The 57,671-nt window shown below is 38.4% G+C and carries 48 protein-coding genes (2 of these 48 running past the window's edge); 36 read left to right on the top strand and 12 right to left on the bottom strand.

What is annotated here, in order from left to right:
- The 10 genes from WNY98_RS08320 to WNY98_RS08275 all read left to right on the top strand — a co-directional run.
- A protein-coding gene (locus WNY98_RS08320; protein ID WP_170070824.1) for a DUF1329 domain-containing protein crosses the window boundary here: on the top strand, positions 1-40 show its 3' portion. 1,325 nt of this gene lie to the left of the window's left edge; only the last 40 of its 1,365 coding nucleotides appear in the window; its start codon lies off the left edge, out of view; the stop codon is at positions 38-40.
- A 131-nt stretch (positions 41-171) separates the two neighbouring features.
- The gene (locus tag WNY98_RS08315; RefSeq protein ID WP_024599593.1) at positions 172-1,167 is read left to right on the top strand and encodes a YCF48-related protein; all 996 of its coding nucleotides are present in this window, start codon (positions 172-174) and stop codon (positions 1,165-1,167) included.
- The gene (locus tag WNY98_RS08310; protein ID WP_342877620.1) at positions 1,167-3,488 is read left to right on the top strand and encodes an MMPL family transporter; all 2,322 of its coding nucleotides are present in this window, start codon (positions 1,167-1,169) and stop codon (positions 3,486-3,488) included. Before WNY98_RS08315 ends, WNY98_RS08310 begins: the two co-directional genes overlap by 1 nt.
- Before the next feature lie 208 nt (positions 3,489-3,696).
- Complete coding sequence (locus tag WNY98_RS08305) at positions 3,697-8,538, top strand: NAD-glutamate dehydrogenase (protein ID WP_076924580.1); 4,842 nt, start codon at positions 3,697-3,699, stop codon at positions 8,536-8,538.
- Positions 8,539-8,658: 120 nt separating this feature from the next.
- Positions 8,659-9,669 (top strand): quinone-dependent dihydroorotate dehydrogenase, encoded by a 1,011-nt coding sequence (pyrD, locus tag WNY98_RS08300; protein WP_342877619.1) that lies wholly within the window; start codon positions 8,659-8,661, stop codon positions 9,667-9,669.
- Between the two features lie 117 nt (positions 9,670-9,786).
- Positions 9,787-10,317, top strand: a complete 531-nt coding sequence (locus WNY98_RS08295; RefSeq protein ID WP_024599589.1) for a cell division protein ZapC — start codon at positions 9,787-9,789, stop codon at positions 10,315-10,317.
- 91 nt (positions 10,318-10,408) lie between these two features.
- Positions 10,409-12,526 (top strand): bifunctional 23S rRNA (guanine(2069)-N(7))-methyltransferase RlmK/23S rRNA (guanine(2445)-N(2))-methyltransferase RlmL, encoded by a 2,118-nt coding sequence (gene rlmKL, locus WNY98_RS08290; protein ID WP_170070828.1) that lies wholly within the window; start codon positions 10,409-10,411, stop codon positions 12,524-12,526.
- A complete protein-coding gene (locus WNY98_RS08285; RefSeq protein WP_024599587.1) occupies positions 12,519-12,758 on the top strand; it encodes a glutaredoxin family protein in 240 nt (79 codons plus the stop codon). The genes rlmKL and WNY98_RS08285 overlap by 8 nt, the downstream gene beginning before the upstream one ends.
- A gap of 15 nt (positions 12,759-12,773) precedes the next feature.
- Positions 12,774-14,687, top strand: a complete 1,914-nt coding sequence (locus WNY98_RS08280; RefSeq protein ID WP_342877618.1) for an ABC transporter ATP-binding protein — start codon at positions 12,774-12,776, stop codon at positions 14,685-14,687.
- 11 nt (positions 14,688-14,698) lie between these two features.
- Positions 14,699-16,444 carry a DUF3466 family protein gene (locus tag WNY98_RS08275; RefSeq protein WP_342877617.1) on the top strand — a complete coding sequence of 582 codons (1,746 nt, stop codon included), beginning with the start codon at positions 14,699-14,701 and terminating at the stop codon, positions 16,442-16,444.
- A 119-nt stretch (positions 16,445-16,563) separates the two neighbouring features.
- Here WNY98_RS08275 and WNY98_RS08270 read toward each other — a convergent pair whose 3' ends face one another.
- The gene (locus WNY98_RS08270) at positions 16,564-17,070 is read right to left on the bottom strand and encodes a DUF2062 domain-containing protein (protein ID WP_007586895.1); all 507 of its coding nucleotides are present in this window, start codon (positions 17,068-17,070) and stop codon (positions 16,564-16,566) included.
- On the opposite strand from WNY98_RS08270, the gene WNY98_RS08265 reads away from it, so the two are divergent.
- The 7 genes from WNY98_RS08265 to tcdA are packed head-to-tail and all read left to right on the top strand — an operon-like array spanning position 17,050 to position 24,511.
- Entirely contained in the window at positions 17,050-19,317 is a 2,268-nt protein-coding gene (locus WNY98_RS08265) for a DNA internalization-related competence protein ComEC/Rec2 (RefSeq protein ID WP_342877616.1), read from the top strand. The genes WNY98_RS08270 and WNY98_RS08265 overlap by 21 nt on opposite strands.
- A 60-nt stretch (positions 19,318-19,377) precedes the next feature.
- The gene (gene msbA, locus WNY98_RS08260; protein ID WP_342877615.1) at positions 19,378-21,123 is read left to right on the top strand and encodes a lipid A export permease/ATP-binding protein MsbA; all 1,746 of its coding nucleotides are present in this window, start codon (positions 19,378-19,380) and stop codon (positions 21,121-21,123) included.
- A complete protein-coding gene (gene lpxK, locus WNY98_RS08255; RefSeq protein ID WP_342877614.1) occupies positions 21,120-22,100 on the top strand; it encodes a tetraacyldisaccharide 4'-kinase in 981 nt (326 codons plus the stop codon). Before msbA ends, lpxK begins: the two co-directional genes overlap by 4 nt.
- A complete protein-coding gene (locus WNY98_RS08250; RefSeq protein ID WP_024599582.1) occupies positions 22,090-22,287 on the top strand; it encodes a Trm112 family protein in 198 nt (65 codons plus the stop codon). Before lpxK ends, WNY98_RS08250 begins: the two co-directional genes overlap by 11 nt.
- A complete protein-coding gene (kdsB, locus tag WNY98_RS08245; protein ID WP_197236958.1) occupies positions 22,275-23,036 on the top strand; it encodes a 3-deoxy-manno-octulosonate cytidylyltransferase in 762 nt (253 codons plus the stop codon). Before WNY98_RS08250 ends, kdsB begins: the two co-directional genes overlap by 13 nt.
- Positions 23,033-23,713: a TIGR01621 family pseudouridine synthase gene (locus WNY98_RS08240; RefSeq protein WP_342877613.1), complete on the top strand. Its 681-nt coding sequence runs from the start codon at positions 23,033-23,035 to the stop codon at positions 23,711-23,713. Before kdsB ends, WNY98_RS08240 begins: the two co-directional genes overlap by 4 nt.
- Positions 23,714-24,511 (top strand): tRNA cyclic N6-threonylcarbamoyladenosine(37) synthase TcdA, encoded by a 798-nt coding sequence (tcdA, locus tag WNY98_RS08235; protein WP_024599579.1) that lies wholly within the window; start codon positions 23,714-23,716, stop codon positions 24,509-24,511. It abuts the gene before it with no gap.
- A gap of 6 nt (positions 24,512-24,517) precedes the next feature.
- Here tcdA and WNY98_RS08230 read toward each other — a convergent pair whose 3' ends face one another.
- From WNY98_RS08230 to WNY98_RS08220, 3 genes are all read right to left on the bottom strand, one after another.
- Positions 24,518-24,934, bottom strand: coding sequence for a SufE family protein (locus WNY98_RS08230; RefSeq protein WP_342877612.1), 417 nt, complete (start codon positions 24,932-24,934; stop codon positions 24,518-24,520).
- Positions 24,935-24,967: 33 nt separating this feature from the next.
- Positions 24,968-26,194, bottom strand: a complete 1,227-nt coding sequence (locus WNY98_RS08225; protein ID WP_342877611.1) for a SufS family cysteine desulfurase — start codon at positions 26,192-26,194, stop codon at positions 24,968-24,970.
- 113 nt (positions 26,195-26,307) lie between these two features.
- A complete protein-coding gene (locus tag WNY98_RS08220; RefSeq protein WP_007586875.1) occupies positions 26,308-27,594 on the bottom strand; it encodes a citrate synthase in 1,287 nt (428 codons plus the stop codon).
- Positions 27,595-28,013: 419 nt separating this feature from the next.
- On the opposite strand from WNY98_RS08220, the gene sdhC reads away from it, so the two are divergent.
- The 8 genes from sdhC (at position 28,014) to sucD (ending at position 37,881) form a co-directional block, all read left to right on the top strand.
- Positions 28,014-28,391, top strand: a complete 378-nt coding sequence (sdhC, locus tag WNY98_RS08215; protein ID WP_076914908.1) for a succinate dehydrogenase, cytochrome b556 subunit — start codon at positions 28,014-28,016, stop codon at positions 28,389-28,391.
- Positions 28,382-28,729, top strand: coding sequence for a succinate dehydrogenase, hydrophobic membrane anchor protein (gene sdhD, locus WNY98_RS08210; protein ID WP_007586873.1), 348 nt, complete (start codon positions 28,382-28,384; stop codon positions 28,727-28,729). The genes sdhC and sdhD overlap by 10 nt, the downstream gene beginning before the upstream one ends.
- On the top strand, positions 28,730-30,502 hold the full coding sequence (gene sdhA, locus WNY98_RS08205; RefSeq protein ID WP_024594659.1) for a succinate dehydrogenase flavoprotein subunit: 1,773 nt from the start codon (positions 28,730-28,732) through the stop codon (positions 30,500-30,502).
- Positions 30,503-30,512: 10 nt separating this feature from the next.
- On the top strand, positions 30,513-31,229 hold the full coding sequence (locus tag WNY98_RS08200) for a succinate dehydrogenase iron-sulfur subunit (protein WP_007375751.1): 717 nt from the start codon (positions 30,513-30,515) through the stop codon (positions 31,227-31,229).
- A gap of 95 nt (positions 31,230-31,324) precedes the next feature.
- A complete protein-coding gene (gene sucA, locus WNY98_RS08195; protein ID WP_342877610.1) occupies positions 31,325-34,144 on the top strand; it encodes a 2-oxoglutarate dehydrogenase E1 component in 2,820 nt (939 codons plus the stop codon).
- Positions 34,145-34,147: 3 nt separating this feature from the next.
- On the top strand, positions 34,148-35,665 hold the full coding sequence (gene odhB, locus WNY98_RS08190) for a 2-oxoglutarate dehydrogenase complex dihydrolipoyllysine-residue succinyltransferase (protein ID WP_039487977.1): 1,518 nt from the start codon (positions 34,148-34,150) through the stop codon (positions 35,663-35,665).
- A 177-nt stretch (positions 35,666-35,842) separates the two neighbouring features.
- Positions 35,843-37,009, top strand: a complete 1,167-nt coding sequence (gene sucC / locus WNY98_RS08185; RefSeq protein ID WP_002961809.1) for an ADP-forming succinate--CoA ligase subunit beta — start codon at positions 35,843-35,845, stop codon at positions 37,007-37,009.
- A complete protein-coding gene (gene sucD / locus WNY98_RS08180) occupies positions 37,009-37,881 on the top strand; it encodes a succinate--CoA ligase subunit alpha (RefSeq protein ID WP_002961811.1) in 873 nt (290 codons plus the stop codon). Before sucC ends, sucD begins: the two co-directional genes overlap by 1 nt.
- Before the next feature lie 59 nt (positions 37,882-37,940).
- Here sucD and WNY98_RS08175 read toward each other — a convergent pair whose 3' ends face one another.
- Positions 37,941-39,011 carry a DUF3083 family protein gene (locus WNY98_RS08175; RefSeq protein ID WP_342877609.1) on the bottom strand — a complete coding sequence of 357 codons (1,071 nt, stop codon included), beginning with the start codon at positions 39,009-39,011 and terminating at the stop codon, positions 37,941-37,943.
- Between the two features lie 218 nt (positions 39,012-39,229).
- Here WNY98_RS08175 and glnS point away from each other — a divergent pair, with 218 nt between their 5' ends.
- Positions 39,230-40,888, top strand: a complete 1,659-nt coding sequence (gene glnS, locus WNY98_RS08170) for a glutamine--tRNA ligase (protein WP_342877608.1) — start codon at positions 39,230-39,232, stop codon at positions 40,886-40,888.
- Between the two features lie 308 nt (positions 40,889-41,196).
- On the opposite strand, the gene fur is transcribed toward glnS, so the two are convergent.
- From fur to WNY98_RS08145, 5 genes are all read right to left on the bottom strand, one after another.
- Positions 41,197-41,640, bottom strand: coding sequence for a ferric iron uptake transcriptional regulator (gene fur / locus WNY98_RS08165; protein WP_007586857.1), 444 nt, complete (start codon positions 41,638-41,640; stop codon positions 41,197-41,199).
- A 186-nt stretch (positions 41,641-41,826) separates the two neighbouring features.
- On the bottom strand, positions 41,827-42,354 hold the full coding sequence (gene fldA / locus WNY98_RS08160) for a flavodoxin FldA (RefSeq protein ID WP_342877607.1): 528 nt from the start codon (positions 42,352-42,354) through the stop codon (positions 41,827-41,829).
- A gap of 14 nt (positions 42,355-42,368) precedes the next feature.
- Positions 42,369-42,647 (bottom strand): LexA regulated protein, encoded by a 279-nt coding sequence (gene ybfE, locus WNY98_RS08155; RefSeq protein ID WP_002962928.1) that lies wholly within the window; start codon positions 42,645-42,647, stop codon positions 42,369-42,371.
- 2 nt (positions 42,648-42,649) lie between these two features.
- The gene (locus WNY98_RS08150; protein WP_002962930.1) at positions 42,650-42,871 is read right to left on the bottom strand and encodes a DUF2788 domain-containing protein; all 222 of its coding nucleotides are present in this window, start codon (positions 42,869-42,871) and stop codon (positions 42,650-42,652) included.
- Positions 42,872-42,966: 95 nt separating this feature from the next.
- On the bottom strand, positions 42,967-43,734 hold the full coding sequence (locus tag WNY98_RS08145) for an alpha/beta fold hydrolase (protein ID WP_342877606.1): 768 nt from the start codon (positions 43,732-43,734) through the stop codon (positions 42,967-42,969).
- 220 nt (positions 43,735-43,954) lie between these two features.
- On the opposite strand from WNY98_RS08145, the gene seqA reads away from it, so the two are divergent.
- From seqA to WNY98_RS08110, 7 genes are all read left to right on the top strand, one after another.
- On the top strand, positions 43,955-44,551 hold the full coding sequence (gene seqA / locus WNY98_RS08140; RefSeq protein ID WP_076924595.1) for a replication initiation negative regulator SeqA: 597 nt from the start codon (positions 43,955-43,957) through the stop codon (positions 44,549-44,551).
- Between the two features lie 9 nt (positions 44,552-44,560).
- A complete protein-coding gene (gene pgm / locus WNY98_RS08135) occupies positions 44,561-46,198 on the top strand; it encodes a phosphoglucomutase (alpha-D-glucose-1,6-bisphosphate-dependent) (protein ID WP_342877605.1) in 1,638 nt (545 codons plus the stop codon).
- A gap of 119 nt (positions 46,199-46,317) precedes the next feature.
- Entirely contained in the window at positions 46,318-47,370 is a 1,053-nt protein-coding gene (astE, locus tag WNY98_RS08130) for a succinylglutamate desuccinylase (RefSeq protein WP_342877604.1), read from the top strand.
- Between the two features lie 265 nt (positions 47,371-47,635).
- Positions 47,636-48,850, top strand: a complete 1,215-nt coding sequence (locus tag WNY98_RS08125; protein WP_024599565.1) for a thiamine pyrophosphate-dependent dehydrogenase E1 component subunit alpha — start codon at positions 47,636-47,638, stop codon at positions 48,848-48,850.
- Complete coding sequence (locus WNY98_RS08120) at positions 48,850-49,827, top strand: alpha-ketoacid dehydrogenase subunit beta (protein ID WP_342877603.1); 978 nt, start codon at positions 48,850-48,852, stop codon at positions 49,825-49,827. Before WNY98_RS08125 ends, WNY98_RS08120 begins: the two co-directional genes overlap by 1 nt.
- Before the next feature lie 8 nt (positions 49,828-49,835).
- A complete protein-coding gene (locus WNY98_RS08115) occupies positions 49,836-51,419 on the top strand; it encodes a dihydrolipoyllysine-residue acetyltransferase (protein ID WP_342877602.1) in 1,584 nt (527 codons plus the stop codon).
- Between the two features lie 149 nt (positions 51,420-51,568).
- Positions 51,569-51,934 (top strand): DUF805 domain-containing protein, encoded by a 366-nt coding sequence (locus tag WNY98_RS08110; protein WP_290173357.1) that lies wholly within the window; start codon positions 51,569-51,571, stop codon positions 51,932-51,934.
- A 61-nt stretch (positions 51,935-51,995) separates the two neighbouring features.
- Here WNY98_RS08110 and WNY98_RS08105 read toward each other — a convergent pair whose 3' ends face one another.
- Complete coding sequence (locus WNY98_RS08105) at positions 51,996-53,165, bottom strand: putative manganese transporter (protein WP_138489105.1); 1,170 nt, start codon at positions 53,163-53,165, stop codon at positions 51,996-51,998.
- A 120-nt stretch (positions 53,166-53,285) separates the two neighbouring features.
- The gene (locus tag WNY98_RS08100) at positions 53,286-54,911 is read right to left on the bottom strand and encodes a M28 family metallopeptidase (protein WP_342877601.1); all 1,626 of its coding nucleotides are present in this window, start codon (positions 54,909-54,911) and stop codon (positions 53,286-53,288) included.
- Positions 54,912-55,024: 113 nt separating this feature from the next.
- On the opposite strand from WNY98_RS08100, the gene WNY98_RS08095 reads away from it, so the two are divergent.
- The 3 genes in view from WNY98_RS08095 to WNY98_RS08085 are tightly spaced (each overlapping or abutting the next) and all read left to right on the top strand, a layout consistent with a single transcriptional unit that may run on beyond the window.
- Positions 55,025-55,837 carry a DUF3025 domain-containing protein gene (locus WNY98_RS08095; RefSeq protein WP_342877600.1) on the top strand — a complete coding sequence of 271 codons (813 nt, stop codon included), beginning with the start codon at positions 55,025-55,027 and terminating at the stop codon, positions 55,835-55,837.
- Positions 55,834-56,622 (top strand): ATP-binding cassette domain-containing protein, encoded by a 789-nt coding sequence (locus tag WNY98_RS08090; protein WP_007586825.1) that lies wholly within the window; start codon positions 55,834-55,836, stop codon positions 56,620-56,622. Before WNY98_RS08095 ends, WNY98_RS08090 begins: the two co-directional genes overlap by 4 nt.
- On the top strand, positions 56,615-57,671 hold the 5' portion of the coding sequence (locus WNY98_RS08085; RefSeq protein ID WP_076924603.1) for an ABC transporter permease. The gene runs 152 nt beyond the window's last position; only the first 1,057 of its 1,209 coding nucleotides appear in the window; the start codon lies at positions 56,615-56,617; its stop codon lies beyond the right edge, outside the window. The genes WNY98_RS08090 and WNY98_RS08085 overlap by 8 nt, the downstream gene beginning before the upstream one ends.

Genomic DNA, 57,671 nt, shown 5'->3' with positions numbered 1-57,671 from the left:
CGAATTTACGTCAAGCGCATTACGTCGCGCAGGTAGATAGTTAGAAGTAAGGCACTTAACTTATGTTAAGTGCCTTTTCCTTTCACATCGCGTTTGTCTTATACCAAATCGCGCAACGCTTTCCTCAGTATATAAAGACAAACAATTCTCTCGTTCAAGGCGATTAAAATTATGAAGTATTTAGTATATGCCAGCCTGATCATAAGCGGTGCGGGTGTTGCCCAGGATGTTCCTGAAAACGCAATCAGTGCAATTAATGCAGATAAAACCCTACTTACTGATATAACAAACACAGGTAACGGGCTAATTGCAGTAGGCAAACATGGTACTGTTATTAAAAGTGAAACAGGTAATAAATGGCAACAAGCTGAACTTGTACCGACTCAAGTGCTATTAACAGCTGTTGACTTTAGCGATGAAAATAATGGCTGGGCATGTGGCCACGATGCAACAATAATAAATACTACTGACGGTGGTATTAATTGGCAATTACAACAAGCACAACCAGAATTAGACAAACCATGTTTAGATATTCTATTTGAAGATGACTTGAAAGGTTTTGCAGTGGGCGCTTATGGTATGTTTTACCAAACTAGCGATGGTGGCAAACATTGGCAAAAGCGCTTTTTAGATTCGTTACTATTCAGTGATGATAGAGATTATTTAAACGATTTAAAAGAAAACGACCCCGAAGGGTATGAAGCAGAAACAGCTTCAATTTTACCGCACTTTAATCGAATCGAAATAACAGATAACGGATTAATGTTGGTTGGTGAAATGGGGTTAATGGCCAGGAGCATTGATGATGGTGAAACTTGGCAAAGGATAGAGGAAATTTACCCTGGTTCATTTTTTGCGGTTGCATCAGATAGCACACAAGAAATTGTGGCAGGGCTTCGTGGCAATGTTTTTGCGAAGCAAAATGGTGAACAGCAGTGGCAGCATTTCGAAAATGTAAAAACTGCGACGATCAACAACATCATTAATTACAATAATAAACAATGGCTCATGCTCGCCAATAGTGGCGTTATTTTTCATCTTCAAGATGGGTTACTCACCCATGAGCAGTTAGCCGATGGTAAAGCAATTTTAGATGGCGTGATTTTAAATAACAAACTAATCATGGCTACAGAAGATGGCATTAAAGTGAAGGAGTTAACCCCTTAATGCATAAGTTACTCGATTTTATTGAAAAGGCGATTTTTAGACATCGCTTAATTATGCTTATAAGTTTTGCGCTTATAACGTGTTTACTTGTATTCAAAGCAACTCAAATTCAATTAGATGCCTCGTTTAATAAAAACATCCCGTTAAATCACGACTATATGAAAGTATACACTAAGCATGAAAAACAGTTTGGTGGTGCAAACAGTATTTTGATTTCAGTGTGTGATGACAGCGGTGATATATTTAATCCAGAATTCTTTACTCAGTTAAAAGCGGTCCACGATCAGCTTTATTTTATTCCAGGTGTAAATCGTCCATTAGTTAACTCTATATTTTCACCCAGTGCTCGTTTTGTTGAAGTAGTCGAGGATGGCTTTGCAGGCGGTCCTATTATTCCTGCTAATTTTAAAGCTGACAAACGTGGCTTAGGTGTTGTAAAAGAAAATATCGAAAAAGCAAAAGTTGTAGGACGTATGATTGCCAGCGATTACTCGTGCGCAATGGTAACAGCTCAACTTTTAGAAACAGATCCACAAACACAACAAAAGTTAGACACATTAGCTTTTGCGCAAAAGCTAGAAAGTGATTTAAGAGAGCCTCTAAGTACAGAAAAAGTAAGCATCCATATTATTGGCTTTGCAAAAATGGCCGGTGATATAGCAGAAGGCGCTAAAGGGGTGGTCGTATTTTTTGCCATTGCTATCGCCTTTACCTTTATTATGGTTTGGCTATTTTGTGGCAGTTTAAAGCTGACCATTTTGCCTATCGCGTGTTCTATCATTGCTGTTATTTGGCAATTAGGTCTGCTTTCAAGTTTAGGTTTTGGCCTAGACCCTATGTCTATTTTGGTACCGTTTTTAGTATTTGCTATTGGTGTAAGCCATGGTGTGCAAATGATAAATGCGATTGGTAAAAAAGTCGGTGAAGGTAAAACAACACGTATTTGCTGTCAGTCAAGTTTTAGGGCTTTATTGGTCCCAGGTGGTATAGCACTACTTTCAGACACTGTCGGTTTTTTAACATTACTTACCATCGATATTGGTATTATTCGCGAACTTGCCATTACAGCGAGTTTAGGTGTGGCAGTAATTATATTTACTAATTTAATTTTACTACCAGTTTGGGCTTCGTACATGAACTTTGAGAACAGTGTACATATTCAATCTGGTGATGCTACTAAGCCTAACATGCTTGATAAAATTCGAGACCTTCTTGTAAAAGCAACAGATCCTAAAGTAGCTAAAATGATTATTGGTTTTACACTTGTTTTATTTGCTTTAGGTTACTGGCAAGCAGATAAAATGCGTATAGGTGATTTACACGCAGGGGCGCCATCTCTGCATCAAGATGCGCGCTATAATCAAGATACATTCTTAATATCTGATAAATATACTATCTCGTCTGATATCTTAAAGGTAATTGTAGAAGCATATCCTGCTGCATGTACTGAGCATAGTGTGATGGAGCGAATAAGCCGTTTCCAATACAAAGTAGAGAATGTGGCCGGTGTACAGTCTGCTGTAAGTTTGAGCTCTGTAGCTCAATCGGTTAACGCAGGCTACAACGAAGGCAATCTGAAGTGGCAAAGTTTGCCACGAAATTCAGCAAGCTTAGTACAGTCAACATCTAGAGTTGAAACGAGTACAGGTTTACTTAACGGTGATTGTTCAGTTATGCCAGTGATTATATTTTTAGATGATCATAAAGCACAAACTATCGATACTGTAATTAAGAGTGTTAAGCAATTTGCACAAGAAGAGGGCACTGATAAATTAGCATTTAAATTAGCGTCAGGACCTGTTGGCGTAATGGCAGCTACTAATGAGTCTGTCTCAGAAGCGCAAATACCAATGATGCTTTACGTTTATGGTGCTGTTATTATTTTATGCTTAATGAGCTTTAAAAGCGTAAAAGCAACGATTGCCGTAGTATTACCGCTTTATATCGTATCAACGCTTGCACAAGCACTTATGGTGCAATTAGAAATAGGCTTAACCGTTTCTACTTTACCAGTTATTGCTTTAGGTGTGGGTATTGGGGTTGATTATGGTATTTATATACTGTCGTCGATGATGGGGCAGCTTAAGCAAAATGTACCATTGAGTGTTGCTTATCGAAATGCGCTTGTTGAACGTGGAAGTGCGGTTCTATTTACCGGTATAACATTAGCTATTGGTGTGAGTACCTGGATATTCTCAGATCTTAAATTCCAAGTTGATATGGGTATACTGTTAACCTTCATGTTTTTAGTGAATATGTTAGGTGCCGTGTTGTTATTACCTGCTATTGGTAGTCTTCTCTGGACTGACCAGAAAAAATAATGTGAATAATTTTGCTCCTAAATGGCCTGTAAAGGCCATTTATATCTACAATTTGTGAATAGATGACCAAATAGCTGAAATGCTTAAAATGTTTTCATCGAAAAGGCTGTTTATTAGCTGTAAAAGGGTTAGAATTTAATTGACTCCACGCTAATGAATAGCTGTACAAATTCCTGCTCCTGAGCAGTAATAGATTAAGGAACATACAATGACACGAAATGAAGGCCAAGCCTCGGTTATCCTAGATAATGTCTGTAAGCTGATCCAGAAAAAAGTTCGCGCTGATAATGTGTTACTCGTTGAGAAATTCGCCAAAGCCTTGTACAGCAATATGTCTAAAGAGGATTTGGCAAACCGCAACGATAGTGACCTATACGGCGCAGCATTAAGCCTTTGGAACTCGCTAGAAAAAAATACTACCGACGACGCTGTTATTCGCGTTTTCAACCCTGAAGTGGCAAAAGATGGCTGGCAGTCATCGCATACAATTGTAGAAATTATTACTAAAGACATGCCGTTTTTAGTTGATTCTGTACGTATGGCCATGACACGTGAAAATATCGCCTCTCACTTATTACTTCACTGCCCATTAAAAATTAAGCGCGATGAAAACGCTAAAATTTCTGGTTTATCAAATTTAAAAGCAGAACAAGAATCTTCATCTACTAAAACAGTATTCTTTATTGAAATCGACCGTCAAACAGATTCTTCTGTGATTGAGTCTTTCAAAAAAGAGTTAGAATCAGTTCTTGTTGATGTGTCGGTTGCTGTTGATGATTGGCAGCCAATCCGTAAAAAATTGATGGCAGTAACTAAAGAGTTACCCAAGCGTCATCATAATAAAACGAAAGAAGAAGTTTCAGAAACAACTGAGTTTTTAGATTGGTTAGCTAAAGATAACTTTACCCTAATGGGTTACCGTGAATATGAGCTAAGCCCAGTTCAAGGTGATTACCAATTAAAAGGTAAAATGGAATCAAGCCTTGGCTTGATGAAAAACTCTACTGAAGAACACACACGATTACTATCAGAATTACCAGAGGTTGCTCGCCAAGAAGCACGTAGTAGCAACCTACTGATCCTAACAAAAACTAACTCTGTTTCTCGCGTTCACCGTCCAGCCTACATTGATTATGTAGGTATTAAGCGTTTTGACGACGAAGGCAATGTAATTGGTGAAGACCGCTTTATTGGTTTGTTCTCATCAAGCTTTTACAATAACAGTGCTACTGATGTGCCAGTATTAAAAAGTAAAATTAATCGCATCATGGAAATGTGTGATTTTGCTAAAGGCACGCATGCTTACAAAGCTGTTTTAAATATTTTAGAAACCTACCCACGTGATGAGCTTGTTCAAGCGCGCGAAAGTGAGCTACTTGAAGTTGCTATGGGTGTGTTACAAGTACAAGAGCGCGATATGTGTCGCTTATTTGTACGTAAAGATGCGTATGGTCGCTTCTTATCTTGCATGGTTTATGTACCTCGCGAGCGCTATAACACGGCACTTCGTCGTGAAACGCAAGATATATTAGCCAATGCATTTAATTCTGACGATAAAGTCGAATTTACTACTTATTTCTCTGAGTCAACACTTGCGCGTACTCATTACACCGTTCGTGTGACCGACAACAAGATCGAATATAACGTGAAAGATATCGAAAACAATTTAGTAGAAGCTGCACGTACGTGGGAAGATAAACTTCAATCTGCACTTTTAGAATCTGCGGGCGAAGCACGTGGTAACGATTTAAATCGTAAATACTGTAATGCGTTTGCACGCTCATACAAAGATGAAGTGCTTCCAAGTGCTGCGGTTGTTGATATCGAAAAGTTAGAATTACTTAGTGATGAAAACAAACTAGAAATGCTTTTCTACCGTCCTCAAGAAGAAGCTAATAGCAATATTGTACGATTAAGCTTATTTCATAAAGACGAACCAATTCACTTATCTGATGTTATGCCAATGCTTGAAAACTTTGGTCTGCGCGTTGTGGGCGAAACGCCTTATTCAGTTAAAACAAGCGATGGTCGTATTAATTGGATCATGGACTTCTCGATGCTTATTGATAGCAAAGGGATGGCTGATTTTGATAAGATTTCAGCACGTTTTCGCGCTGCATTAACAAATGTTTGGGGCAACCGCCTTGAAAACGATGGTTTTAACCGTTTAGTATTAATGGGTGGTCTAACTGGCCGAGAAGCCTCTATTTTACGTGCTTATGCTAAGTATATGCGTCAAATCGGTGTTACGTTCTCTCAGACTTACATTGAAAGCACATTTGCTAACTATCCAAATATTGCTGCGCAAATTGTTAATTTATTTGCTAAAAAGTTCTCAATTAAGAGCCCAGCAAGTGCCAAAACACTTGAGAAGCTAAGCACACAAATCTATTTAGAGCTTGAAAATGTAGCAAACCTAGATGACGACCGTATTATTCGTTTATACGTCGATATGATTGTTGCAACGCTTCGTACTAACTATTTCCAAAAAGATGATGCAGGTCAGTTTAAGTCGTATGTATCATTTAAAATACAACCAAGCTTAATTCCTGATGTACCGCTTCCTCTTCCAGCGTTTGAGATTTTTGTTTATTCTCCGCGCGTAGAAGGTGTGCATTTACGTTACGGTAAAGTAGCGCGTGGTGGCTTGCGTTGGTCTGACCGTCGTGAAGACTTCCGTACTGAAGTACTTGGCTTAGTTAAAGCGCAACAAGTTAAAAATACAGTAATTGTACCTGTTGGTTCTAAAGGTGGCTTTGTATGTAAGCAATTACCTAGTGAGCGTGAAGCGTTTATTAAAGAAGGCCAAGAGTGTTATAAAATCTTTATCCGTGGTCTTTTGGATATTACAGATAACATTGAACGCGGTGAAATAGTGCCAGCTCGTGATGTTGTTCGCCACGATGAAGATGATGCTTACTTAGTGGTTGCAGCCGATAAAGGAACTGCTACTTTCTCTGATATCGCAAATGGCATAGCTAATGAATACAATTTCTGGCTTGGCGATGCATTTGCTTCAGGTGGCTCGGTTGGTTACGATCACAAGAAAATGGGTATTACAGCTAAAGGCGCATGGGAGTCAGTTAAACGACATTTCCGTGAAATGGATATCGATTGTCAAACGACTGACTTTACAGTGGTAGCTATTGGCGACATGGCGGGTGACGTATTTGGTAATGGCATGTTGTTATCTAAGCATATTCGTTTACAAGTTGCCTTTAACCATATGCACATTTTTGTTGATCCGAACCCAGATGCTGCTACTTCTTATCCAGAGCGCGAACGTTTATTTAACATGCCGCGTTCATCTTGGGAAGATTACAACAAAGAGTTAATTTCTGCCGGTGGTGGTGTTTTCTCTCGTGCTGCTAAATCAATTACGCTTAGCCCAGAAATGAAAAAAATGTTGGGCACTAAAAAAGCAAGTATGACCCCAAATGAGTTAATGAAAGCTTCATTGATGATGGAGTTCGATTTACTGTGGAATGGCGGTATTGGTACATACATTAAAAACTCTAAAGAAACTGATGCAGATGTAGGGGATCGTGCAAACGATGCACTACGTATCAATGGTAGAGATTTAGGCGCTAAAATAATTGGTGAGGGCGGTAACTTAGGAGCAACTCAATTAGGTCGTGTTGAATTTGCAGCTAAGGGTGGTCGTGTTAATACAGACTTTATTGATAACGTAGGGGGCGTTGCTTGTTCAGATAACGAAGTTAACATTAAGATTTTACTTAATGGCTTGGTTGCTGAAGGTGACTTAACACGTAAACAACGTGATGAGCTACTTTACTCAATGACAGACGAGGTATCTGAGTTAGTATTAAAAGATTGTTATCGTCAAACACATACTATTTCAATTACGCAGTCTAAAGGTACTTCAACGCTTAAAGAAAAGATTCGCTTTATTCATGCACTTGAAAAAGATGGCAAGTTAAACCGTGCTATTGAGTTCATTCCAAGTGATGAAGAATTGGCAGAACGTGCAGCCGCTGGTAAGGACTTAACTCGCCCTGAGCTTTCAGTGCTAGTGTCTTACGCAAAAATGGTATTAAAAGAGTCTTTAGTAAGTGATGAAATTACTGAAAACCCTTACTATCGCCAATTACTTGTGAAGTCATTCCCACGTCCTCTTCGTGAGAAGTTTAACGATGCGATGAACAACCATCCACTTCGTAAAGAAATTATTGCAACTAAACTTGCTAACAGTATCGTTAATGATATGGGTTTAAACTTCATGGTACGTATGCATGAAGAAACCGGTGCAAACGAAGCTGAAATTGCAATGTGTTACTCAATTGCTAGCGAAATATTTGAAATGCGTGATACATGGTCTTCTATCAGCGCACTGGATAATAAAATACCAGCAGCGGTACAAACTGAAATGCTTTACCAACTTCGTCGTACTGTTCGCCGTACTACGCGTTGGTTCTTACGTCATCGTAATAAGTCACAAACGATTGAACAAGGAATTGAATTCTTTGCGCCAACATTTAAAGATTTAAGTGATAACTTAAATACATACATGATTGAAAAAGAAAATGACCGCATTGTAATTGAAGCCAATAAGTTAATTGATGCCGGCGTTCCTGCAGATATAGCTAAGCGTATTGTTTCATTATCAAGCTTATTCTCTGTGATGGATTTAGCTGAAGTTGCTAATAATTCAGGTAAGAGTATTTCGATGGTATCGAATACTTACTTTAAACTAGGCGCAAGAATGGGTCTGCATTGGTTCTTAGAGCAAATAACTAAGCAACCAGTAGCAAATCATTGGCAAGCACTTGCTCGTTCATCTTACCGTGAGGAGCTTGATTGGCAGCAACGTACGTTATCTGAAGTGGTTTTAAATAGCTTTGAAGGTGATGAGAGTGATGTTGATAGTCAAATAGATCAGTGGATGGATAGCCAAGATTTATTACTTCAACGTTGGAAACAAATGCTGGCTGAGTTTAAAACATCACAAAGCCACGACTTTGCAAAGTTCTCAGTTGCACTTCGTGAACTTATGTTATTAAGTCACAACTGTGATACATCAGGAAAATAATTTAGCTTTAATCTATTATTTGTTTAGTAAATAAATAACTGATTGTTAAATTTGTTATACAATACCTCAGCCTTGTCTGAGGTATTTTTTTGTCTGAAATTTAAAAAGAGGATTATATTGATGTTTTATGATTTAGCTCGCCGTTTTATGTTTACCCGTGATGCGGAGTGGGCGCATGAGTTTGCACTTAATAATCTTCGTCGTTTTGCTAATACGCCTCTAAATCTAGCTTGGTCACAAAGTGTTTCAGATAAACCCGTAAACTTTTTAGATCTTGAATTTAAAAATCCAGTAGGGCTTGCCGCTGGCCTGGATAAAAATGCAGAATGTATAGATGCATTTAGCCAAATGGGATTTGGTTTTATTGAAGTAGGCACAGTTACGCCTCGTCCTCAGGAGGGCAATGAGAAACCGCGTATTTTTAGATTACCAGAATCAAACGCTATTATTAACCGTATGGGTTTTAATAACAAAGGCGTTGATAATTTAGTCAAAAATGTAAAAGCAGCAAAGTACAGTGGCATACTCGGTATCAATATTGGTAAAAATAAAGATACACCTAATGAGCAAGGTAAAGATGACTACATTCATTGTATGCGTAAAGTATTTGAGCATGCCTCATATATTACGGTAAATATTTCATCACCAAATACCCCAGGGCTTCGTGATTTACAATATGGTGCTGCACTTGATGATTTATTGCAAAGTCTTAAAAATGAACAGTTAGATTTAATTGCAAAGCATAATAAGCAAGTTCCTATGCTTGTAAAAATTGCACCGGATCTCGATCAAATACAAATAGAGCAAGTAAGTGAGTCACTTTTAAATAATAAAATTGATGGTGTAATTGCCACAAACACAACGCTTGAGCGAGCCGCAGTCATGGGGCAGCAATATGCACAAGAGGCGGGCGGTTTATCAGGTCACCCTGTTAGAATGCGCTCTACAGAGGTAGTAAGTGAGCTAAAACGCTTAACACAAGGTAAGCTACCAATCATCGGAGTCGGCGGTATTGATGATGCTACATCTGCAAAAGAAAAGTTAGATGCAGGCGCAAATTTAGTTCAGGTTTATACTGGGTTCATCTACAAAGGTCCACAATTGGTAAAGTCGATCGTTAACGGCTTATAAGGATCAGTTATCTAAGCTTTTGATCGTTCGATAAATGTTCTAAGCAAACATTTTAAAAGTGGTCAAAAGCAGTTATACTGTGAGCAATAATTATTCAACATGCCCAAGGAGGAGTAAATGTTACAAGCATCAAAGCAATGGCAGTGGATTGCTTGTCCTGATAAAAACCGTTTGTTACTTGATTTAAATGACGACATGCAATTATGTACGCCTTACAAATTAAGACAACTCACCGATTCTGTTTTTAAAAATCCACGTTTTAGCCTAGAAGATGCTGCATTTTATGAGCAAGTTTATAATTATCTAGATGGATTTGAATTGTGGTCTGCGGCTCAAATTTGTCAAATATCATTAAATGCGACTGCTGTTAAATACCACTTAAAACCCGTTTTAGCAAAAAGCTGGTTTTTTGAAGAATACACCGGTACAGAGCCAAGTGTAGAGGCAATAGTTAAATTAACATCTAAAGCGCAGTCAGGTGATTTTTTAATTGTAGAGCATTGTCCTGATGCATCTATTTGTTTGAATTTAAGTGAAACCTTTAAATTAGACGAAAACTTATCTTTAGCGCAATTTGAAGTAATCCGTATTCTGAATAATCGAGTACACCCCATCCTAAATCAGCAATATCAAAGTCAAACCGCCTAACCAAATTTAAGTCTTAAGCGTGTCTTTATGGCGTGTTTGTCGCCCAACCTATGTTATAATCCTGCGCAATTAGCTATTAAGGGTTATTACTTTGCAATTTATCGCACTTACTTCTATCGGAATCGAAAATTTATTGGTTGATGAACTAACAGAACTTGGCGCAACCGTGTCTAAGCAAACTGTTGGTTCTGTTCGTTTTGAGGCTGACTCATTACTGGCGCAAAAGGTTTGTTTATCAACTCGTTTTGCAACGCGTGTGCTTATGCTTATTGAAGAAAAAGAAGGCGTAGATGACAAAAATAGCTTGTATAATTTTGCGCGCTCGCAACCTTGGCAAGAATGGTTTGGACCTACGCAAACATTCGCTGTTGACTTCAACGGTACCAATGACTCATTAAAAAACACGCAATTTTCGGGTCTTGTAATCAAAGATGCGATTGTTGATTATTTTAATGATTTATACGAGCAACGCCCTAACGTTGATAAGCAAGATGCGAACGTGCGCGTAGTTGCACGATTAAATCGTTACGGCGTATCGATGTATATTGACTATTCAGGTCCTCGTTTGTCAGAACGCGGTTACCGCCAAGGCCAAGGTAAAGCGCCAATTAAAGAGCATTTAGCTGCTGCATTAATTAAGCGAAGTGGCTGGCTTGAAAATGTAAAACAGCCTTTATTCGATCCATGTTGTGGTGCGGGTACTATTTTGATAGAAGCTGCGGGTATGGCGCGAAACGAAGCACCAGGATTATTCCGTGAAGGTTTTGCTTTTGAGCGTTTACCAAGTTTTAGAGCCGCTAAGTTTAAAGAGCTTAAAGAAGAGTTACTCGCTAATATTACTGATCCTAAATTGTGGTTAATTGGCCACGATTACGATGAACAAGTATTAAGTAAAGCAATTGATAATGCTAAACGAGCCGAGCTTGACGACGTGATTAAGTTTAAGCAAAGTGATGCAACTAAACTTACAGCTGTTGCAAAATTACCGGGTGTTGTAATTTCAAACTTACCATATGGTGAGCGTATTGGCTCTATGGCTGAGCTTGTTGATTTACACCGTAATTTAGGCGTTGGCTTTAAAAAGCACTTTAATCACTGGAAACTTGCCTTACTTGGTATGGACGAGAGCTTATTTAAACTTTTAAAACTTGTGCGCCTTAAGCGTTATAAATTTAAGAATGGCCCGCTTGATGTAGAACTTAACTTATATCAATTAGATGATAAGCAAGTAAGTTTGACCACAGATGATAAAAAAGCACTTAATTTTGAAGGCTCAACGTCATTTGCAAATCGATTGAAAAAGAATAAGCAAGGCTTAAAAAACTGGCTTAAACAAAATAAAATAGATGCTTATCGCGTCTATGAAGCGGATATCCCTGAATACAATGTTGCTGTAGATATTTATGGGGACTCTGCTGTAATTTTTGAATATGCAGCGCCTAAAGAAATTGATGAAAAAACATCAGAAAAGCGTCTGCAAGACGTAATAAGTTTAACGGCTCAACAGCTTGAAATTTCACCTGAAAACATTGCTGTAAAAGTACGTAAAAAGCAGAAGGGCGAAGATCAATACACCGCTATGTCTAAACAAAACCGTACTATGGTTGTTGAAGAGTTCGGTGCTAAGTTTAAAGTTAATTTATTTGACTACTTAGACACAGGCTTGTTTTTAGACCACCGCTTAATGCGTCGTTATATTCAGGAAAATGCTAAAGATAAACGTTTCTTAAACCTTTTTGCATACACAGGTACAGCTTCTGTACATGCTGCTCTTGGTGGTGCTAAAGCCATTACTACAGTTGATTTATCAAAGACCTACTTAAAATGGGGCCAAGATAACTTTGATTTAAATGGTATTAGTAATACACGATACCGCTTTGAACAAGCAGATTGTTTAAAATGGTTAGAGCACGCAACAGCGCAATACGATTTGATATTTTTAGATCCTCCAACGTTTTCAAACTCAAAACGTATGAAAGATGCATTTGATGTTCAGAGCGATCATATTAAATTATTAACGTGGGTAAAAAAGATTTTAAGCCCATCGGGTACGTTGATTTTCTCTAATAACAAACGTGGGTTTGTTATAGATGAAGTTGGTCTGATTGGTTTAGGTTTAAAAGCCGTTAATATTTCAGATAAAACGTTATCACCAGACTTTAAACGTAATAAAAAAATCCATAATAGCTGGCTAATCACACATGGCTAATTGGGTTTTATACCACACTGATGGTTGCCACTTGTGCGAGCAAGCTGAGCAACTTATCACTGAGGTACTTTGTGATACTAGCGAGTTATTACTAATCGATATTATGACTGATGAGCAGCTTATAGCTGAGTATCAAATTACTATTCCTGTATTAAAAAGTGAAAAAGGCGAGCAATTATTTTGGCCTTTTACTTTAAACTCTGTGCGCGAATTTTTAGCACAAGCAGAATAAGAGCAAATAAGAACTATGGATTTAATTAGAATTTTAAAAGCACAACTTGCTTTTGGTACACATGCTTTGCTTAACAAAGCAGATGCCGTTATAGAAAGTGGCGAAAGAGTGTGTGTTGTTGGTAGAAATGGCGCAGGTAAATCAACTTTATTAAAAGTACTTGATGGACAAGTTGTTTTAGATGATGGCGAAATAAATCAGCTAGGTGGCATTCGAATTTCTCGCTTAGAGCAAGATCCACCAAAAGGTGCAAGCGGCACCGTATTTGATTACGTTGCACAAGGTATGCCTGAGATTGCAAACTTACTAATTGATTTTCATCATGTTAGTAACGAGCTTCAAACAGAGTGTAACGATAAGTTATTAAATAAACTTGAACGTTTATCAAATCAACTAGAAGCAGCTGATGGCTGGCGCTTTGATAGCCGCATTCAATTAGTTTTGACACAATTAGAACTAACCCCAGAAGCTAAACTTGAGTCTCTTTCTGGTGGTTGGTTACGTAAAGTGGCACTCGCACGTGCACTTGTAAGTGAGCCTGATTTATTATTACTAGATGAGCCAACAAACCATTTAGACATGGCAAGTGTAATGTGGCTTGAACAGTTTTTAAAAGAATTTAAAGGCGGTATTGTATTTATCTCGCATGACCGTGCGTTTATTCGTGCTGTTGCTACGCGTATTTTAGATTTAGACCGTGGTAAGCTTATTTCGTACCCAGGCGATTACGCTACTTATTTAGAACAAAAAGCGCATGATCTGAAAGTTGAAGAAGCTCAAAATGCATTGTTTGATAAACGCTTAGCCGAAGAAGAAACGTGGATTCGACAAGGTGTTAAAGCACGTAGAACGCGTAACGAAGGTAGAGTTCGTGAGTTAAAGCAGCTTCGTACCGAGCGCAAACAACGTGTTGACCAAGTTGGTAAAACTGATTTCAATATTGAAACAGCAGACCGCTCTGGCAAGTTAGTATTTGAAGCTCAACATCTTTGTCATGCATTTAAAGACAAAGTTATTGCTGATGATTTTTCTACACTTGTAATGCGCGGTGATAGAATCGGCTTAGTAGGCCCAAATGGTATTGGTAAAACAACACTATTAAAGCTAATGTTTGGTGATTTAGAACCAGATAGCGGTATAACTAAGCAAGGTGTTAATTTAGAATTTGCTTACTTTGACCAATATCGTGAAAAGCTTGATGAAGAAGCAACAGTTCAAGATAACGTCGCCGAAGGTAAACAAGAAGTGATGATGGGCGGCCGCTCACGTCATGTTTTAGGTTATTTGCAAGACTTTTTATTCCCGCCAGCACGTGCTCGAACCCCTGTTAAAGCACTTTCTGGTGGTGAAAAAAACAGATTACTATTAGCTAAATTGTTTTTAAAACCGTCTAATATACTTGTTCTCGATGAGCCAACAAATGACTTAGACATTGAAACTTTAGAGTTACTAGAGGACATCATTAATCAATATCAAGGTACAGTGCTGATTGTAAGCCATGACCGTGAATTTATTGATAATACATGTTCAAGTGTATGGGCGTTTGAAGGTAACGGTAAAGTTACAGATATTGTAGGTGGTTATAGCGACTATGAGGCTTACGTTAACTACTTAGCTGAACAAGAAAAAAAAACTCAGCAACAACCAGTAAAAAAAGCTGAAAAAGTGGTCGCTCCAGTTGCCAAGCCAGCAGCTAAGACTAATAAACTCTCTTACAAATTAAAACTTGAATTAGAGCAACTACCGAATAAAATGGAAAAACTAGAAGCTGAAATTGAAGCTCAACAAGCTGTAGTTAGTGACTCAGACTTTTTTAAACAAGAGAGTGATGTAACAACTAAAGCATTGAACCATTTGGCACAACTTGAGTCTGACCTTGAAGCTGCGCTTGAGCGCTGGGAAGAACTTGAAGAATTACAGAATCAGTAGTAAGGACTAAAATGAAATATAAATTACTCGCTGCCAGTATTTTAGCGACATTAAGCACTTCAGCAACAAGTGCTACGTACCAGTTAAGTGAATTAGGGACTCTTGAAGACGCTAAATATTCTTATGTAACAGATGTAAGCGAAAGCGGGCATATTATTGGTTTCGCAAATGGTTTATACAATTTACCTATTGATATCAGCTATATAGATTTTACCGAAAATATTATTGAAAATAGCTACGATAATACAGAGGCTGCATTTGATTTAAGTGATAAAGAGATTACTTTTACACTTGATGACATTGAAAATAATGATGCAGTACTTACTAATTCTGATGCACATACTTTCATGGTTAGTTTTTTATCTTCAATTTCTACAAATTTTGAATATCAAAAATTAAGCTCATTAGTTGGCATTAAGTACAATGACACACAAGTAACAGAGCAACCGTTATTTGATGTTGCATCTGTTGATTATGATGGCTTAACGCGTTCAACTATTAACCTTTTTAATGCTGTAAGTGAAGACGGCGTTACTGTTGGTTGGGGCGGTGCTCCTTACGATAAAGTGTCTTTTACACCTGATGGTGAAGATGATGCAGAAACGTGGTTTACCCACGAATTTATAGAACGTGGGATTGTAATAAGTGCTGATGGCAGTATAAGTGTTGAGTTAGAGCCAGAGTTTAATGAATACGGCGGAACAAGCCGTGCTAACGATATTGTCAAAACTAATAGTGGTTACACTGTAGTCGGTAATATCTCTACAAGTATTCCTGATGACAGACAAGATAATATTGATGATAACTGTGATAATGAAGACGAACCAACGTCAGTGTGTATCAATTTATTAAATTCTAATATTTCACGAGGCTTATTTAATAAGCGTGCTGTTAAATGGGAACTTGATGAATCGTTAAATATTATTTCTGTTGAAGAGCTTGGTATGGCACTTACACCTGATGAAGGTGAAACGGAAGATGACGCATTTACGAGTACTGCTTTAGCAGTGAACAACAACGGTACAATTGTAGGTTCATCAAATACGCGTTATTACAAAAATGATGATACGATTCTTACAATGCCAGTTTATTTTAAAGACGGTGCAGTCACTGACTTTATTAATCAAGAAGACGATTGGCAGGCTGGTAAATCAATCGCTATTAATGATAATGATGTAATTACAGGTTATGCGACTAAGCGTATTGAAGGCACTCTTCGTAATAAATTCTTCTATCATGACATCGAAACAGGTAATACCGTTTTTCCAACTGATTATTTTTCAAGCTCAAGTTCTTATGGCAACGATATAAATAATCAAGGATATATTGTAGGCGAAGGGGAAGTGGGTGTTTCTGATAGCTCACGACTTAAAGAAGCCTTTATTTACAAAATTGGTGAAGATAAAATCACTAATCTAAACGATTTACTGCCTTGTTATGACACTGATGGCGAAACTGATTACGCTTATTCTATGGTTGAAGCAACAGCTATCAATGAAAATAATGAAATATTTGGTACTGCGACTAAGACAGTTGAAAAACTTGATTCTTTAGGCGGTGTTGTAACTGATATCAATGGCGAAATTGAATATGAGAGTGTTGCAGTTGCAGTTAAGTTAACGCCAATTGCAAATGGTGAAGTAGAAAATTGTGCTCCAGTAGAAGCAGAAGTGTATGAGCGTAACTCTGCTAGCTTTCCTTGGTATACATTATTGCTATTACCATTAGTTGGCTTAAGACGTATATTTCGTTTTTAAAGTTTACTAATATTGATTATAAAAAACCAACTTAATAAAGTTGGTTTTTTTTCGTCTATAATATTTTATAAGATTAGGATTGCCGTGAATCTTATAATTATTATTTAGCTTTAACGCTACTAATTATTTCGCGATAACCATGCCTTTTTGACAGAACGGCGCCAAATAATATCAATACCAAAATAGCCGATAATTGATGCAATAGAAGCACATACTAATGAACCGAGTAAAAACGCAGGACCAATAGTTTCTATGCTCTCTAGAAACCAAGACCAACTTGCTTCAAATACAAAGTGTTGCTCCGGCTGATTAAGTATTAATGTACCGACTAAGTATGAGCCATAAAAAATAGGTGGCATAGTTAGAGGGTTTGTAAGCCATACTAATGCAACTGAGATAGGTAAATTAACCCTAAATAATATAGCGCCGGCTGCTGCTAAAACCATTTGAAAAGGAACAGGGATGAAAGCAAAAAATAACCCGACTGCAAATGCACCCCGAGCAGAACGTCTATTTAAATGCCAAAGATTTGCATCTTGTAAAAGGCGTCCAAATATCCTTAGTGATTTATGATGTCTAATTTTATTTGGATCAGGTAAAAATCTTTGGATCGTTTTTTTAGCCATTTAAAGCAACCATTTACATCAGTGTGGATAAGTCTTGGGTTTGTAATTGGCTGTATAGCAACCGTATTTTATTATCAAACTCTCGAATTTACAGTATTCACAATTTTCATTGTTATAGTGAGCGCTTATTTTAAGCCGTTTTTAACCGTATTGTTAGGCTTTATTTGTGCAATTTGCTTCGTTGGTATGCATTATTACGTTTTTTATAGTTTTGAAATACCAAAACCGGATGAAAAGTATGCACTTGATTCTACATTAATTGTTGAAGAGGTTATTTCTGACAAAAAACCTCAATATATTAAAGTTAAAATAGTGGCATTAGAAGAAAGTCATTTTTCAAACTTTAGAGCACCCAAAGCAATGCTCAGTGTTAATTCTGCACAGCCTTTAATAGTAGGTGATGAATTTTCTGCTTTAATTCATTTAAAATATTTTCGTAGTAATAAAAATTTTAATGTATTTGATAATGAACGTTATGCTTTTATAAGTAGAATATTATTTAAAGGTAAAGTGCTCAATAAAAATCTTAATATTATAAATAGCGACAAACAAAGCATAATTTTAGATTATCAACACTTCCTTAAAAACACTTATACGGATACACAATTACAGTGGCTCTATTATGCATTGCTGAGCGGTGAAAAATCGTTGATGAGCTACGCTGATAAACAATTAATGCAATCTCTTGGGTTAAGTCATTTACTTGCTATATCGGGGTTACATATTGGTTTGATTTTTAGCTTCGGTTATCTTGTTACTCGATTCATTTTTGCAAAAATTAATTTTTCGATTGGGCAATCATTCAACCTTACACTTTATTACAGTTCATCCGGGTTTTTAGCAGCCTTAGCTTATGTGTATTTAAGTGACTTTTTAGTATCGGCAACGCGAGCGCTTATAATGCTGGGTTGTTATTTATTATTGTATTTTCTTGCTAAGCAACCGCTGCGCTGGCGGAGCATTTTATTTGCTTTAGTTATTGTTCTTATTGTTAATCCATTTAATTTACTCAATCCAGGTCTCTACTTTTCATTTTTAGCGGTTGGTATAATTTTTACTGTTATTAATAAATTACCAATATTAAACACTCGCATTAAAAATAAAGTTATTTCACTGTTTATTATTCAAATAGCGTTATTTATTGGTTTATTGCCACTTTCACTCTATTTTTTTAATGGGATAAGTATTGCGGGTTTGATAATAAACTTAATTGCTATACCGCTGCTTTCAATCATTATCTTACCTTTTTTAATTGTTTTTACATTACTGAGTATCTTTTTAGATATAAGTATTTTAATAAATTTGTTCGATACTGGTTTATACGCATTATTTCAATTACTTTATGAAATACCAGAATCGTTAAGATGGATAACGACTGGAAAAGTTGACTCAATATTTGTCGTTTTTAGTTATATCATTATGTTGATGATTTATTTTCTTCCTTATAAATGGCTCGCTTTTATTCCAGCAATGACGCTTTTATTAAATTATTGGCTAACAGAAAAATCTAAGTGGCAACTTCATGTATTTGATGTAGGACATGGACTTATGGCTTTAATTGAAAAAGATAACCAAGTGCTTATCTATGATTTTGGCCCCAGTTATTTCAATCGTTTTAGCCGTACGCGAAGTATTTTATTGCCTTATATTAAAGCAAATAATTTAATAGTGAAAACGGCGATTCTAAGTCATGAAGATAATGATCACGCTGGAGGATTACAGCATTTCATAGATGCTGGCTTTGGAGAAACATTACAACAATTTCATCCTAAAAATACACATAGTGTATGTGAAGTTATAAACATTGATTTTGCTGGATTAAAAATACAAAGCTTTAGTACAAAAGGATTTGGAAATGAAAATGATGATTCATGCGTTGTTAGAGTATCAGATAATACTCATAGCGTTTTACTTACCGGTGATATATCAAAAGCGCGTGAAGCATCGTTATTAGCGGATAATACATCGTTAAAAAGTACAGTAATGTTAAGTCCGCATCACGGCAGCGATACATCCTCAAGTGTTAATTTTATAAATAACGTAGCCCCTAAAGTAGTTATTCATTCAAGCGCCTATAAAGGGCAGTGGGAATTCCCAAAGCCTCTTGTCGTCGAACGGTATAACCAAATAAATGCTCAGCAATTTACGACAGGCGTTGAAGGACAAATTAGTATTAAATTTTATGCAAAGAATTTGGCTATAGAAACAGCAAGAGGGCAGGAAAGTTACTGGTTTATCAAAGATTGACGTTTAGTTTTATCTCATCGAAGGATACAATACAGGTTGTTACTGTATTTAGAGAGTGTTATGGATCAAAGTACTACACAAATTTATAAACGTCTTGTCTCGTATGTTGGCACCTACAAAAGCGTCGCATTTGTCGCAATTATTGGGATGATAGGCTATTCAGCAATGGATGCTTTATTTATTCAATTAATGAAGCCGTTTATTGATCAAGGTTTGAACCAGCGTAATACAGAAGTTTTAAAGTACGCTCCTTTTGTCGTTATCGCGTTAGTTCTAGGGCGTGGTGTTTTTAACTTTATGTCTTCTTACTGCTTAAGTTATGTAGGCTCTCAAGTTGTACGCTCATTACGCCAAGAGTTATTTGAGCACATATTGCACTTACCCGTCTCTTTTCATGACAAAAACTCAACGGGCGATTTAATTTCAAAAATCACATTTGATACAGAACAAGTTCAACAAGCAATTACCAAAGCCTTATTAATAGTCGTACGCGAAGGGGCATTTGTTGTATTTTTACTTGCAGTTATGTTTTATACCAGCTGGAAATTATCACTGATATTTTTAGTGATCATCCCACTTGTTGCTATTATTGTCGCTGTCGTTTCTAAACGTTTTCGCCACATTTCTAAAAATATTCAATCGGCCATGGGGCAAGTTACCCGTAGTTCAGAACAAATGCTCAGTGGACATAAAGTCATTCATGGCTTTGGCGGGCAAGAACAAGAAATAAATCACTTTTCAAAAATCAACAATCATAATCGCCAACAGCGTATTAAAATGGATGCAACAAAAGCACTAAGTGTGTCAATAATCCAAATACTAGCGGCAAGTGCCATGGCAGTTATTTTGTGGGCAGTGTCGTTGCCGTCAATGATTGATACGATTACATCTGGTGACTTCATGGCATTAATTGCTTCAATGATGATGTTACTGCGTCCACTAAAACAACTTGCCAATGTGAACAGTGATATGCAACGTGGTATCTCTGCAGCTCAAAGTATATTTTTAGTTTTAGACGAAGAAATGGAAAAAGATACAGGCACTGTTTCGGTTGATAAAGTTAAAGGTTTAATCGAAGTTAAGAACGTAACCTTTAAGTACCCAACGAAAGATGAAGCCGTATTAAACGATTTATCTTTAACAATTAAGGCGGGTGAAAGTATTGCTTTAGTTGGGCGCTCAGGCTCAGGTAAGTCAACAATTTCTAACTTGTTACCACGCTATTATGATTTAGAGCTACCGAGTGAAATATTACTTGATGGCATAGCACTGCAAGACTATAAATTAACTGATCTGCGTCGCCAATTTGCTTTAGTGTCTCAGCAAGTCGTGTTATTTAACGATACTATTGCCAACAATATTTGTTATGGCATAAAGCACGATGTGTCTATTGAAGAGTTAGAACAAGTTGCCAAACAAGCGCACGTGTGGGAATTTGTTAAAGACCTTCCAGAGCAATTAAACACCATGGTAGGCGAAAATGGGGTAATGCTCTCAGGTGGCCAACGCCAGCGAATAGCGATAGCGCGTGCAATATTAAAAGATGCACCTATTTTGATTTTAGATGAGGCAACGTCAGCACTTGATACCGAATCTGAAAAGCTTATCCAGCAAGCGTTAGAAACGCTAATGAAAGACAAAACCTCTATTGTTATAGCCCATCGCTTATCTACTATTGAAAACAGTGACCGAATTTATGTTATTGATAACGGTCGTGTGATAGAAAGTGGCGATCATAGTAGCTTATTAGCAAATGACGGTACTTATTCAGCACTTTGCAAAATGCAGTTTGGTGATCAGGCGTGAGCAAAATAGAGCAAAGCTGGTATAAACCATTTGGTCTAATTACTTTATTGTTATTACCATTAAGTGCTTTGTTTTGGGTTGTATCGTCATTTCGAAAACTCTTGTACAGCGCTGAAATACTCAAACCTTTTGAGTGCAAAACGCCTGTTATTGTAGTCGGCAATATAAGTGTAGGCGGCAATGGTAAAACACCTTTTGTTTTATGGTTGTATGAGTATTTGACCGAACAAGGTTTATCAGTGGGTATTATTAGTAGAGGTTATGGTGGGCAATCAGATAATTACCCGCTGTTAGTCACTTCAGTTGTTGACGCCCAACAGGCTGGCGATGAGCCTGTGCTTTTATACCATCGTTTAAAGTGCCCAATAGCAGTTGGCCCTAATAGACAACACAATATCGATTTATTAGAAAAAAATTATACGCTAGATGTCATTATTTCTGATGATGGAATGCAGCATTATAAAATGCCTCGTAGCATTGAGTGTTGTATTGTTGATAGTGAGCGTCGTTTTGGTAATGGTTTTGTTATGCCCGCAGGGCCACTACGCGAAACAACTAAACGCTTACAAAGTGTTGATATAGTAATTGAAAATGGCGGTGAGGCTAATAATAGCTACGTGCTGCAAGTAAGTAACCTTCGCTTAGTTAATTCAAGTGATGATGCAAAAAGTAACGTAAGCGAGGCACATGCAATAAGTGCAATTGGAAATCCTAAACGGTTTGAAAACTCATTAGAAGCACAAAATATTAAGCTATTGTCGACTCATCATTTTAGAGATCATTATGCTTATACCGCAGATGATTTTGCCCAGTTTGGTGATGATTGCATTATAATGACCGAAAAAGACGCGGTTAAATGTAAGTCTTTTGCAAAACCTAATTGGTATTATTTACCTGTAGATGCAGAGCCTTCCGATAGCGTAATAAACACATTAAATTTATTATTAAAAGAAAAAGGAATACTCAATGGCCTTTGATTCAAAACTACTCGAGATTATTGCATGCCCAGTTTGTAAGGGTAAATTACGCTTTGATAGAGAAAACAACGAACTAATTAGTACGGCAGCTAAGCTTGCTTACCCCGTTCAAGACGATATTCCGGTATTGCTTGAAAACGAAGCACGTGAGTTATCTTTAGAAGAGGTTGAAAAGTGGAATTCGTAGTTGTAATTCCAGCTCGCTTTGCATCAACCCGACTACCGGGTAAACCGCTTGCTGATATTTGCGGTAAGCCAATGGTTCAACATGTTTACGAAAAAGCATGTTTATCAGGTGCAAGTAAAGTGGTTATAGCTACCGATCATCAAAAAGTGTTTGATGCAGTAAGTTTATTTACTAGTGATGTTGTAATGACTCGCGAAGATCACCAATCGGGTACTGAGCGTTTAGCCGAAGTGGTTGATTTACTTGATCTCGACAGCAATACAATTGTGGTGAATGTACAAGGCGATGAGCCATTACTTGCGCCAGAAAATGTATCCCAAGTTGCTGCACTATTAAGTGACTCAACAGCACCAATGGCAACGTTAAGTGTTGCTATTGAAGAGCGTGATGAAGTATTTAATCCTAATGCAGTTAAAGTGGTTAGCGATATAAATAAAAATGCGCTGTATTTTTCTCGTGCAAGTATTCCGTTTGATAGAAGCACAATGATGAATGACAGCAGTGCTCTTAATTTAGCGCCATTTCAGCGCCATGTAGGTATTTATGCGTACAGAGCGGGTTTTATTAAACAATATATAGAATTGAGCGTATCGCCACTTGAGTTACTTGAATCGCTTGAGCAGTTACGCGTGTTGTATCATGGTTATAAAATCAAAATAGAGCAAGCTCAAATAGCACCCCATGCTGGAGTTGATACGGCAGATGACTTAGCGAAGGTGATAGCGCATATTAAAAGTATAAGCGCGTGAGTGAACAAGTAAGTAAAATATTAAAAATTATTTTTACACATAACGATTTTTATATTTTAGAAAAACCTGCGGGTCTTAATTTTCATTCAGAAGATGGCCCCGGCTTTGTTGTGTTAGCCGAACAACAATTATCGCAAAAGCTTTATGCCGTTCATCGTTTAGATAAAGTGACATCAGGGCTTATTATTTTAGCTAGAAACAAAGCCGCTGCAGCTAATTTTACTGCGCTTTTTACTGAGCATGCGATTAATAAATTCTATTTAGCGATTAGTGATGCTAAACCAAAAAAGAAGCAAGGTTGGATTAAAGGCGATATGGCTAAATCTCGCCGTGGCTCGTTTAAGTTACTAACGAGTAAGCTTAACCCTGCAATCACCCGATTTTATTCGCTAAGCTATAAGCCTGGGTTTAGAGGGTATATTTTAAAACCATACTCAGGGAGGACGCATCAATTAAGAGTAGCACTAAAAAGTGTTGGCTCACCTATTTTAGGTGATGCAATGTATTCGGGTTCGTCTTCAAATCGTACCTATTTACATGCATATGCCTTGAGTTTTGTATGGCATGGTGAACAAATACAGTTTACTTTACTACCTGACTGCGGTGATGAGTATTTAGCGTTAATTAAACATCAAGATTTTCAAGCATGGCAGTCGCCATGGCAACTGGATTGGTAAATGAGCGAAAAAGTTACAGATATACGTTTTGGCGGAATTAAGCGTTTATATGGTCATCAACAATTTGATTGGCTTCAAGAAGCACACTTTTGTGTAGTAGGTATTGGTGGTGTAGGAAGCTGGGCGGCTGAAGCACTTGCACGTACTGGTGTTGGTAAAATAACATTGATTGATTTGGATGATATTTGCGCCACTAACGTAAATAGGCAGATTCATGCATTAACGGGTACTATTGGTCAAGCTAAAGTAGAGGCAATGAAAGCGCGCTGTGAGCTTATTAATCCAGAGTGCCAAATTAATGTGATAGATGATTTTATTACACTTGAAAATATCCAAGAGCATATTCAAGATTTTGATTATGTGATTGATTGTATTGATGCAGTTAAAGAAAAGGCAGCATTAATAGCACATTGCAAACGTAATAAACTCCCTATAATTACAACCGGTGGTGCTGGCGGGCAAACAGATCCTAGTCAAATAACCTTTGGTGATGTAGCTAAAACTACACAAGACCCATTACTTGCAAAAGTACGTTATATCTTGCGTAAGCAGTATAATTTTAGTAATAATCCTAAACGTAAGTTTAATATTGATTGTGTCTACTCAACAGAACAACTGGTTTACCCAGGAAGCGATGGCAGTGTATGTCATGCAAAGCAAAGTGCTGATGGCTCGATGAATATGGATTGTAATAATGGTTTTGGATCTGTGACTATGATCACAGGAAGCTTCGGCTTTTTTGTTGCGGCAAAAGCGGTGCGTAAATATCTAGATAAAAAACAACGCTCACAAGCTTAGTTTTCGTTAACTAAGCTTTTGTTGTGCCATGGTTTGTATTTTATCAACCATAGCTTTAATACCATTACCACGTGATGCGCTTAAGTGGCTTATAAGGCCGAGTTTTTCAAATTCTTCATACGCATTTTTATTCACTACTTGCTCTGGTGTGAGGCCATTGTAAAGCGCTAAAATAATGGCTAATAATCCTTTTACTATACGTGTATCCGAGTCACCAATTATAACAAGTGTATTTTCTGTTAAATCAAATTCAACAAACATCCATACTTTGCTTTCACAGCCAGGTACAAGTGCATCATCGGTTTTCAAAACATCAGCTAAAACAGGTAAAGTTTTTCCTAAAAGCATTATCTCACGATATTTTTGCTGCCAAGCGGGTGCATTTTTTATAGATTCAGTGACTTTGTTAAACGTATTTGTCATGAGTTATCCTAATTAATTCTATTAAAGTGACGTTTAGTCCAGTAAAGCGATACACTTTTTGAGTGAATCAATGAATATATCTACATCTTCATAGGTATTATAAAAACAAAAACTCGCTCTTAGCGTTCCATTAAGCCCTAAATGTGTCATTAATGGCTGTGTACAATGGTGTCCACTCCTCACTGCAACCCCGTACCCGTCAAGTAAAGTTGCCAAATCATAAGGATGTTCATCATTTAAATTGAAACAGAGTGTACCAATATTGTCATATAGGTTGCTATATATTGTAATACCATCGATCTTTACCAATTCTTGAGCTGCATAGCTAAACAATTTTTGCTCATACTGCTGAATTTTTGCGTGATCTAACTCATTTAAATAGTCTAATGCGGCACCAAAGCCTAAAACTCCAGAGATATTTGGTGTTCCAGTTTCAAATTTTGCAGGCGCAGGACGATAAGTACTGTAAGTTAAGTACACTTTATCGATCATTTCCCCACCTGATTGGTAAATATCAAGGGTATTTAATTGCTTATATCGACCATAAAGCACACCTAATCCTGTTGGGCCGAGCATTTTATGGCTGGAGCAGACATAAAAGTCACAGTCTAATTCACGTAAATCGGGTTTTAAATGCAGTGCACCTTGTGCTCCATCGACTAATACAAGAGAATTGACGTCTTTTGCAGCTCTAATTAGTGGTTTTAAATCGGTAATATTACCCAGTGTGTTAGATGCTTGTGTAATAGCTAATAGGGCAGGCTTAGTTTTTTTTATATATTCACAGCATTCTTTGGTGTTCAGCGTGCCATTTTTATTAAGTGGAAGTGCTATTAATTTAGCACCCGTTTGTTGACTTACTATTTGCCAAGGCACTATGTTTGCATGATGCTCAAGCGGAGATATCATTATGGTATGACTTTCATTGAAGCGTTTTTTTAATCCGTTAGCGACCAAATTAATGGCTTCTGTAGCGCCTTTAGTCCATACAATCTCTTTACTATACACATTAAAATACTGTGCAGTTTTATCCCGTACTTGTTCGTATGAATAAGTGGCTTGCTCGCTAAGTGTATGGCGTCCACGGTGTACATTAGCGTTTTGAAACGTATAGAATTCAGTAATTGTATCTATAACTGATTGAGGCTTTTGTGAAGTTGCTGCTGAGTCTAAATAAACAAGCGGGCAGCCGTTTATTGTTTGATTTAATGTTGGGAAGTCGTTTCTAATTTTATTTATATCAAACTTTAAATCAAGCATGGCTCATCTACATAGTGTTTTAAGGCAGGAATTGTAATCGGTTTATGATAATTCTCAAGTGTTGTTAATAAAAAAGGCCGCAAAATGCGGCCTTTTTAAACTAATCAGCGTAATTAACGCTTGTCAGTTGATACGTAGTCACGTTGAGTGTAACCAGTATAAAGTTGACGAGGACGGCTGATCTTATGACCAGGCTGAGATAGCATCTCATCCCAGTGAGTGATCCAACCAACAGTACGTGCCATTGCAAAGATTACAGTGAACATGCTTGTTGGAATACCAATCGCTTTTAAGATAATACCAGAGTAGAAATCTACATTAGGGTATAGTTTTTTCTCTACAAAGTACGGGTCTTCAAGCGCTATTTGCTCAAGCTTCATAGCAATATCAAGAAGTGGATCTTGGATATTCAGCTCAGCTAAAACTTCGTGACACGTTTGACGCATTACTGTAGCGCGTGGGTCAAAGTTTTTGTAAACACGGTGTCCAAAGCCCATAAGGCGGAACGGGTCAGCTTTATCTTTAGCTTTAGCTACGTATTCATCAATACGGTCAACAGAGCCAATCTCTTCTAACATGTTTAGACATGCTTCATTAGCGCCGCCGTGAGCAGGTCCCCATAAAGATGCAATACCAGCTGCAATACATGCATACGGGTTAGCACCAGATGAACCAGCAAGACGAACTGTTGAAGTTGATGCATTTTGTTCATGATCTGCATGAAGCATAAAGATTTTATCCATTGCTTTTGCAGTTACAGGATTAACTTTATATTCTTCAGCAGGTACAGAGAACATCATGTGTAAGAAGTTTTCTGCGTAGCTTAAATCGTTACGTGGGTATACAAACGGTTGGCCGATATTTGTTTTGTAAGCCATTGCCGCGATTGTTGGTAACTTAGCGACAAGCTTAACTGCGCTTGTTTTACGTTGTTCAGCATCAGTAATATCAAGGTCTTCATGATAGAAAGATGATAATGCACCCACTACACCACAAAGCATTGCCATTGGGTGAGCGTCGAAGCGGAAACCTTGGAAAAAGTTAGCAATCTTCTCATCAAGCATAGTGCTTGTAGTGATTTCATTCTTAAAAACTTCATATTGTTCTTTAGAAGGTAACTCACCATTTAAAAGTAAGTAACAAAGTTCAATGTAATTTGAGTCTTCAGCTAATTGCTCAATTGGGTAACCACGGTGAAGTAGTACACCTTTACCACCATCAATATAGGTGATTGCAGATTCACAAGAACCAGTCGACATGAAACCTGGGTCATAAGTAAAGTGACCGTGTGAACCTAACGTACGTACGTCGATTACATCTTGGCCAGCAGTGCCTTGATAAATTGGAAGTTCGATTGGATCTAGTCCATCAATTTGGACTGTGGCTTTTTTATCTGCCATCGTTATGTATCTCCTATTAAGATATCTATTCTGATTTTTAGATTTTAAAGTTCTGAAATCTGTTTTAAGCACATCTTTTCATTTTAACGTGAAAGAGGGGGTTAAAGTCAATTTTTATAAACATTATGCATATATGTATAATAAATATTCGGTATTAATTAAATATAATACTATTGGCTAATTCGCAAACATCTCTAAATAAACAAGAATTGTAAAAAGCCCTGTGGGTATATATACTAACGGTGGTTTTAAACCGTATTGTATTTGGGTAAACATATTCTTAACAGCTTAAAATTTACAGGTTTGTGAACTTTAATTGTTTTGGTACGTTTATTTTGATAGTTCCATCAGTAATATTTGGTGGGTTTTTAGAAAAACAAGTAGATGAGCTCCACTGTGAGCAAGATGGGCAAGTAACTGTGAAAAAGCAAAGACCTGTAAATCTAGATCTAACAACTATATCTATGCCGGCAACGGCTAAAGCTTCAATTTTTCACCGCGTCACCGGTGTTGCATTATTTTTTGCTTTAACGTTTGTCATTTGGGCTTGGTCTGAGTCTCTCTCTTCAGCTGAAAGTTTTGAATTCGTCAAGGGTCTGTTTAACGGATTCATTGCCAAATTTATAGCTTGGGGCACTGTTTCTGTATTAGGTTATCACCTTATTGGTGGTATCCGTCATATGATTATGGATATGGGACATTGGGAAGAACTTGAATCAGGTAACCTCAGCGCTAAAGTTTCAATGGCTCTTGGTGTTGTGTTTGCCGTATTGGCAGGGGTGTGGATATGGTTTTAAATCAAGCAACTCTAAAACGTGATGGTGTACAAGATTTCGTATCTTTACGTACCACGGCATTAATAATCAGCGCTTACGCGATTTTTATTATCGGCTATTTTTTAGCGACGCCAGAAGTCACTTTCGAAGCCTGGACAGGCCTCTTCTCTAACCTAGCAATGAAAGGGTTTACGTTAATTACCCTTGTTTGCATTATGGTTCATACCCGCATTGGCCTTTGGCAAGTTCTTACAGACTATGTTAAGTGCGCAAAGCTTCGTGCAGTTTTAGGTTTTGTATTAAACCTAATGGCCGTTGCTTACGTAGCTATTGGTCTAATCGTATTATGGGGTGTTTAAGTGAAATATTCTGTTCGTGAATTTGACGCCGTAGTAATTGGTGCAGGTGGTGCAGGTATGCGCGCTGCTTTAGCAATTACAGAATCTGGCAAAACGTGTGCATTAATATCTAAAGTATTTCCAACGCGCTCACACACTGTATCTGCTCAAGGCGGTATTACGGTTGCGCTTGGTAATTCACACGAAGATAACTGGGAATGGCATATGTACGATACCGTTAAAGGTTCCGATTTCATCGGTGACCAAGACGCTATTGAATACATGTGTCAAACTGGCCCAGAAGCTATTACTGAATTAGAAAACATGGGTTTACCATTTTCTCGTTTTGAAAATGGCCGTGTTTACCAACGTCCTTTCGGTGGTCAATCGAAAAACTTTGGTGGTGAACAAGCCGCACGTACTGCAGCAGCTGCTGACCGTACGGGCCATGCTTTATTACATCTTCTTTATCAACAAAACGTTAAAAACAAAACAAATGTATTCTCAGAATGGTATGCACTTGATTTAGTTAAAAACGATAATGGTGATGTAGTAGGGTGTACTGCAATTGAGATTGAGACAGGTGAAGTTACCTTCTTCAAATCTAAAGCTGTTGTATTAGCTACTGGTGGTGCAGGTCGTATATTCGCATCAACCACTAATGCTCACATTAACACTGGTGACGGTGTTGGTATGGCAACACGTGCTGGTATTTCTATGCAAGACATGGAAATGTGGCAGTTCCACCCAACGGGTATTGCAGGTGCTGGTACGCTAGTAACTGAAGGTTGTCGTGGTGAAGGCGGTTATCTTTTAAATAAAGATGGCGAGCGCTTCATGGAACGTTACGCTCCAAACGCAAAAGACTTAGCGTCTCGCGACGTTGTTGCACGTTCAATGATGACTGAAATCCGTGAAGGTCGTGGCTGTGATGGTCCTTGGGGTCCACATCTTAAGTTAAAACTTGACCACTTAGGTGAAGAAACACTTAACTTACGTCTTCCTGGCGTATGTGACCTTGCTAAAACATTTGCTCACGTTGACCCTGCAAAAGAGCCAATTCCAGTAATTCCAACTTGTCATTATATGATGGGTGGTGTTCCTACTAATGTAAATGGACAAGCGCTACAAATCGATGCTCAAGGCAACGAAACAGTAGTTCAAGGTTTATTTGCAGTAGGTGAGATTGCCTGTGTATCTGTACATGGTGCCAACCGCTTAGGTGGTAACTCATTACTAGATTTAGTTGTGTTTGGTCGTGCTGCGGGTAACTTCTTAGGTAAGTACCTAAATGACGTTGAAATATCTAAAGCTGCTTCAGAATCAGATTTAGAAGCGTCTCTTGCACGTTACAATCGTTGGGAAAATTCAACGGCTGGCCAAGGTGAAGATCCAGTTCAAATCAAAAAAGACCTACAACAATGTATGCAGCTTAACTTCTCGGTATTCCGTGAAGGTGACTCAATGGCTGCAGGTCTTCAAGAACTTAAAGAAATTCGCGAACGTCTGCAACATGCTCGTCTTGATGATAAATCATCAGACTTCAACACGCAGCGTATCGAATGTCTTGAACTAGACAACTTAATGGAAACAGCTTACTCAACTGCAGTAGCTGCAAACTTCCGTACAGAAAGCCGTGGTGCACATTCTCGCTTTGACTTCCCAGATCGTGATGACGAAAACTGGTTATGTCACTCAGTATTCAATCCTGTAACGGATGAAATGAGTAAGCGTGACGTGAACTATGCGCCTAAAACGCGTGAAGCTTTCCCACCTAAAGCACGTGTTTACTAGGAGATAGACGATGGCACAAGTACAATTTTCAGTTTATCGTTATAATCCAGATGTTGACAACGCTCCTCGTATGCAAGAATACACCTTGCAAACAGAGGAAGGTCACGACATGATGGTGTTGGATGCACTTATTCTTCTAAAAGAACAAGATCCTACATTATCTTTCCGTCGTTCATGCCGTGAAGGTGTGTGTGGATCTGATGGTGTTAACATGAATGGTAAAAATGGTTTAGCATGTATTACTCCTTTATCTACGCTACAAAAAAATGGCAAAGGTAAAATAGTAGTACGTCCACTACCAGGTTTACCTGTGGTTCGTGACCTTGTTATTGACATGAGTCAGTTCTACACTCAGTACGAAAAAGTTAAACCTTATTTAATTAATGATCAGCCTGCAGCAGGCGAACGTCTTCAAACTATTGAAGAACGTGATAAATTAGACGGGTTATATGAGTGTATTTTGTGTGCATGTTGTTCAACATCGTGTCCTTCGTTCTGGTGGAATCCAGACAAGTTCATTGGTCCAGCAGGCCTTCTTCATGCTTACCGTTTCTTGGCTGATAGCCGAGATACAGCAACTGAAGAACGTTTAGCGGATTTAGACGATGCGTTCAGTGTGTTCCGTTGTCACAGTATCATGAACTGTGTTAGCGTTTGTCCTAAGGGTCTTAATCCGACCAAAGCAATTGGACAAATCAAATCTATGTTACTAAACCGAGCGGTTTGATAGCTTAGTAAAGGTAAGATGGCTAATATTAAAATTATATTAGCCATCTTGTTATAATAACTATTAATTTCTGCGCTAAAAAAAAGGGCTTATAAATGCACGAAGGTGTGATGAAGGCATGGCTAGAATCTTCACATTTAAACGGCGGCAACGTTGCTTATGTAGAAGAGCTTTATGAAGCGTATTTAGACGATGCGACTTCTGTGCCAGACGAATGGCGAGAAGTGTTTGAACAATTACCTAAAGTTGATGGTGTGGATGTTGAAGTAAAACATTCAGAGGTTCGAGCACAGTTTGCACAGCTTGCTAAAAACAAGCATAGAGAAGTAGTGGTAGCAGAGGGTAGTGGCGGTGACCTTAAACAGGTTAAAGTTCTACAACTTATTAATGCTTTCCGTTTTCGAGGACACCAAAATGCAAACCTAGATCCATTAGGCATTTGGCAGCGAGAACGTGTACGAGATTTAGAGCTAGAGTACCACGACTTATCTTCAAGTGATTTTGACCGCGAGTTTAACGTAGGATCGTTTGCCGTTGGGCGCGATACTATGCCTTTAGGTGAATTATACCAAGCTCTGAAAACTACTTATTGTGGTTCTGTTGGCGCTGAGTATATGCACATCACATCAACAGAGGAAAAACGTTGGTTACAACAACGTCTAGAATCTGTCCAGTCTAGACCTAAATTCTCAAAAGATGAAAAGCTTCGTATCCTTAAAGGGCTTACAGCAGCTGATGGTCTTGAAAAATATTTAGGCTCAAAGTTTCCAGGTGCTAAACGTTTTTCACTTGAAGGTGGTGATGCGTTAGTTCCAATGCTTAAAGAGCTTATTCACCGTGCTGGTGAAAGCGGCCAACAAGAAGCTGTTATTGGTATGGCTCACCGCGGTCGTTTAAATGTTCTTGTGAACGTACTTGGTAAAAACCCATCAGAGCTATTTGATGAATTTGCTGGTATTCATAAAGAAACATTAAGTTCTGGTGATGTTAAGTATCATATGGGTTACTCGTCTGATTTTGCTACCAAAGGTGGCAATGTACATATGGCGCTTGCTTTTAACCCATCACATCTTGAAATTGTTAATCCAGTAGTTATGGGCTCTGTGCGTGCTCGTCTTGATCGCTTAGGTGACAGCTCTGGTATTAAAGCATTACCAATTACGATCCATGGTGACTCTGCGATTGCTGGTCAAGGTGTTGTACAAGAAACGTTTAATATGTCACAAACTAACGCGTTTAGTTGTGGTGGTAGCATTCGTATTGTTGTTAACAACCAAGTAGGTTTCACAACCTCGAAGCAAGATGACGTTCGTTCAACGCCATACTGTACTGACATTGCTAAAATGGTTCAGTCTCCTATCTTCCATGTTAATTCAGATGATCCTGAAGCAGTTGCATTTGTTACTCAAATTGCACTTGATTTTAGAAATCAGTTTAAGCGTGATGTAGTAATCGATTTAGTTTGTTATCGTCGCCATGGTCACAATGAAGCTGATGAGCCTAATGCAACTCAGCCTGTTATGTACCAAAAAATCAAAAAACATCCAGTGCCGCGTTTAATCTATGCAGATCAACTTATTGCTGAAGGTTCTTTCTCTGAACAAGAAATTAAAGCGCTCGCTGATGAATATCGTGATGCATTAGATGAAGGTAACTGTGTTGTTTCTGAAATACAGCCAGAGACTTCACATTCTTCTGATTGGGCAAAGTATGTTGGTCATGAATGGGACGTTGAGTATGATGCTAGCGTACCTTTAGAAGAGCTTAAGGCTCTTGGTGAGAAGATAGCTTCTTATCCAGAGCAGTATAAAGCACAGTCACGCGTTAAAAAGATCTATGACGACCGTAAACTAATGGCTTCTGGAGAGAAACCACTTGATTGGGGTATGGCTGAAACGCTTGCTTATGCAACAATTGCAACTGAAGGTACTGATATTCGTTTAACGGGTCAGGATTCAGGACGTGGTACTTTTTTCCACCGTCATGCGGTAGTTCATAGCCAATCAGACGGTGCTACTTATACGCCACTTCAACACTTGAGTGAAGACCAAGGTACTTTTCAAATATTTGACTCTGTTCTTTCTGAAGAAGCTGTTGTTGCCTTTGAATATGGTTATGCAACTGCGGAGCCAACTTCACTACTACTTTGGGAAGCTCAATTTGGTGATTTTGCCAATGGCGCTCAAGTAGTATTTGACCAATTTTTAAGTTCTGGTGAGCAAAAATGGGGCCGTCTATGTGGTCTTACAATATTGTTACCTCATGGTTACGAAGGTCAAGGTCCAGAGCATAGTTCAGCACGCCTAGAGCGTTTCTTGCAACTATGTGCTGATCACAATATGCAAGTATGTGTTCCTTCAACGCCAGCGCAAGTTTACGCTATGCTTCGTCGTCAATCAGTTCGACCACTTCGTCGTCCATTGATTGTTATGACGCCTAAGTCACTACTTCGTCACCCGCTTGCTACTTCATCACTTAAAGAGCTTTCACACGGTGTTTTCCATAATATGATTGACGAAATCGATGATATTAAGCCAGAGAAAGTAGAGCGTGTTGTATTTTGTAGCGGTAAAGTTTACTACGAGCTATTACAAGAACGTCGTAAGCTTGAGCAAGATAATATTGCAATTGTACGTGTTGAACAGTTATACCCGTTCCCACACGATGAAATGCAAACAATTATAGAGCGTTACCAACACGTAACTGATTTTGTTTGGTGTCAAGAAGAGCCACAAAACCAAGGTGCATGGTACTGTTCACAACATCACTTTATTGATGCAATCCCACAAGGTGCTAAATTAAAATATGCAGGTCGTAAAGCCTCTGCATCGCCAGCGTGTGGTTACATGTCAGTACATACTAAAGAACAACAAGCGCTCGTAGCCGACGCGCTTACTATAGAAAATAAAGGATAAGCAATGAGCACAGAAATTAAAGTTCCTGTTCTTCCTGAGTCGGTTGCAGATGCTACCGTTGCTACATGGCATGTAAGTGTTGGCGACAAAGTAACTCGCGATCAAAACTTAGTAGACATTGAAACAGATAAAGTGGTTTTAGAAGTGGTTGCACAGCACGACGGTGTAATTACAGAAATATCACAAGAAGAAGGTGCAACCGTACTTGGCGATCAAGTTATGGGTTTACTTGGTGATGCTGATGCAGCGCCAGCAAGTGAAGGTTCATCTAAAGAAGAATCAGCACCAGCTAAATCAGAAGACGCGCCAGCGGCGCAATCAGCACCAGCATCAGAAGGTAAAGAAGTGGACATTAAAGTACCTGTACTTCCAGAATCAGTTGCAGACGCAACAATTGCTACATGGCATGTACAACCAGGTGACGCAGTAACACGCGACCAAAACTTGGTAGATATTGAAACAGATAAAGTTGTTCTTGAAGTAGTAGCTCAAGAAGATGGCATCATGGGTGATATCATTCACAACGAAGGCGATACTGTACTAGGCGAGCAAGTAATTGGTTCGGTTAAAGCAGGCGGTGCACCAGCGGCTCCAGCTGCAAAAGCAGACGAAACGCCAGCAGCAGATTCTAGCGAAAGTTCAGATGTGTTAACACCATCAGTTCGTCGTTTAATTGCTGAGAAAGGCTTAGACGCTTCTAAAATTAACGGCACGGGTAAAAATGGCCGCGTAACTAAAGAAGACGTTGATACGTTCTTAAAAGCACCAGCGCCAGCGGCTAAAAAAGCAGAAGCTTCTGCTCCTGCAGCACCGATGGGCGATCGTACTCAAAAACGTGTTCCTATGACTCGCCTGCGTAAAACGATTGCTACACGTCTTCTTGAAGCTAAAAATTCAACTGCAATGTTAACAACATTCAACGAAGTGAACATGGAACCAATCATGAGCCTTCGTAAGCAGTACCAAGAAGTATTTGAAAAGCGTCATGGCATTCGTTTAGGTTTCATGTCTTTCTACGTGAAAGCGGTAACTGAAGCACTTAAACGCTTCCCAGATGTTAATGCATCAATTGATGGTGACGATATTGTTTACCATAACTATTTTGATATCAGCATTGCAGTATCTACTCCACGTGGTTTAGTTACTCCAGTACTTAAAGATTGTGACAAACTATCTGTTGCTGAAATCGAAAAGGGTATTCGCGAATTAGCACTTAAAGGTCGTGATGGTAAGCTAACGCTTGCAGATATGACCGGTGGTAATTTCACTATTACTAATGGCGGCGTATTTGGTTCATTACTATCTACACCTATCATTAACTTGCCACAGTCTTCAATTTTGGGTATGCATAAAATCCAAGACCGTCCGATGGCTGTAAATGGTAAAGTAGAAATACTTCCTATGATGTATTTAGCTCTTTCTTATGACCACCGTATCATTGATGGTAAAGAATCAGTTGGTTTCTTAGTGACTATTAAAGAGTTACTTGAAGATCCAACTCGCTTATTGCTAGATGTTTAATCTAGTTGTATGAAATGTAAGCTGTGAATGAACATTCACAGCTTTTTTTTTGCGCCTTTGGTCTTACTGGGGTTTTCATGTTAAGCCTTGGGATCTATACTAGGTGCGCAATTTGGGATAGTTGTTTATTTGAAAAAATATTCAGCTCTTTTAGTATAAAAAATTGGATAAAGCATCATGAATTTGCATGAGTATCAGGCAAAACAACTTTTTGCCGAATATGGTTTACCAGTTTCTCAGGGTTTCGCTTGCGATACACCTGAAGAAGCTGCAGCAGCTGCTGAAAAAATCGGCGGTGATATGTGGGTTGTTAAAACTCAGGTTCACGCAGGTGGACGTGGTAAAGCTGGCGGTGTAAAGCTAGTAAAAACTATCGACGAAGTAAAAGCGTTTGCAGCTAACTGGTTGGGTAAAAACCTAGTTACTTACCAAACAGACGAGAAAGGTCAGCCAGTAGCTAAAATTTTAGTTGAAAGCTGTACTGACATTGCTAACGAATTGTACCTAGGTGCAGTAGTTGACCGTGCATCTCGCAAAGTAGTTTTCATGGCGTCTACTGAAGGCGGCGTTGAAATTGAAACTGTTGCAGAAGAAACACCAGAGCTTATCCACAAAGCTGAAATTGATCCATTAGTGGGTCCTCAAGCTTACCAAGCACGTGAACTAGGCTTTAAATTGGGTCTGAACCCAGTACAAATGAAGCAGTTTGTTAAGATCTTTATGGGTCTTGGTAACATGTTTACTGATTTTGATTTCGCACTACTTGAGATCAACCCGTTAGTAATTACAGACGAAGGTAACCTTCACTGTCTTGACGGAAAAATCGGTATTGATGGTAATGCACTTTACCGTCAACCTAAAATCCGTGAGTTCCACGATCCATCTCAAGAAGATGCACGTGAAGCACACGCAGCAAGCTTCGAGCTTAACTACGTTGCTCTAGATGGCAATGTTGGTTGTATGGTTAACGGTGCAGGCCTAGCAATGGGTACTATGGACATCGTAAACCTACACGGCGGCAAACCGGCTAACTTCCTAGATGTTGGCGGCGGCGCGACTAAAGAACGTGTTTCTGAAGCATTCAAAATCATCCTTTCTGACGATAATGTTAAAGCTGTTTTAGTAAACATCTTTGGCGGTATCGTACGTTGTGACATGATTGCTGAAGGTATCATTGGCGCAGTTAAAGAAGTTGGCGTAAATGTACCTGTAGTTGTACGTTTAGAAGGTACTAATGCTGAATTAGGTCGTGAAGTTCTTAAGAACTCAGGTCTAGATATCATTGCTGCTGAATCACTAACAGACGCTGCTGAGAAAGTTGTTGCTGCTGCGGAGGGCAAATAATGTCTGTATTAATCAATAAAGATACAAAAGTTATCTGTCAAGGTTTCACTGGTGGCCAAGGTACTTTCCACTCAGAGCAAGCGCTTGAGTACGGTACACAAATGGTTGGTGGTGTAAGCCCAGGTAAAGGCGGTCAAACGCACCTTGGTCTTCCTGTATTCAACACAGTTCGTGATGCTGTTCAAGAAACTGGCGCAACTGCTTCAGTTATCTACGTACCAGCTCCTTTCTGTAAAGATGCAATCTTAGAAGCTATCGATGCTGGCATCGAGCTGATTGTTTGTATCACTGAAGGTATCCCTACGCTTGATATGGTTGACGTTAAAGTTAAACTAGATCAAACAGGTACTCGTATGATCGGTCCTAACTGTCCAGGTGTTATTACTCCTGGTGAGACTAAGATTGGTATCATGCCTGGTCACATCCACAAACCTGGTAAAGTAGGTATTGTTTCTCGCTCTGGTACTTTAACGTACGAAGCGGTTAAGCAAACTACTGATGCTGGTTTTGGTCAGTCTACGTGTGTTGGTATTGGTGGTGATCCAATCCCAGGTACTAACTTTATCGACGTTCTAGAAATGTTCGAAAAAGATCCACAAACTGAAGCAATCGTAATGATTGGTGAAATTGGTGGTACTGCAGAAGAAGAAGCTGCAGAGTACATCAAAGCTAACGTAACTAAACCTGTAGTATCTTACATTGCTGGTGTTACTGCACCAGAAGGTAAGCGTATGGGTCACGCTGGCGCAATCATCGCAGGCGGTAAAGGTACTGCTGATGAGAAATTTGCTGCATTAGAAGCTGCGGGCGTAAAAACTGTACGTTCACTTGCTGAAATCGGTAAAGCACTTAAAGAGAAAACAGGCTGGTAATCGCTTGTTTCCTTTAAAAAGGCCCGCATATGCGGGCCTTTTTGTTATTAGCTGAAAATTTAGAACGGGTAACTAATATGCTGGAAAAAACGTACAGATAAATCTTGTCGCTGCTTATTTATGGCTAGCTCATTGCACAGAGAATGAATTGTTTTTTCCACTTGGTTCATAAATCGACCGTACCCCATTTCATGTTTATCCTGTTGTGTAGCAACCACTACAAAATGTAGGGTCTCTACTAGTTTATTTGCCTCATAAAAATACTTAATCTGATTTTCATTAGAGTCAATATCAAAACTTAATTTTTGAAGTTCTGCATTGCCTTCACTTTTATCAATTTTACTGTTTCGTATAATAGGTGTTGCGCCATTAGCAACCATAGCGCCATGATTCAGGTTGTTATTTTGACACGCACGTATAAATGAGTAGGCAAAGTAGTCATAAAATTTAGCATAGTCATTTGTGTTCATTAGTGTTTGAAATTGCGTTTTAATAGCCCGCGAAACCGGTATAGTAAAAGTCGCGTAAGTCATCTCTGCGTGATCATCGGGTATGCTGCATTGTCTTGACTGATAGCGAGGGAAAAGGCTTCTTAATTTGTAACCATAGCTTTCCTTATTGCCTTTTTCTTTAGCAAATAGGTCATATGTTAAGTGTTGATGATCGCGAAGTTTAAACTGGGATTGATTTACTAAAAGTTGTTCTTGTAGAGTGTTTAAGACTTTTTGAACTTTATTATGAAATTCTGCAGAGTTGGCTCGTAAATCATCGCCTGTAGCTAAAAATAGAATACGTATTTTTTTACTCGGTGTACCTTCAGTGTAATAAATCTTATGCGCTTCATGATAGCAAGGGTTATAAAAAAAGAGCATCTGTTTATCTGTCTCAAACTGATAAGACTCATCATTAAACCTTACAACGGGCAGTTTATCATTCGCTAATAAGTGCACATTATAAAGCTCATATTCATCGCAAGAAGCAAACAGTTGGCGCGCAATACGTTCATAGCAACAATTTATATCACTAAAACTTTTGTAAAAATCTTGATTAGGGGTGATTTCTGCTAAAAGGTAGTGGTTTGCGCGTGCGTTAGTTGGAATATATACACGATGTTGATTAAGTGTAGCCATCTTCGAATCCTTATAAAGTAGGTTATTTTGCTACTATAATTGGCTTTGATGACTTAAATATTGCGCTAAAACAAATTTTATTCATAAACAAGAGTTAAGCTGAATTAAAGTTAAGCAATATCTAAAATAAACCTTAATCTATTGCTGTATGTTAGTGTATGTTTTTGTAATAATGCATTAGTTTTGTTATTACGTAATATTTAGAGGACTGCACTCCTATGGCGGAAACTGAGAATCGCCCAAGTAACTTTATTAGAACCCGAATTGATGAAGACTTATCAAGTGGAAAACATGCCACTACGCATACACGTTTCCCACCTGAACCAAATGGTTTTTTGCATATTGGTCATGCCAAATCAATTTGTTTAAATTTTGGCATCGCAAAAGATTACAATGGTTTATGTAACCTACGTTTCGACGATACAAACCCAGAAAAAGAAGATATTAACTATGTTAATTCTATAAAAGAAGATGTTCAGTGGTTAGGTTTCAATTGGGATGGTGATATAAAGTATTCTTCTAATTATTTTGATACTTTATATGGCTACGCTGTTGAGTTAATTGAAAAAGGTTTAGCGTACGTTTGTTTTTTAACAGCAGATCAAGCACGTGAATATCGTGGCACATTAAAAGAGCCAGGTAAAAACAGCCCATACAGAGATACTTCAGTTGAAGAAAACCTAGCGTTATTTGAAAAAATGCGTGCTGGCGAATTCAAAGAAGGTGAATGTGTCTTGCGTGCAAAAATTGATATGGCAAGCTCATTTATGGTGCTTCGCGATCCAATTATTTACCGTGTACGTTTTGCTCATCATCATCAAACAGCAGACAAGTGGTGCATTTATCCAATGTATGACTTTACGCACTGTATTTCTGATGCGCTAGAGGGCATTACACATTCGTTATGTACATTAGAATTCCAAGATAACCGTCGTTTATACGATTGGGTACTTGATAACATTAGTTTAGAGTGTCACCCACAGCAAATTGAGTTTTCACGTTTAAATCTTGAATACACAATTATGTCTAAGCGTAAGCTAAGCGACTTAGTGGTAAACAATTTTGTTGAGGGCTGGGATGACCCACGTATGCCTACAATTGCAGGTTTACGTCGCCGTGGTTATACACCTGGCTCAATTCGTGAGTTTTGTTTGCGCATTGGTGTAACAAAGCAAGAGAATATGGTTGAAATGGGCATGCTTGAAGCGTGTATCCGTGAAGACTTAAACGAAAATGCACCGCGTGCAATGGCCGTACTCGATCCTGTTAAAGTTGTTATTGAAAACTACGATGCAGACAAAGTTGAGGTTTTATCTGTGGCTAATCACCCAAATAAAGAAGAAATGGGTCGCCGTGATGTACTATTTACTCGTGAAATCTATATAGAACGAGAAGACTTTAAAGAAGAAGCGAATAACAAGTTTAAACGTTTAGTGCTTGATAAAGAAGTACGTTTACGTGGTGCTTATGTTATTAAAGCACAACGTGTTGAAAAAGACGAAAACGGCGAAATCACAACTATTTTCTGTACTTACGATACTGAAACACTGGGTAAAAACCCAAGTGATGGACGTAAAGTAAAAGGTGTTATTCACTGGGTTTCAGCACCAGAGTGTATTACGGCAGAAGTTCGTTTATACGATCGTTTGTTTAGTGTGCCAAATCCAGCAGCTGCAGAGGAATTTGAAACTACACTAAACCCAGAGTCACTGGTTGTTTTATCAAACGCTAAATTAGAGCCATCGCTTGCCAATTCACAAGCAGAGCAGGGCTTTCAGTTTGAGCGTACAGGTTATTTCTCTCGTGATTCTAAATCAGAGAACGTTGTATTTAACCAAACAGTGGGTCTTCGCGATTCATGGTCTAAAACTCAATAAGTAATATCTAAAAAACCTGAACTCTGGATAATAAATCTATCTCGAGCAACTATTTTCAGCGCTAACTGCGTTGAATTTACTTGCAATAGGCCAGCTATTGACGCGTGAATTCGCCTTGTTTTCACTTAAAATCTCTGGCTAGAGAAAATAAATTTAAATATCACCATGATTCAATACGTTGGTAAATCTCTTAACCAGAGTTCAGGTTTAATATCCCCAGTTTTTACTGGGTATGTTTATTACAAGCGTATTTTAGACACAAAAAAACCTGCACCCAGCAGGTTTTTTATTGCTTTTTAAAAGCGGTATTAGCTGTTAGCGTCGCTAAATTCTTTACACGCTGCTTTATCATTACACTCACCGTATAAATATAAAGAGTGGTTTGTAAGTGTAATACCATTTTCTTCAGAAATTTCAAGTTGACGACGTTCAATCATCTCATCTTCAAACTCTACCACTTTGCCACATTTCAAACATACTAAATGATCGTGGTGTGTGCTTCCAGAAAGTTCAAATACTGATTTGCCACCTTCAAAGTGATGACGGCTTACAATACCCGCATCATCAAATTGGTTAAGTACGCGGTATACAGTTGCAAGACCAATTTCTTCGCCTAAATCCAAAAGAATTTTGTAAACATCTTCAGCGCTGATGTGTTGGTTATCTGGAGATTGTAAAATCTCTAATATTTTAATACGCGGTAAAGTTACTTTTAAACCGGCTTTTTTAAGTTCCAAGTTATGATCAGTCATTAAATCTGTCTCAATTTTATTTGGTTATACTAGACATCTTGCAAAGATGTACACGACACATTAGCAACAAACAGGATAACGTGCCTAAGCGTTAAGTGCAAAGAACAATTGATTTATATTGCCACTAAAGCTTAAAACGCTAACTGTTTGATAATTATTTAAACAGCTAGCGATATATGCAGTAAATTAGTCAGCTAATTCACTTAAACACATTTCTTCATATACTTGAGCAGACCATGCTTTAACACGTTGTTCTGTAAGCTCTGGTTGGCGGTCTTCGTCAATGCCTAAACCTACAAAATGGTTATCGTCTGCCATACCTTTAGATGCTTCAAAGTCATAGCTTTCACTCGGCCAATGACCAACTACAATCGCGCCACGCTCAGTAACGATATCATTGATCATGCCCATAGCATCTAAAAAGTACTCAGCGTAATCTTCTTGGTCTCCACAACCAAAAATAGCGACAAGTTTACCTTCAAAGTCTACTTCTTCAAGCTCTGGAAAAAAATCATCCCAGTCACATTGTGCTTCGCCGTAGTACCAAGTAGGGATACCGAATAAGATCAAATCAAATTCAGCAATCTCTTCTTTAGAGCTTTTTGCAATATCATGAACAGCCACTAGCTTTTTACCCAATTCTTTTTGGATCATTTTTGCTACGTGTTCTGTGTTACCTGTGTCACTTCCGAAAAAAATGCCTACACTTGCCATGGATTTAAAACCTTTTATGTATCAATAGCCAATCTTTCTTGTAAAATTGTTTCAATCAGCGCACTGCGGCTAATATTTTGTGCATCTGCCATATCACTCAATGCTTGATATAACTGCGATGAAACTTTAAATTCAACACGCTTTAAACCACGTGCTTTATCTCTTTTTATTTGATTACGTTTATTTACCTTTAACTGCATATCCCGTGAAAGGGGATTGGTTTTAGGTCTGCCTGGGCGTTTTTCGTATTCAAATAAATCGAGTGTAGTTCTATCTGTTTCTGACTTCGCCATGCTTAACCTACACCTGCGCCTTGCCAAAATACTTGAATAAGCCCTTTAGCAATAAAGCCCGAACAACCTAAAAAGAGCACGCCCCAGACAATGTATTGTCCGAACTTAGGCACATTGCCACTTTTTAGTACGTCTTTAATTGCCATGCCGATGAATATGAAAATACCGGCTAAGCCAAAATACAACCCTAGGGTATCAAATTCGTTAATTAACTGACTGACCATCAACGTATAACCTTTAAATTAAACGGCGCGTACTATAGCATATAATTATTCATATATTTAGTGCGCAAAATCAAAAACACGCGATTAAAATTACTTTAAACCGCAGTTAAAAAGTCGTTTATCGCTTTATTTACAGCAAGTGGCTTTTGAGCATGAAGCCAATGGCCTGCGCCATGAATTATTTTAGCTTTAGTCTTTTTAAAGCGAGCTTTAATTGCAGTACGATGCTCGGGCAAAATATAGTCAGAATCATTACCTTTAATGAAAAGAGTATCGCACGAACAAGAATTATTTTCATTAACATTGGATGTGATTGTAGAATATTTTTCGTCAAGCACATTTAAGTTAAACCGCCATGCAAAATGACCTTCCTCATTTTTAGCGAGACTTTTAAGTAGAAACTGTCGCACTCCCAGTTCTTCTATATAAGGTTGCATAATTACATCAGCTTGCTTTCTATCGTCTATTGACTGCGCTGAAACCGCTTTTAATGCTTGTAATATTTTTGTGTGGCGAGCGGGGTAACTAACAGGTGCTATATCAAGTACAACAAGCTTATTTACAAGTTCAGGATGTGTAAGCGCTAATTCCATTGCCACTTTACCACCCATAGAATGCCCAACTAAATGTGCTTTATCTATGTTCAAATCTGCTAATAACTCAACAATATCTTGAGCCATTGCCGGGTAGTTCATTTCCTTGCTATGCGGTGAAAGTCCGTGGTTGCGTAAATCAACGTTAATAACATTAAAGTGTTCACTTAATGGTTTTGCGATTACATTTAGGTTTTCTAATGATCCAAAAAGCCCATGTATCAAAATAACATTAGGACCTTGCCCTTGTTGCCTGTAATTTAACTGCATACCCGCCTCCTGAAAATTTCGCCATAGTTTGCCGAGCATTGCTCTAAAAAGCAAAAAATACAGCGACTATTTATTAAATTGGGCTTTTGGGCGTTAAATCAACAACAATTAGGTAAATATTAATATGTTTACGGGAGTGCTTGTTGTAACTCGCATTTCTGATTGGTTTGGGTATAATCACACGGGAGAAAAAAATGTGACCCGTAATGACAGGAAGAACATGAAACAAATCGACATAGACGACGAGTTATATCAATATATTGCAAGCAATACGCAAAGTATTGGTGAAAGTGCATCCACTATTTTACGTCGTTTATTAAATCTGAGCGGCGAAAAAATTCAAACCGCAAACGTAGAACTAACTCAAAATAATCAAACTGCGACCACGTCTACCGCCACATTAAAAAGCTCAGAGCCATCTGCTGCTGAGACTGCAAAAAAACAAACGCCTTTAGCTCACGCACCAGTGAAGCAAAAAAGCGATAATGTTTTTAATGTATTAAATAAAGAAGAGCTGGCAATGCAAAAGGGCGTTGTTGGACGCTTTTTGTTTATTTTAAGTGCATTTTACCGCACACATAAAACTGATTTTTCTGCGGTATTAGACATAAAAGGGCGTGACCGTGTTTACTTTGCTACTAGTAAAGAAGCTTTAGTAAACAGCGGGAGTAGTATGAACCCTAAGAACATAACCGATAGTGAATATTGGGTTATGACTAATTCTAATACAACACGTAAAAAAATGATGCTTCATGAAGTTGCTCTTTGCCTTGGATATAGTGCAGAGCAAGCTGAAAAAATTCGCGATTACCTGTAAGGAAATATAATGGCTATTCACTCAGGCGCAGGCAAAACTGCTCCACAATCGGCATTGGTTAACGTACCTAAATTAGTATCTGCGTACTACTTAAACGAACCTGATCTTGAACAAAATCCAGATCATTGTGTTGCTTTTGGTACTTCAGGGCACCGTGGTTGTTCTTACGATGTTAAATTTAACGAGTCACACATTCTAGCGATTACTCAGGCTATTTGTGATTACAGAAAACAAAATGACATATTTGGTCCGTTATTTTTAGGCAAAGACACACACGCATTGAGTGAAGCGGCATTTAACTCGGCTATTGAAGTATTAGTTGCTAACGAAGTGCAAGTGATAACGCAAGAAAACGGTGATTTTACACCAACGCCAGTTATCAGCCACGCTATAGTGAGCCACAATAAACTACACCCAAATGAATTAGCAGACGGGATTGTTGTTACGCCTTCGCATAACCCTCCTGAAGATGGTGGCTTTAAATACAATCCACCTAATGGCGGACCAGCTGATACCGACGTAACTAAGTGGATTGAAGACAGAGCTAATCAACTTTTATTAGAAGATTTAGTTGAAGTTGAGTTATTCCCATTCGCTAAAGCATCGCGTTCGGGCTTTATCCGCTACGAAGATTTAATGAGTCCTTATATTGATGACTTAGCAAATATCGTTAATTTAAAAGCAATCAGCGATGCAGGTATTAAAATTGGTATCGATCCACTAGGTGGTTCAGGTATTAATTTTTGGCCAGTTATTGCAAAAAAATATAATTTAGATTTAACCGTAGTTAATGATGTTGTTGATCCTCGTTTTGCTTTTATGCCACTTGATAAAGACGGCAAAATTCGTATGGATTGTTCATCACCTTATTCAATGGCAAATCTTATTGCACTAAAAGATGATTTTGATGTGTCTATTGGTAATGACCCTGACTACGATCGTCACGGTATTGTAACGCCAGATGGCTTAATGAATCCAAACCACTTTTTAGCAGTGGCAATCGATTACTTACTTAAACACCGTGATTGGAATGAAACCGTAGAAATTGGCAAAACATTGGTTTCTAGCTCTATGATCGACAAAGTCGCTGCTCGTAACAACCATAAGGTTAAAGAAGTACCAGTAGGCTTTAAATGGTTTGTTGAAGGCTTAAGCAAAGGCAAGCTTGCCTTTGGTGGCGAAGAAAGCGCAGGTGCTGCATTCCTACGTTTTGATGGCTCTGTATGGTGTACAGATAAAGATGGCTTCATTATGGGTCTATTAGCCGCAGAGATTTTGGCTGTGACAGGTAAAACGCCATCAGTGCTTTATAAAGAATTAGAACAAGAGTTTGGTTCTCCAATTTATAAACGCCTAGATGCACCAGCCACAAGCGGTCAAAAAGCACGTTTAAAAGCATTGAGTGCTTCTGATGTTAAAGCAGATACACTTGCTGGCGAGCCTATTTTGCAAAAATTGACTCATGCACCAGGTAACGATGCCGCCATTGGTGGTTTAAAAGTGGTAACTGAGAACGGCTGGTTTGCAGCGCGTCCATCAGGTACCGAAGATATTTATAAAATATACCTTGAATCATTTAAAGGTGAAGAGCATTTAGCATTACTTGAAAAAGAAGCTAAAAAGCTTGTAGATTCAGTTATAAGCTAACTTAATCTAATAATTTTAAAACGGCTGATTTATTCAGCCGTTTTCGTTTCTATACCTTGTGTATATAAAAATATATTCATAAGAGTCTACTCTCACATTATTTTTTAAGGGCTTATTATATGTCTGCCAATCCATCTTACTTAAATGAATTAAAACACACTGGCGATTTTTTAACGCTTAGTTGCAATAACGAATGGCATCTAGATGCAGGTGAGTTTGTTTTAGATAATGGAACTCGTGTAAATATACACGATACCGGTGTAATCGAGTTTCAACCTGCTGTTACAACGTCAAAAGATGTAGTTTATTCAAGCGCCGTACACGGTAACGAAACTGCGCCAATTGAAATTTGTGATGCACTTATTAAACAAATTATAAAAGGCGAGCTGATACTTAAGCAGCGCGCTTTGTTTATTTATGGTAATCCACAATCAATTAATATTGGCCTGCGTTTTGTAGAAGAAAACTTAAATAGATTATTTAATGGTCACCATACAGTTGAAGGTGTACCAATGAATAATGAGCGTACCCGTGCTGCAAAGCTTGAGCAATACGTAAGCGATTTTTATACGCGTGGCGAGCAAGGCAGTAGCCGGTGTCACTACGACTTACACACTGCAATTAGAGGCTCTAAAAACGAAAAATTTGCTGTGTATCCATTTTTACATGGTAAGCCTTGGAAAAAGTCGCAGTTACAATTTTTATTGAGTTGTGGTGTAAATACCGTACTTATGATGAAATCTCCTGCAACAACATTTAGCTATTATTCGTCATTTATACATGGAGCTGATTCATTTACCGTAGAGCTAGGTCAAGTTAAACCATTTGGCCAAAACGACATGGCTCGCTTTGAAAAAACAAAGCAAACCTTAACTGCATTAATTAGTCAAAATGAAGTTGAATATCCTGAATTTAATGCAAACGATTTTGAGTTATTTGCTGTCCATCGCACAATTAATAAAACGCAGGACGATTTTAGTTTTCCTTTTTCTGATAATGCTGAGAACTTTACTGGCTTTGCGAAAGGTGAACTTCTTGCAACCGACGGTGATAAAGCGATTTACGCTGACGTTGAAGGAGAGGCTATTATTTTCCCAAATGCGAGCGTAGCATTAGGGCAAAGAGCACTCCTTACAGTTATTCCAATGGATATTGATAGCAATTTCGTCTAATTAAACTCATCAGACCACTGATGTCTTCAAGTTAACTATATGATTACTATTAATTAAAGTAACCGTATCGTTAACTTGCCACTTATTTAACCTGTATTTGCTTTTGTTTCGTCCCAGATCTGTTGAATAACACTTTACGTTAACGTAAAGTGTTGGCAGCTTTAATTAAAGATAGTGCAGATGTTGCAAAGTTTAACCAGCAGCAATCACCCATAATAATAATTTAAAGGGGCACTGTTTTACCGACAACAAAAGAAGGTAGGTTATGAGTAATCCAAATAACGTATCGCTGAATATTAACCACGAGCTTGAATTTATTGATGGTCAAGCGCTTAATATTCCAACCCTTAGTATTTTAACTGAGGACGGCGACATTCATCCTAGTGCAACCGCACCTGATATTTCAAAACATACGGCTATTAAGTTATATGAAACAATGCGTTTTATACGTTTGTTAGATGAACGTATGCAAGGCGCGCAGCGCCAAGGCCGTGTTAGCTTTTATATGCAATGCCTAGGCGAAGAAGCCGCAGTTACAGCCTCTGCTGCTGCACTTGATCAAGACGATATGATCATGGCTCAATATCGTGAACAGGCAGCACTGCATTATCGTGGCTTTACGCTTGATCAATTTATGAACCAAATGTTTTCAAATGAATTGGATTTAGGCAAAGGTCGTCAAATGCCAATTCACTATGGTTCTAAAGCGCTAAACTACATGACGATCTCATCGCCATTGGGTACGCAAATACCACAGGCAACAGGTTATGCATATGGCCAAAAAATAAAGCACATCGACGCTAAAACAGGCGAGCTTTCCAGCACAATTGATAATGTAACCATTTGTTATTTTGGTGAAGGTGCTGCATCTGAAGGTGACTTTCATGCTGGTTTAAATATGGCAGCGGTTCACAGAGCGCCGGTTATATTTTTTGCACGTAATAACGGTTATGCCATATCTACCCCTGCTGATGAGCAGTTTAAAGGCGATGGTATTGCCTCTCGTGGAGTGGGTTATGGTATTAAAACAATTCGTGTTGATGGCACCGATGCACTTGCTGTGTATGCGGCGACTGAAAAAGCACGCGAAATAGCTTCAACACAAGGTGAGCCTGTACTTATTGAATCGATTGCTTATCGTTTAGGAGCGCATTCTACGTCAGACGATCCAAGTGGTTATCGTTCTAAAGATGAAGAAGCGAATCATCAAACGTGTCCTATTGATAAATTTAGAAAATGGCTGGTCAAGCAAGACTGGTTAAACGAAGAAGACGATTTAAAAGCAAAAGAGTCGATTCGTGAAGAAATTTTAGCAGCGCTTAAACGTGCTGAAGTTGTTGCAAAGCCCGCTTTAGAAGAATTGATATCTGACGTTTACGATACACCAATTCCATTATTGCAACGCCAATACGAGCAACTAAAAGAACATATAAAACAGCATCCAGATGCTTACCCAGTAACTGCAGGGAGAATTAAGTAATGGCTAAAATGAACATGCTCCACGCAATTAACTCTGCTCTGGATATTACGATGAATGAGCATCCTCAAGCCTGTATTTTTGGTGAAGATGTTGGTTACTTCGGTGGTGTATTTAGAGCAACATCTGGCTTGCAAGAGAAGTACGGTAAACATCGTGTTTTTAATACGCCTTTAACCGAGCAAGGTATTTTAGGTTTTGCTAATGGTTTAGCGGCTTTTGGTGCGCCTGCATTAGCAGAAATTCAATTTGCTGATTATATTTTTCCAGCGTTTGATCAAATAGTAAATGAAGCCGCTAAGTTTCGTTATCGCAGTGGTAATGAATTTAATGTCGGTAACTTAACTATTCGTACGCCCTATGGCGGTGGCATTGCCGGTGGTTTGTACCATTCACAATCACCCGAAGCGTATTTTGCGCACACACCAGGTTTGAAAGTAGTTGTACCGCGTAACCCTTATCAAGCTAAAGGATTATTACGTGCATCAATTAAAGACGATAACCCGGTCATATTTTTTGAGCCTAAGCGTTTATATCGTGCATCAATTGGCGAAGTGCCAGAAGAAGATTATAGTATTGAATTAGGCACGGCTGAAGTAGTACAAGAGGGTAGTGATATTACGCTTTTAGCGTGGGGTGCTCAAATGGAGATTATTGAAGATGCAGCAAAGCAAGCAAGCGAGCAAGGTATAAGCTGTGAAGTTATTGACCTTCGTAGTATTTTACCATGGGATGTTGAAACGATTGCTAAATCGGTTACTAAAACCGGCCGTTTAATCGTGAGTCATGAAGCGCCTATAACCAGTGGCTTTGGTGCAGAGATAGCCGCGACAATACAACAAGAGTGTTTCTTGCATTTAGAGTCGCCAATTTTACGTGTATGTGGTCTAGATACCCCATACCCGCTGGCACTTGAAAAAGAATACGTACCGGATGCACTAAAAGTGTTGGCTGCAATTAAACAATCAATGGATTTTTAGGGGTTACCATGGCTAAAGATTTTATATTACCCGATATTGGTGAAGGCATTGTTGAGTGCGAAGTAGTTGAATGGCTAGTACAAGAAGGCGATACCGTATCTGAGGATCAACCAATCTGCGATGTTATGACAGACAAAGCATTAGTACAAATTCCGGCAGTGCATGATGGCGTAATTTCAAAGTTATATTATCTAAAAGGTGAGATTGCTAAGGTACACGCTCCTTTATTTGCTATGGATGTTGCAGGTGAAAGCATTAGCAATGAAGTAGTACAAGAGCCAGTACAAGCTGAAAATAAAACTAATAATACAACTGATGTGGTTGAGGACTTTATTTTACCAGATATTGGTGAAGGTATTGTTGAGTGTGAGATTGTTGATTGGTTAGTTGCAGAAGGCGACGAAATAGAAGAAGACCAAGCGGTTTGTGACGTAATGACCGACAAAGCATTAGTACAAATTCCGGCAAAATATACAGGCACTGTACAAAAGTTATATTATCAAAAAGGCGAAATAGCCAAAGTACATAGCCCGTTGTTTCAAATGACAATTGCAGGCAGTGCACCAAAACCAAATGTTGATATAAACCAAGCGGTCGTAAAGGCTCAAACTAATGCCGCCGCTGAAAAAGTTGCCTCTGTTAAAACGCAGCAAGCTGCAAAGGTTATCAATCAAAAAGCGGTGGCGTCGCCTGCAGTTCGTCGTAAAGCACGTGAGCTTGATGTTGATTTAACGTGCGTACCAGGTAGTGGAAAAAATGGACGTATTTACAAGCAAGATATTGAAGAGTTTGTAAAAGGCGAAGTGCCAAATACTATTGATACTTCACCGCTTGATAGCGATGCTTCTCAAAGTGCAGTACAAAACCAAACGCAGAATCAAAGCGGTGGCGTAAGAGTCGAGCAAATTAAAGGCATTAAAGCGGCCATGGCCAAGCAAATGGTAGCGTCGGTTTCAACTATTCCGCACTTTACGTTTAGCGATGAAATAGACTTAACACAGCTTATAGCTTTGCGTAGTTCTTTAAAAGAGCAGTACAAAGCACAAGGCGTAAAGCTCACTATGATGCCATTTTTTGTAAAAGCATTGTCGCTAGCAATGAAAGAGTACCCTGTACTTAATTCAAAAGTGAACGATGAATGCTCAGAGCTTACCTATTATAACGATCATAATATTGGTATAGCGGTTGATTCTAAAATCGGCTTGTTAGTGCCTAACATTAAATCGTGCCAGAGTAAGAGCATTGTTGATGTGGCAAATGATTTAACCCGCTTAACTCATTCAGCGCGAGAAGGGCGTGTTGCACCGGATGATTTAAAAGGTGGGACAATTAGCATCTCTAACATTGGTGCGATTGGCGGCACTATTGCGACCCCTATAATTAATAAACCAGAAGTGGCTATTGTTGCGCTTGGTAAACTACAGTATTTACCGCGTTTTGACGAAAGTGGGCAGGTTGTAAGTAAAGCTATTATGCAAGTGAGTTGGTCTGGGGATCATCGTGTTATTGATGGGGGCACTATTGCTCGTTTTAATAATTTATGGAAATCGTACTTAGAAAATCCATCAGCAATGATGATGGCTATGAGTTAATAGCTAAATTGTTAATATGTAATAAAAACCAGCTTTTAGCTGGTTTTTTGTTTTAATGTCAGCTGTTTTTAATTAAGATACAAATGTTACTAAAAAGTAATAAAGTTAACCCCGTTAGGGAATATAAAAGATAACACTAAGGAAATTTCATGGAACATTATATGAACGCGTTGCGTAGCTACGCAGATTTTTCAGGCCGTAATCGTCGTAAAGCATTTTGGATGTTTATGCTAATTAATATTATTTTTTCGCTTTTAACAAGTGTTATAGATGGTATTACAAACACAATGTTCGTAAGCTCAATATATAGCTTAGCTTTATTGATCCCTCAATTGAGTGCGGGTGCACGTCGTTTACACGACACAGGCCGTTCAGGATGGTGGCAGCTACTTTGGTTAGTGCCAGTAATTGGTTGGATTGTTTTAATTGTTTTTCTTGCACAAAACTCACATGAAGGTGAGAACGATTATGGCCCAAATCCAAAAGAACTAGCTGCAGAACCAGCAGCCGTATAAATAAAATAAGTTAACATCCTAAAAGCTCAGCAATAGCTGAGCTTTTTTGTTTATGGCAATTTTAACTTAAAAAGTAAAGGCCATAGCCAACGGCCAAAGCAGGAATAGATGTATACACAGTCGCAATTACAGCCGCTTTAGGTGCCATTGCAATTGCAGGAAATAACGCATCACCATCGTTAGATATTGCATTAGCAGTTAATGCGCTAAATGGAATGATCCCCTGAATATATAACGTAGTAACAATTATTTGCGGACCACAACCGGGTAAAAAACCAATCACCACAGCAATAAGTGGCGCTAAATAAGCATAATGTGCAAACCAGTTTTTTAAATCAAGCCCTGCAATATTTACTAAAATCTCAAACAACATAAACGATGCCACTACCCATGCGGTCACAAAGTGTGTGTCTTGAAGTACTTTAATAATTTTAGAAGGTGGATTACATTCATCGTCTTCTGAGGTTACTTCTTTATAGCTTTCACCTTTAGAAGAATACGCCCATATAGTTACAGTAAATAACGCCATTGCAGCACCAAAAATACTAATACTTGTGCCTGTGTATTTTCCAAATTGATCAAAGTCGACATTAAATGCAATTAAAAAAGCAATAATGAGGCTTGGAATAATAGCGAACATCCAAACGGGTTTGCTTATTTTAATTATACGAGTTGGCAATACTTTAACTTGGTGTTTTTGTTCTTGCTTTGTTGGGCGTAAAAAGTCTTTTGCATGAAGGGCGTTTACTATAACACCACAAAGCGTGCCTACTACTAAGCCAATGGCCATTATGGTTAAACCTTCAGTAGGGCGAGTGGCAAGGAGTAAAAATGCGGCATCTCCCATTGTAGCTGTTAAAACAGCAACAATAGCCCCAAAACTTGCTTGGCCTTTTGTAAACTGGGTAACCACTATTATTGCACCACCACATCCAGGAAGGGCACCTAAAACGGCAGCAAAAAATATTTCTAATACCGGCGATTTAGCACTTAAATAACTAAGCTCTAATTGAGGTAAATGCTCTATGGCGTAGTAATAAATTAATAATGTAGCAGCAACAAATACGCTAACTTGAAAAAAAGCATCGCTTAGTGCTGTTATTGTAATCTCACGAAGTGATGGCACAGCTAAGCATACCAGCAAAAAAAGCGGTAATAATAAACGTTTATTTTGGCTAACAAAGCGTTTAGAAGCGGGCGTAATAAATCCTATTTGAGAGAGTAAAATCATACAGTGTTACCAATTAAATAAATTTAGTAACACTGTATATTTTAATTAAATGATAATCAATATCATTTGCATCTATTTAAATCGATTACTCTCTTTGAGTTTTTCGATGTTAAACCAATGCTACTTACGTTGAAATTCTGAGTTTGCATTCCACGTTGGCCATTGCTCTTGCTCCGAAATATCAAAACCTACTTTATAAAACAATTGTAAGTCTTGAACAGCACCCGATAAATCCCATTCGTCACGGTAACGATCACATGGTTGATGATAACAACCGCGAAGTACTAAACTCATGCGTTTACGGTAATTAGCTGTCTCTTCGTCAGCTGCGACTGTGCCGCCACCTGCGTACATGGCTGGAATCCCCATATTAGCAAATGCAAAGTGATCAGAGCGGTAATAGCCACCAGATGATGGTTTAGGATCGCCTGATATTGTTCTGCCTTGCTCTTTAGCTGCAGTTGCTAAAAACTCATCCATTTGTGACTTACCAATACCGACCACATTCATGTCTTTTACTTTGCCTAATAAATTTAAGCTATCCATGTTTATGTTAGCGACTGTTTTATTCGCTGCAATCACTGGATTTGCTGCATAGTACTTAGACCCTAATAAGCCTTGCTCTTCAGCAGTTACCGCTAAAAATGTCATTGAACGGCTAGGGTGCTTAGGTAATTTTGTAAAGGCTTCGGCTACTTCAATTAGCCCAGCGGTACCCGTTGCATTGTCGTGAGCACCGTTATAAATTTGATCGCCTTTACGTGTTTTATCTGTACCTAAGTGATCCCAATGAGCTGAGTAAATAACATGCTCATCTGGTTGCTCGCTTCCTGGTAACGTAGCGATAAAGTTATACGATACTGATTTTTTAATCGTGTTTTTAACATTAACAGAAGCAGTTAAATCGCCCATATCAACATGGTAAGCACCTTTAGCTGCGTTTTCTTTCGCAGTATCGAAATCTAATCCTGCTTTAGTAAAAAGCTCTTTTGCTACGTCAGTTGTAACCCAGCCTTCAACGGCTACGCGGTCCATGTTGTTGTTTTCTTTTTGAAAACCAAACTGCTCGCCGCTCCAAGAATTTTCAACAACCGACCATGGGTATGACGCAGGTGCTGTTTCATGAATAATAATTGCGCCAGCTGCACCTTGTCGACTTGCTTCTTCATATTTGTATGTCCAACGACCGTAATAGGTCATCGCGTCGCCAGTAAATAAAGCAGGGTCTTTTGTTGCAAAGCCCGGATCGTTAACCAGCATTACAACTGTTTTGCCCTTAACGTCTAAGCCTTCGTAATCATTCCAATTGTATTCAGGTGCATTAACGCCGTAGCCCACAAATACAAGTTCAGAATTTTCTATGCCTTCTTGTGCGCTAATGCGGCTGCTACCCATAACCATGTCTTTTTTATATTGATAGTCTTTACCACCAATACTAAGCACCATGTTTGAATCAGCTTCTAAAGAAACCAATGGCACTTCTTGTAAGTAACTGTCGCCATTACCTGGTTTTAAACCTAAAGCTTTAAACTGCGCAGTTAAATAATCAAGCGTTAGCTTTTCGCCAGGTGATGAAGGAGCACGGCCACCAAATTCATCCGATGCGAGCACTTTTACATGTTTAGCCAGTTCATCAGCTTGAATACTGTTATAACCATTTGTTACATCAGTAGGGGTAATCCTTGTTGTTGCGCAACCTGCTAAAACAGCAGTAGCGAGGAGTGTGAGAGAGAAATAATGTTTCATGTCAGCTCTTTTTTTGTTTTAAGTTGTGATTAGTATATTAACTTCTATTAAGCAGAACCAGTTTTTGCGGTAAACTTCTCGTAAATTATAGGCATAAATTGTTAAAGGTTTAAATGAAGCGTTTTACTCCCCCCGAGCAGTGGCAAATCAGTAGTTTAGAAACAGGTGCATTTGCGCATTTACGTGAGCTATTTAAAGTTAACGAACTAACAGATTGGCCGGCGCCGCAGTGGTTTTCTCCATTTTTAACTGCTATTAATGAGAATAATATTCCTATTACTTTTGAAGATGATGCAAAGTTAGACTTTGGCGAGCGGTATTACGAGCAAGTAATTTTTGAAACGGGTGTTGTACCTACACGAAGTAAAAATTGGCATGACTTATTTGGTGGGTTTATATGGTGTTTATTTCCAAAAACCAAAGCGTTAATAAACCATAGACATGTGCAAGATATAGCTGAGCATGGACTGCAACAGCGTACTAAGCATCGTAATGCATTAACGCTTTTTGATGAATGTGGCGTTGTATTAGCTATAAGTGAGAGTAAATGGCAGCAGTGGCTTTGCGATCACCAATGGAAAACTGCATTCGTTGAACACAAACATGAGTGGGGTAAAACAATAAAACCTTTTATGTTTGGTCATGCTAATTATGAAATGCTAACAAAGCCTTATATAGGTTTAACGGGTAAAGCGTTATTTGTTTGTGTACCTAATGAAATATTTTGTAAAGATTTAGTAACTCAATATCAGTACCTTGACCAAGCCCTTTATGAGATGATTAATACAGATAACTGCTTAGCCGATAACAAAAAGCTTTCACCACTGCCTTTATTAGGTGTGCCAGGCTGGCATGATGAAAACAAAGACGACTCTTTTTATAACAATACAGATTATTTTAGGGCGAAACGAAGGATGCGAACATGATAGAAGTTGCTGGGCTTAAAAAGAAATTTAAGCTAACTAAAGATCACAAAAAAAATAAAATAGACGACATCGATCCTCGTGAAGATAAAGACTATTTTCATTCAGTACGAGACGTAAGCTTTAGCTGCGCGAAGGGTGAGGTACTTGGATTACTAGGACCCAATGGCGCAGGTAAAACAACAACACTTAGAATGATATCAACCGCATTAAAGCCCGATGAAGGTTCAATAACAATTGCTGGAAACGACATTGTAAAAAAACCGTTATTAGGGCGTAAGTCTATCGGTTTTTTATCAGGCTCTACCGGTTTGTATGGTCGCTTAACTGTAAAAGAAAACATAGAGTATTTTGCAAAGCTTCACGGTATGAGCAAAAGCGATATTGCATCGCGTTGTGATGAGCTATTTACATTGCTTGATATGCATAAATTTGTAGATAAACGCGCTGAAAATCTATCAACTGGTATGAAACAAAAAGCGAATATCGCTCGTGCTGTTGTACATCGCCCAGCAGTAGTGGTGCTCGATGAGCCAACAACGGGGCTCGATATAATGACCACGCAAACCGTTATTCAATTTATTAAGGGCTTAAAAGCGCAAGGTACTCCTGTTATTTTTTCTACCCATCATTTAGATGAAGTTGCACTTTTATGTGACCGAGTCGCTGTAATTAACGAAGGTATTAGCTGCTTTGACGGTACAGTAGATGAATTTAAACAAGCAGGTAATAGTGATGAGCTTAATCAAGCGTTTATGAACATATTAACGGAGAAACATGATGTTTGAGGTATTTAAAAAGGAATTAAGAGAGTTATTACGCGACAAAAAAACGCTATTATTTGTTGTTGCGCTCCCTGTCGCTATATTTCCGTTATTGTTTGCTGTAATGGCATTTATAAGCTCACAAGCAGCGATGGATGCAGAACAAAAAGTAAATACGTATGCCATTATTAATGGTGAATACGCACAAGAGTTTACTGATAAAGTGTTTTATCACAAAAGTTTTGAGCTTTATAAAGGCACTAAAACCTTTAATAACATTGAAGAGCTTAAAGCTGGCGTTATAGCTGGCGATATTGATATGGGTATTTATTTACCAAGCCATGCTGAGCAAACATTAGATGATGGAAAACAAAGCCAGTGGCAGGTTGTATTTAACGATTCAAAATCTATCAATTTTTTATTCGAACGCGTTAAAGAGCTCGCAAAAGAATACAGTGATGTGCTGCAAACTCAAAAGCTAATCAGTTTTGGTATTGAAGAGTCTGTTCAAAAATCTATTCTTAACCCAATTGAAGTAATTAAGGTGGATACAGCCGATAAACGTGAAAACCTTGGCGAAAAAATTGGCGGGTTTTTACCTTACTTACTTATACCATTAGTACTAATGGGGGCTACTTACCCAGCTATTGATTTAGGTGCTGGCGAAAAAGAGCGCGGCACGCTAGAAACACTCCTACTTACACCTATTACGCGCACAGAGCTAGTGCTTGGTAAATTTATAACTTTGTTAACTACATCCATTGCCTCCACAACCATAACTGTCTTAAGCATGGGCTGTTGGATAGCACTGGCGTTAGCATTTGCTGATCTTGATTTTATTAAAGCCGCGTTTAGTACGTTAGCAGTTACCGATTTACTGATGATATTTGTACTGCTACTACCTGTGGCTGCTATATTCTCAGCCTTAGCTTTAGCTATATCTATTTATGCGCGTACGTTTAAAGAAGCGCAAAACTACATGGCTCCGCTTAGCATGGGTGTATTTTTCCCTATTATTATTTCAATAATGCCAAATATGGAGCTTACTGCTAAAACTGCATTCATTCCTGTTA

This window comes from Pseudoalteromonas sp. AS71 (assembly GCF_038900275.1).
Classification (GTDB): domain Bacteria; phylum Pseudomonadota; class Gammaproteobacteria; order Enterobacterales; family Alteromonadaceae; genus Pseudoalteromonas.
This window is presented reverse-complemented; position numbering and strand designations above follow the sequence as displayed.

Coding starts and splice junctions, on each gene's coding strand:
- WNY98_RS08315 (WP_024599593.1), top strand. CDS start 172: ATGAAGTATTTAGTATATGCCAGCCTGATCATAAGCGGTGCGGGTGTT.
- WNY98_RS08310 (WP_342877620.1), top strand. CDS start 1,167: ATGCATAAGTTACTCGATTTTATTGAAAAGGCGATTTTTAGACATCGC.
- WNY98_RS08305 (WP_076924580.1), top strand. CDS start 3,697: ATGACACGAAATGAAGGCCAAGCCTCGGTTATCCTAGATAATGTCTGT.
- pyrD (WP_342877619.1), top strand. CDS start 8,659: ATGTTTTATGATTTAGCTCGCCGTTTTATGTTTACCCGTGATGCGGAG.
- WNY98_RS08295 (WP_024599589.1), top strand. CDS start 9,787: ATGTTACAAGCATCAAAGCAATGGCAGTGGATTGCTTGTCCTGATAAA.
- WNY98_RS08285 (WP_024599587.1), top strand. CDS start 12,519: ATGGCTAATTGGGTTTTATACCACACTGATGGTTGCCACTTGTGCGAG.
- WNY98_RS08280 (WP_342877618.1), top strand. CDS start 12,774: ATGGATTTAATTAGAATTTTAAAAGCACAACTTGCTTTTGGTACACAT.
- WNY98_RS08275 (WP_342877617.1), top strand. CDS start 14,699: ATGAAATATAAATTACTCGCTGCCAGTATTTTAGCGACATTAAGCACT.
- WNY98_RS08270 (WP_007586895.1), bottom strand. CDS start 17,070: ATGGCTAAAAAAACGATCCAAAGATTTTTACCTGATCCAAATAAAATT.
- msbA (WP_342877615.1), top strand. CDS start 19,378: ATGGATCAAAGTACTACACAAATTTATAAACGTCTTGTCTCGTATGTT.
- WNY98_RS08250 (WP_024599582.1), top strand. CDS start 22,090: ATGGCCTTTGATTCAAAACTACTCGAGATTATTGCATGCCCAGTTTGT.
- tcdA (WP_024599579.1), top strand. CDS start 23,714: ATGAGCGAAAAAGTTACAGATATACGTTTTGGCGGAATTAAGCGTTTA.
- WNY98_RS08230 (WP_342877612.1), bottom strand. CDS start 24,934: ATGACAAATACGTTTAACAAAGTCACTGAATCTATAAAAAATGCACCC.
- WNY98_RS08225 (WP_342877611.1), bottom strand. CDS start 26,194: ATGCTTGATTTAAAGTTTGATATAAATAAAATTAGAAACGACTTCCCA.
- WNY98_RS08220 (WP_007586875.1), bottom strand. CDS start 27,594: ATGGCAGATAAAAAAGCCACAGTCCAAATTGATGGACTAGATCCAATC.
- sdhD (WP_007586873.1), top strand. CDS start 28,382: ATGGTTTTAAATCAAGCAACTCTAAAACGTGATGGTGTACAAGATTTC.
- WNY98_RS08200 (WP_007375751.1), top strand. CDS start 30,513: ATGGCACAAGTACAATTTTCAGTTTATCGTTATAATCCAGATGTTGAC.
- sucA (WP_342877610.1), top strand. CDS start 31,325: ATGCACGAAGGTGTGATGAAGGCATGGCTAGAATCTTCACATTTAAAC.
- odhB (WP_039487977.1), top strand. CDS start 34,148: ATGAGCACAGAAATTAAAGTTCCTGTTCTTCCTGAGTCGGTTGCAGAT.
- sucC (WP_002961809.1), top strand. CDS start 35,843: ATGAATTTGCATGAGTATCAGGCAAAACAACTTTTTGCCGAATATGGT.
- sucD (WP_002961811.1), top strand. CDS start 37,009: ATGTCTGTATTAATCAATAAAGATACAAAAGTTATCTGTCAAGGTTTC.
- WNY98_RS08175 (WP_342877609.1), bottom strand. CDS start 39,011: ATGGCTACACTTAATCAACATCGTGTATATATTCCAACTAACGCACGC.
- glnS (WP_342877608.1), top strand. CDS start 39,230: ATGGCGGAAACTGAGAATCGCCCAAGTAACTTTATTAGAACCCGAATT.
- fur (WP_007586857.1), bottom strand. CDS start 41,640: ATGACTGATCATAACTTGGAACTTAAAAAAGCCGGTTTAAAAGTAACT.
- fldA (WP_342877607.1), bottom strand. CDS start 42,354: ATGGCAAGTGTAGGCATTTTTTTCGGAAGTGACACAGGTAACACAGAA.
- ybfE (WP_002962928.1), bottom strand. CDS start 42,647: ATGGCGAAGTCAGAAACAGATAGAACTACACTCGATTTATTTGAATAC.
- WNY98_RS08150 (WP_002962930.1), bottom strand. CDS start 42,871: ATGGTCAGTCAGTTAATTAACGAATTTGATACCCTAGGGTTGTATTTT.
- WNY98_RS08145 (WP_342877606.1), bottom strand. CDS start 43,734: ATGCAGTTAAATTACAGGCAACAAGGGCAAGGTCCTAATGTTATTTTG.
- seqA (WP_076924595.1), top strand. CDS start 43,955: ATGAAACAAATCGACATAGACGACGAGTTATATCAATATATTGCAAGC.
- pgm (WP_342877605.1), top strand. CDS start 44,561: ATGGCTATTCACTCAGGCGCAGGCAAAACTGCTCCACAATCGGCATTG.
- astE (WP_342877604.1), top strand. CDS start 46,318: ATGTCTGCCAATCCATCTTACTTAAATGAATTAAAACACACTGGCGAT.
- WNY98_RS08125 (WP_024599565.1), top strand. CDS start 47,636: ATGAGTAATCCAAATAACGTATCGCTGAATATTAACCACGAGCTTGAA.
- WNY98_RS08120 (WP_342877603.1), top strand. CDS start 48,850: ATGGCTAAAATGAACATGCTCCACGCAATTAACTCTGCTCTGGATATT.
- WNY98_RS08115 (WP_342877602.1), top strand. CDS start 49,836: ATGGCTAAAGATTTTATATTACCCGATATTGGTGAAGGCATTGTTGAG.
- WNY98_RS08110 (WP_290173357.1), top strand. CDS start 51,569: ATGGAACATTATATGAACGCGTTGCGTAGCTACGCAGATTTTTCAGGC.
- WNY98_RS08105 (WP_138489105.1), bottom strand. CDS start 53,165: ATGATTTTACTCTCTCAAATAGGATTTATTACGCCCGCTTCTAAACGC.
- WNY98_RS08100 (WP_342877601.1), bottom strand. CDS start 54,911: ATGAAACATTATTTCTCTCTCACACTCCTCGCTACTGCTGTTTTAGCA.
- WNY98_RS08095 (WP_342877600.1), top strand. CDS start 55,025: ATGAAGCGTTTTACTCCCCCCGAGCAGTGGCAAATCAGTAGTTTAGAA.
- WNY98_RS08090 (WP_007586825.1), top strand. CDS start 55,834: ATGATAGAAGTTGCTGGGCTTAAAAAGAAATTTAAGCTAACTAAAGAT.